Below are 55,487 nucleotides of genomic sequence, written 5' to 3' on the forward strand. Positions count from 1 at the left end.
CCCAGAGCCTGGCACGCTGGAAAGTCGAAGCGGAACGCGGTGATCCGTTGCTCGTGGAGGATCCCGCCAAGACCATCGCGCGTTTCCTGTTGCGCAGGGAACTGCGCACCGCCGATCTCTTCAAGCTCAATGCGCGGCTGCAGGTGCCGGGCATGAACCGGGTCAAATTGCCCGCATGTGAGCGCGCCGCAAGGGCCGCCGCCATCGAGCTACTGGCAAAGGACGATCTTGATGCATGCGAAGTTCCCGTTGAAATCGCCATATCAGAATTCCAACGCGCCATGCGCGAGTATGCCGACAGCGACGCCATTGGAGAGCTCGTGCATGCCGGTTGATCTGGCGGGGTTGACCAAGGCGATCGGCGCCGGGTCCGCCGAATGCGACGCGCAAGGCAGCTTTCCAGACGCTGCGTTCGAAGCGTTGAGAGAGGCCGGTCTCATCGCGCAGCCACCGGTGGATTCAGAGGCGACGCCCGAACTGCTGAAACTTCTGGCCGCAGTCGGTCGCGGCGATTTGAGCACGGGCCGGCTGTACGAGGGGCATGTCAACGCGGTGATCCTTGCGCGCCAGTTTGCCCGGGGCGCTGCACTGAACAGGGCCGATCGGCTGCTTTCGGCGGGTGGCATGTTCGGTGTGTGGAACACCGATGCGCCGCAGGACCCGTTGATGATCGAGCACGGCATTTTGTCCGGCAAGAAGAACTTCGCCTCCGGTGTCGAGCGATTGAGCCATGCGATCGTCACCACCGGCAGCATGGCCGAACGCATGATGTGGCTCGTCCCGATCGAGGATTTGCCGGTCGACCGTTCGTGGTGGAAGCCCATGGGGATGCGATCGTCCGGCAGCCACGTGGTTGATTTCACCGGCTTGCGTGTTCAGGACGACTGGGCGATCGGCTCGCCGGGCGACTATACGCGCGAACCCTGGATATCGGCCGGAGCGATCCGCTTCGTCGCCGTCCAGGTGGGCGGCATGCACGCTGTTCTGGATGTGACGATCGACCACCTTCGGCGCTCGTCCAGATCCGAAGACCGCCTCCAGCAACAGCGGCTGGCGATGATGGCGACCGCTGTCGAGACCGGGTATCTGTGGCTCGATCGGGTAGGGCGAGAGTGGGGGCAGACAGGCTTTGCGGACGCGGTGATCCCATCCACGGCGGCGGCGCGCGGTGCGGTCGAAAGCGCAGCCGTGCTCGTGCTCGATCTCGCTGAAAAGTCCGTCGGCGCCGCGGGCATGATCGCGCCTCACCCGCTGGAGCGGCTGGTGCGCGACCTGCGCACCTATCTGAGGCAGCCGAACCCCGACGGGGCGGCGGACATTCTCGGGAAGTCGGTCGCCGACCTGAACTGGGCTCCAGGCCGCGGAAGTGGCGAGCCATGAGCAATTTTGTCGTGACCGATCTCGACGGGCCGATCCTCGTCGTGGCGCCTCATCCCGATGATGAGACGCTTGGATGCGGCGGGCTGATCGCGCTGGCAACCGAGGCCGGCATCGAAATCCACACGCTGTTCGTCACCGATGGAAGCGCCTCGCATCCTGCTTCGCAGAACTATCCGCCGGATGTGATGGCCGACATCCGCGCGGCGGAAGCCGAGCAGGCGCTTCAGCGGCTCGGCGCGGAGAACCAGCCGCGCTCTTTCCTCAAGCTGCGCGATGGGCGGATGCCCTTTCCGGGCAAGGACGGATATCGCCATGCGGTGGATGTCGTCGCCGAACTCGTCTCCGCGTCCAGGTTCAAGACAGTCGTGGTGCCATGGCGGCGCGACCCGCACACGGACCATCGTATCAGCTGGCGCATCGCGACCGATGCGGTGCGGCGAAACGAGATGCAGGTGACGCTGCTGGAATACCAGATCTGGCTCGAGGAAAACGGACAGGCAGACGATTGGCCGGGCGAGGGAGAGGTCGACGACGCATCACTCGATATCTCCGAGGTGGTCGATCGGAAGCACCATGCGCTTGAAGCGCATCGCTCCCAGCTGGGCCTGGTGGTCGATGACGACCCGAGCGGGTTTTCCCTGTCATCACAAACGATTGCGCGGCTGGTCGGCCAGACCGAAAGCTATTGGGTCACCCGATGGCCCGCCCAATAGACATCCATGGCTTCGAAGACCTGTTCCAAAGCGATCCGGACCCGTGGGACTATGAATCGTCGCCCTTCGAGGCGCATAAGCGATCGTTGCTGCTGAAACATGTCGGCCTCGGCCCGCGCGGCCGCGTTCTGGAACTTGCCTGCGCAAACGGTGTCACCACCCGGGCTTTGATGAAAGTTGCCTTGCGCACGACCGCGTTGGATGGGTCGTCGACGGCGATCGCTCAGGCGCAAGCCCGATTGGGGAATGTCGGCCGTCTGCGGCTGCTGCATGCGAATTTGCCCGATGGCATGCCGCGAGAGCGCTTCGATCTGATCGTTGTTTCAGAGATCGTCTATTATCTCGGCAGCACCGCCGCGCGGCGCTTGGCGGAGGGAGTGGCGGATCGCATCGCGCCCGGCGGGCGGGTGGTCGTGCTCCACCATCACCTCAATTTTCCCGACGCGTCGGTTCACCCGGAGCACGCGCATCTGGAATTCGTGAGGCTGCTGCGAAAGTGGATGACGCTCGTCCGGTCGAAGCGCACCGGGCGCTTCTGCGTCGCGGCACTGGTGGCCGGACATCGGCACTGAGCTGTGGTGGCTAGGCGGAAAAAAAGGGCGGCATTTCTGCCGCCCTTTTTGGGATTACGATTTGGACCAATGGTCTCGCTTCAGGTCGAAGCGATCGGCATTCATGACCTTCGTCCAGGCGTTCACGAAGTCACGCACGAACTGGTCCTGCGTGTCGTCCTGGGCATAGTGCTCGGCAAGCGCGCGCAGCTGCGAGTTCGAGCCGAAGACGAGATCGACGCGGGTGCCGGTCCATTTGACTTCGCCGGACTTGCGGTCGCGTGCCTCGAAAACATCCTGCGCTTCTGAAACCGACTTCCAGGCCGTGTTCATGTCGAGCAGGTTGACGAAGAAGTCGTTCGACAGCGTGCCAACCCGATCCGTGAAGACGCCGTGCTTGGAGTTGCCGTGGTTGGCACCGAGAACACGCAGGCCACCGACGAGCACCGTCAGTTCCGGAGCGGTCAGCGTCAGAAGCTGCGCCCGGTCGATCAGGAGTTCCTCGGTCGGGATGGAGAAGTCCACCTCGAGATAGTTGCGGAAGCCATCGGCTTTCGGTTCCATCGGCTCGAAGGACTCCGCATCCGTCTGTTCCTGCGTCGCATCCATGCGGCCCGGCGTGAACGGTACGTCGACATCGTGGCCGCCGTCGCGGGCGGCCTTCTCGACCGCCGCGACACCTGCAAGCACGATGACGTCGGCCATCGAGACCTTCTTGCCGCCCGTCTGCGAGGCGTTGAACGACGACTGGATGTTCTCCAGCGCGCTCAGCACCTTGGCAAGCTGTTCCGGATCGTTGACTTCCCAGTCCTTCTGCGGCGCCAGGCGAACGCGAGCGCCATTGGCACCGCCGCGCTTGTCCGAGCCACGGAAGGTCGAGGCCGATGCCCATGCGGTCGAGACCAGTTCGGAAACCGAAAGGCCCGAAGCAAGAATCTTCGACTTCAGATCGGCGATGTCAGCCGCATCGATGAGCGGGTGATCGACGGCCGGGACGGGATCCTGCCAGATCAGCACTTCCTGCGGCACTTCCTCGCCGAGATAACGCACGCGCGGACCCATGTCGCGGTGGGTCAGCTTGAACCAGGCACGAGCGAATGCATCGGCGAACTGATCCGGGTTCTCGTGGAAGCGGCGGGAGATCGGGCCGTAAATCGGGTCCATCTTCATGGCCATATCGGCGGTCGACATCACGAGCTTGACGCGGTTGCCGGAACCATCGACCTGCGGAGCATGATCCTGCTCGGCGAGATCGCGGGCATGCCACTGCCAGGCACCGGCCGGGCTCTTGCTCAGTTCCCAGTCATAGCCGAACAGAACGTCGAAATAGCCGTTGTCCCACTGGATCGGGTTTGCCGTCCACGGGCCTTCGAGACCGCTGGTGATGGTGTGAACGCCGCGGCCGCTCTCGTAGGTGCTCGTCCAGCCCAGCCCCTGATCTGCAATGTCGGAGCCTTCCGGATCCTTGCCGACCAGCGACGCATCGCCGGCACCGTGCATCTTGCCGAAGGTGTGGCCACCGGCAACCAGGGCAACGGTTTCTTCGTCGTTCATGGCCATGCGGCCGAAGGTTTCGCGGATGTCCTTGGCCGAGGCGAGAGGGTCGGGACGACCGTCCGGGCCTTCCGGATTGACATAGATGAGGCCCATCTGAACGGCGGCCAGCGGGTTCGCCAGCTCGCGCTCACCGGAATAACGGCTCTTGGCAGCATCCGAAGGTGCGAGCCACTCTTCTTCCGTGCCCCAGTAGATGTCCTGCTCGGGCTCGAAGATGTCTTCGCGGCCACCTGCGAAACCAAACGTCTTGAAGCCCATCGATTCCAGAGCGACGTTGCCGGTCAGAATGAAGAGGTCGGCCCAGGAGATCTTGTTGCCGTATTTCTGCTTGATCGGCCAGAGCAGGCGTCGTGCCTTGTCCAGGTTGGCGTTGTCCGGCCAGCTGTTCAGCGGCGCGAAACGCTGCGTGCCGGAGGACGAGCCGCCACGGCCGTCGCCCGTGCGGTACGTGCCGGCGCTGTGCCATGCCATGCGGATGAAGAACGGGCCGTAATGGCCGTAATCGGCCGGCCACCATTCCTGCGAATCCGTCATCAGCGCGGTCAGGTCCTGCTTCAGGGCCTTGTAGTCGAGCTTCTGGAATTTCTCCGCGTAGTCGAACTTCTCGCCCATCGGATTTCCGAGCGGGGAGTTCTGGTGAAGGATGCTGAGATTGAGCTGGTTCGGCCACCAATCCCGAAGCGTCTTGGCCTGCGAGAGCGAGTGGATGACCGGGCATTTGCCCGCTTTATCAACTTTGGCGTCCATGTTTGCGTCCTTCCCTAGATGGTTTGACCGTGACGTCTGACGCGACACCGCGTGTGTGCGTCGGCGAAAACGGCGTTTGGGCACGTGCCCTCAATGACGTGAAGGGGGCACATCGCACGACGGACTGAGCCGAGGCGAAAGGCACCGTTCTGCGACTGATCGCAGCGTGGTACCAGAGAAGCTCCATCAAATAAATTTGGAATTTCTGATTGTTGCGATAGGCTGAAGTTATGAAGAACTTGACGCTCAAGCAACTGCGCTATTTCGAAGCGCTCGCACGGCACGGGCATTTCGGCCGCGCGGCCGATGCCTGTTCGATCTCCCAGCCGGCGCTCTCGGTCCAGATCAAGGAGCTGGAAGAGGGGGTCGGCGCAGAGCTCTTCGATCGCAGCGCGCGGCAGGTTCGGCTGTCGCATGTCGGCAAGGCCTTCGCGCTGCGCGTGCGCGACATTCTCCGGTCGGTAGACGAGCTCGGCGACCTGGCGCGTGCCTCCCAAGCCCAACTGGTCGGACAATTGCGCATGGGGATCATCCCGACGGTGGCACCTTACCTGCTGCCGTCGGTCATGGAGCGCCTGTCGCGGCTCCACGAAGGGCTCGACATCCATGTGCGGGAAACGCTGACAACGACGCTGGTGGAGGATCTGGAAAACGGCAGCCTCGACACTGCGATCGTCGCGCTGCCCGTCTCCGAGCCGTCGCTGACGGAGGTTGCGCTATTTTCCGAAAACTTCGTCCTGGTGCGTCCGCGGGCCGATGCGGACAAACCGGTCCCCGATCGCGACGCTCTGAAGGAAATGCGGCTTCTTCTCCTGGAGGAAGGTCATTGCTTCAGGGACCAGGCGCTCTCCTTCTGCAATCTGCACGCTGCGCCGCCGCGGGAACTGCTCGAAGTCGGGTCACTCTCGACCCTGGTGCAGATGGTGAGCGCCGGCATCGGTGTGACGCTGATCCCTGAAATGGCGGTTTCCGTCGAAACGCGCTCGGCCGATGTCGCGATCAACCGTTTCGAAGGCCCGCAGCCCTCGCGAACGATCGGCATGGTCTGGCGAAAGACGAGCCCGCTCGGCCTGCAACTGCAGAAAATCGCGGATATCGTGCGGCTGGCCGGGCGCGACATGCAGGCCAAGGCCGAACCAGGAATTGACGAGCCAGCAGTTCGACCGAAACGTTGGCCGGCCTAAATGTCGTTGAGGTCGGCGAGGCGGTGTCGAACGGGTTCCAGAAGCAGTCTCATCTCCGCGGCATGAGCGGCAAAGCCCGCGAACGCAGCGGTGGGCACGGCGCCCGGATCTTCCTGATGATCGGCCGGAGGATAAGGCTCATCCATATCCCTGAGCAGTTTTTCGAGTGTTGCGCGTTCGAACTCGAAATTCGCGAAGAGCCACAGCAGGAGCCGCCGCTGTGCCTCGATCCGACCCATTAAAGCGTCATGCGGTTCGCTCATCGCCATCGCCTCATTGTCGTAATGCTCGGAAAACCGCGTCCGCTCGCGACGGTTCCACGAAGCCCGCCTATGAAAAATCCACCCAACCAGTCGGCCGGGTGGATTTTGATCGTTTGAATGGATCGGGCCGTTGATCGGCCTCGATCCAAAACCCCCTATCAGCTTCCCGGGAACGTGCGGGGCGCCGTCGGGGCCGGCGGCGTTGACGACGTCGTGGATGTCACCTTCGGGCCGGAGGTGTCGGCGGACGACGTAGACGATGCAGAAGTGGCGGATTTATCGCCGCCCTTGTCATCGACCTGCGTCTTCACCTCGGCCTTCGCGGCAGAATAGGCATCGTCGGCAACGTGCTTTGCCTTCTCATAGCCTTCGCTCAGCACATCCTTGGCGCGATCCTGTGCTTTCTGGCTCGCATCGCCCAAGTAACGTTCTTCGGTCCGGGTCGTCGGCAGCATGGCAGCGATCGCCGCACCGACGGCAAGGCCGATCGCGCCAAGCACGAGCGGCTCGCGATCCAGAACGTCGACGACGTTGCGACGCACGCGCATGCCAGCTTCGCCGACACGGTCGGCGGCGTGCGACAGACCTTCGCTCGCATCCGAGAGCCCATGGCTCGCCGTGTCGCGAACCGAACCCCAGGCAGCGGCTGCGCTGTCGGCAGCGTCATGGGCGGTGCGCGTTACCGCATCAGCCGAGGCGCCGAGCGCGCCCGATGCCTTGTCCAAGGCGCTGGTGGACGAATGCGTCCCTGTCGAGGTTCGGCTCGAGGCGGAACCGCTGAGCGTGCTCGCCGAGGACGTATCGTAATCCGAAGAGGCAAAATCGGTCGAGGTGGGCCGGCCGGTGCCGCGATAGCCCGTGCTCGAGGGTCGCGACAGAGAGGGCGTGCCGGAACCCATCATCAGCCAGGCCAAGCCGCCGCCGATCAAACCCAGGGCGAGGGGATTGTCGCGGACCTGCCGCTTCAGATTGCCGACGAACTGGTTCGCGTCGCCTGCTTTGAAGTAGTCGACGACCTCGTCCATCAACTGTCCGGGCGATATCTTCGCCTTCAGATGCTCAGCGGTATCGGCGATTTCGGCGCGCACGCGCTCGGCGTCGCGCTCAATGTCAGCGGGTGAATTGGTATTCATCGTGCTTGCTCCTGCGCCAAGTCGGCGTCTTTGCGCAACTGATGCGCGGTGCGATTGGGGGCGAGTTCTGACGGCGACATGTTGGTCGAACCACGCTTGACGAGCATCGCGCCGACCACGGCGACGAGCACACCGACGAGAAGAGAGGCCCAGCCGACGCCGAGGCCCAGATTGGCCAGTCCGACGATCAACGCCTGCAGGAGCACGATCAGTGCGGCGAGGAGGAGAAGGGCGCCTGCGGCGACTTCCATCGCGCCATTGCCGACCTTGTGGGCGCTTTCGTTCAATTCGCTGCGCAGAAGCCGGCCTTCGGTCTGCACAAGCGTGGAAAGCTGCTGCACGAGATCGGACACGAGCGTCGCGATCGAACGGTTGTCTCTATCGTCGATCATCGCTGATATCCCTCGCGGTTCGTTGCGGCCGGCGCGATGCCGCCGGTTTCAGATCCGTAGCCGGTCGGCTGGTAGCCAGTCCGGCCGTCGGTGTCGTTTGAACCGTCACTGGATGGAGCAGCAGTGGCGAAGCGCACAAGCGCGAAGCCTGCCAGCATGGACCCGGCGAGAAAGCCGATCGGGTTCTCACGGCCGAAGCGGCGGACGGAGTCGACCATGGCGCCGGTGGACTTGCCTTCGAGCGAACGCGACAGCTGCTCAAGGCCTGAAGCGGCATGGGAGACCATCTCGGAGGCCGGCCCGGCCTGCTTGTCCTTCAGCGTTTCGCTGGCGCTTTTCAGCGCATCTGCAAAACCGTGCATATGCGACGCGGCATCGCCCTTGACGGATTCCGCCTTGTCTTCAGCCAGCGCGCGCGCCTTGCCGCCGATGGATGTCGCTTCGTCCTTGATCGTGTCCGTGGCCGACTGCAGTGTCGACGGGGCTGCGGTCCCGTGTCGACCAGGGTTCATGGTGTTGCTGGACAGGTTTGGCCCGGCATTGCCGGAAATCTTGTCATTATCGTCCATTGTCTGCTCCTGCTGCTTGGTCGTCACGGCCGGCGGTTCCGATCGTGTGCGCCCTTTCAGTGAAGGGCGAAGCCTCGCGGGCAGCGAATGTTCCGTGTCCGGCGCCGACTTTATTTTTGCGGTCTGGCGGAACGCAATTCGATCGACAGGACGGTGCTGAGGGAGGAAAAGGGATCGTTGCGTCACATCGGGAGGGTGGAATGAGGATTTGCACGCGGGATCGAATGGTGGGCGCAGCCGCTGCTCTCGGGCTCATGCTGGCCTCGATGGCGTCCGCGAATGCCGACGGTTTCGAAAAAGATCTCGCCGCGCCCTATCCCTTCATCGGGCAGTGGGATTGCGAGGTCGCTGTCTTGAACTTTACAGAGACGACCTACAACAATGGCTCGAACGACCTCCCCATCATCGAGATCCAGGAAGGGACGGATGGCTCCTACGCCCTCTTCATCGAGGACGATTATTTCATTTCGCTGTCCGGTTTCACCGGCGACAGCATGGGCTGGCTGTCATCGGCGACCGGCGACAGTTTCAACTGCGTTCGCATCGACTGACATTCCGAGGGGGACCCGCTCAGTCCGTCCTTTGCCTTGACCCTGCCGCTCACGGGCGCGACAACGCGGGTCCAAGATTTGGACGTGACAGAAAGGACCGCAGCGGATGAATACGGACAGCCAGGAGCCGGGTGGCGCCATTTCGGAATCGGATGCCGACCGCCCGCTTTTTCGACGCGCCGATCTCGCAGTCTTCCAGCCGAAGCCGGACCGCTTCTACGATGTCGCCTATTCTCAGACCGTCCGCGCGATGGTGCAGGCCGTGCTCGAAGCGGAAGCGCCGGTGCGCGACGACGTGCTGGCTCAGCGCATTGCGCGCGCTCATGGCTGGCAGCGAACCGGTGCGGCCATCCGCAGCCATATCGAGCGACACCTAAAGACCGTGGAATCATCGACCGAAGAGGGTGGCCGCTTTTTGTGGCGTGACGGTCAGCAGAAGGAGCCGATCGCCTATCGTCACCACGCCACCGAGGACGACAGACGCTCCGTCGGCGACATCGCGCTCGTCGAACTCGCAGCTTTCGTGCGCGACAATCCCAAGCTCGTCGAAGCTGAAGATCCCGCATTGGCATTTTCTCGGATGATCGGGCTGAGCCGGCTGACCGCGCCGAGCCGCGCACGACTGGACGCCGCAATCGAACAGGCGCAAACTCGGTAAAACAAAAGGACGGATGGAAATGCGCGCAGACGAGCGCCCGATCATTGTTGACGCACTCGACATACAGGATAGGGGCGACGAAATTGTGCTGCGCTGCCGGACGGGCGAAGGCAACGACATTGTCTTTCAATTGAGCGACAAGCTTGCATCCAAGCTGGCCGCAGCCTTGAAGGCGCGCGACGAGGCGCGCTTTGCAGGCCATGAATGCCTGCATCCCGGCGAGCTCAACGCCTCGAACGACGATTGAGCGCTAAGCGCTTGGAGCGCGTCCCAGCGGCTGGATCACGGTTCGGCCGTCCACCTCGGCGATATGGGCGGTGACGCCATAAACGCTGCCGAGCGTCTCGTGGGTGAGCACCTGCGTGGGCAGCCCGTCGACCTTGATCTTTCCAGCGTCGATCAAAAGGATGCGGCTGCACCAGCGGGCGGCCAGTGCCAGATCGTGAATGCAGACGAGCACGGTCGTGCCGCCTGCTGCCAGGTCCGTCAGAACCTGCATGAGATCGATCTGATGGCCGGGATCGAGCCCTGCGGTCGGTTCGTCCACGAGGAGCAGCGGCGCTTCCTGCGCAAGCGCCCGGGCGATCAGCACGCGGGCGCGCTCGCCGCCGGAAAGCTCCGTTGCAGGCACGGCGCGCAGATGGCCCACATCCATCTGCGCCATCGCGCGATCGATCGCCTTCAGATCGGCCGTAGCCAAGGAGGCGAAAGGCTTGCGATGCGGCGTCCGGCCAAGCGCGACGAGATCGGCGACGGCGATGGGCCAGGCGATCTCACGCTCTTGGGGCAGATAGGCGATGCGCCGGGCTCGATCTCCGGCACCCATGCGACGCAGATCGTCGCCGTCGGATTCCATGTCGCCGTGGCTGGGCAGAAGGCCGACAAGGGCGCGCAGAAGCGTCGATTTCCCCGCGCCGTTGACGCCGACAAGCCCGATCAGTTCGCCCTTTTTCGCGGTAAAGGAGACGCCATCGAGCACCCCCCGCCGTCCGAGCGTCGCCGACAGGTCCTGAACGACGAGCGCGCTCATGCCGCGCTCCGGCGATGCTTGACGACAAGCCAAAGGAAGAAGGGAGCACCGATCGCAGCCGTCAGCACCCCGAGCTTCAGGTCGCGTTCCGGAGCGATCAGGCGAACGGCCACATCTGCCGCAAGCAGCAGAGATGCGCCGCCCAATGCGCTGGCCGGCAGCAAGCGCGACGGCTGCGAGCCGACCAGTGGGCGAAGGAGATGGGGAACGATGAGGCCGACGAAACCGATGGCGCCTGCGACGGCCGTTGCCGCACCGACGCAAAGGGCCGTGCCGAATGTCGCCAGCAGGCCCACCCGACGCATGCTCGTGCCCATGCTGGCCGCCGTGTCGGTGCCGAGCGTCAGCGTGTCGAGCGCCCGGCCGAGACCTGCGAGCAGCGCCCAGCCGGCGAGCATGAAGGGCGCTGCCAGATAGACGTGGACCATTGATCGATCCGCGAGCGACCCAAGCATCCAGAAGACGATTTCGAGCGCTGCGAACGGGTTGGACGAGAGATTGAGCACCAACGAGGTCATCGCTCCGGCAAGGCTCGAGAGTGCAACGCCCGCCAGGATGACCGTCAGGGCGCTGCCCATCCGGCCAGCAAGCAGATGCAGAGCGACGACGCAGGCAAGCGCACCGACAAGCGCCATCAGTGGCAGGGCAAGTGCAAAGGCCGCTGCCATGCCGCTATGGATCGCGACGACCGCGCCGAGCGAGGCCGATGCGCTGACGCCGAGCAGGCCGGGTTCGGCGAGTGGATTGCGCAGATAGCCCTGCAGCACCGCCCCGGAAAGCCCGAGCGAGGCGCCGATCATCAGGCCAAGCAGCGCCCGCGGCAGGCGGATTTCCCACATTACCAGCGCCAATGCGCTTCCGTCGGGCGAGGCAAGCACGCGAAGGCTGTCGATCGGCGAGAGATCGGCCGGCCCGGTCAGAAGCGACAGGAAGAACAGCATAAGCACGAGCACGGAGAGCCCGCCGAGCAGCGCCTTGGTGCTGGCTGCGCGTGTCATGGCCGGCCAACCGCGATGTCGGCTGCAGCATCCTGCAGGAGTTCGATCGCATCGAGGGTGAAGGGCCCGCCGCACACCCAGTGCGGGCCGGGCAAAGAAAGCGTTCGGCTCGTCGCCGCAACACGCCGGAAGGCGGGATGTGCGAAGTTTTCCTCGGCACGCACGCGCACTTCGTCGCCGTCATCGGTCGTCAGGAGAATGTCGGGCGCCTGCATGACCATGACTTCGAGCGGCACGCGCCCCATGCCCGTGACGCCGAGTGCATCGGCGACATTGGTGAGACCGGCGGCTTCAACGACCGCATGGGCAAGTGTGCCGGGACCGAGCGCATAGCTGTCGGGCTCGTAGATGGCGACGTCGATGTCCGACGGTTCGCTGGCCAGACCGGCAAGCCGCGCATCGAATGCGGCGACGAGATCTGAAGCCTGGCTTTCCCGCCCCAACAGCGTGCCCATGCGCAGAAGGTTCGATCGGATGTCTTCGAGCGAAGCTTCGGGCGCGAATTCTTCGACGCGAATGCCGAGCCGGCGAAGCATCGCGACCGTGCTGCGTGTTGTGAACGTGCCGGCCAGCACAAGATCCGGCTGCAGTTGATGGATTTCCTCGGCGCGCCCGTAATTGATCGGATAGGCCAAAGCAGCCTCGGCCAGCATCGAATAATCTGCGTCGCGGGCGAGGCTGGATATTGAGATCAACTGGCCGGAGGGGGCAAGCAGCATGGCCAATTGATCGGTGCAGACATTCATCGACACCACGCGCTGCGGCACGGTTTCGGCACTGGCTGCCGGCGCGGTGGCAATCGCCACCACGCCGGCAAGGCTCAGCATAAAGATGCGCACAGCACGCGTCAGAACGCTCCCCTCAGTCCAACGAAGGCCGTCCGGCCTTGCGCGTTGTAGCCGAAGATCTCCTGGTAATCCTCGTCGAACAGGTTCTCCACCCGGCCATAGGTCTCGAACGTCTCGTTGAACCGGTAGCTGCCGCCGACATTCACCGTCTGATAGGCGTCGAGCGTCACGCGGCTGGGCAGCGTCGGAACGAAAGCGACATCCTCCATCTCGCCGTTGAAGATCACTTCGCCGAAAAGCGACGCGCGCTTTTCCATGAAGCGATAGGTGAGGCCGAGCGATCCCGAGTGGCGGGGTCTGCGCACTTCGGCAAGGCGCGGTCCGCCGCTCTGGCTCTGCTCGCTGGCGTCGAGGTAGGTGTAGCTGCCCTGTGCGGAAAGCCCGGATCCGAGGTCGAGAGTCGCGGCGATTTCGATCCCCTGGCGGCGGCTTTCCCCGAGCAGGTTGATCGGCGTGGATGCGTAGGTCGGTGCCGGCCCGAAGACCGTTGCGATCTCGTTGGTGAGGTCCTGATTGAAATAGGTGAGATCGACGATGAGCGCTCCACCGAGGAAGCCTTGCTCGATGCCGATATCGAACCCGATGCTTTCTTCCGGAACGAGATCGGGGTTTCCGACGAAGCTTTCCGGATCATAGCCGAATTGCTCGATGAAGGTGGGATTGGTGACGCCCGTCCCGATCGAGGAGTGCAGACGCGTGAGCGTGCCCGGAACGGCCCAGGCACCGCTGAGGCTGAACGTCGTGGAATCGGCGAAGCGGTCGTTCAGATCGTGACGGATCGCGCCATTCAGAAAGAACTGCCCGAGATACTCGCCGCGATATTCGGCAACGAACGAGTTCCCATCGCGGCTCTGGCGTTCGGTCAGGTGAGACGGCAGGTAGGTTTCCCGCTCGAACTCGTACCCGCCTGTGATCTTGTGCGTGGCGTCGAGCAGGTTCGGCGTGTCGAACGCATAGGTCGCCTGATAGGAAACGGTGACGCGGTTGCCGTCGCTGGATGTTGCAAGCGCTCCATCGGTGAAGTTTTCACGGAACGTGTCGTTGCCGGAGATTCGCAGATTTTGCGTCCAGGCGCCATCGGCAGATTCATGCGTAAGCCCGAGCGAACCAACAAGCTCTTCTGTAGCCGTTTCCTCGTCGCCATCGACGACCAGGCCGACGAACGGGCCCGGCAGGAAGTCCGGCGGTCCGAGCGTCTCGAAATTCTGCGGATCGAGTTCGCTGCGGCGATTGACGTAGCGAAGCGTGCCGTCGAGCGTCAGCCCCGGCATCAGGTCATAGGCGAACCGGCCGTTGAGCGTGGCATTGCGGTCGCCGTCCTTCTCCGAGCCGAACGGCGAGACATTGTAGCCGTCGCTGCGTCGGAACGTGGCGCCGAGCGACAGATCGAAATCGTCGCGCCCGCCACTCAGCGTGACGCCGCCGAGCACGGTGCCGTCGGTTCCGGTCTCGCTCCGTACGTTCGTCCTGAAGCCGCCACGCTCGCCGCGCTTGGTGATGACGTTGATGACGCCCGAGAGCGCGTTGGACCCATAAAACGCGCTTTGCGGCCCACGCAGGACCTCGATACGTTCGATGTCGGACGTCATGAGGCTGCCGAAATCAAACTCGCCGGCCGCCGTGTCGCTGACGTCCACGCCGTCGATCATGACGATGACGTGGTTGGCTTCCGCGCCGCGTACGCGCACCTGCGTCTGCGCCCCGATCGATCCCATGCGGGAGACGGACAGTCCGGGAACCGTGCGCAGGATATCGGCAACCGACGTGACCTGGCTTCGCTCGATATCCTCGGCAGTGATCACGGTGAAGGCGCGGCCGGATTTTTCCTGGGCCACGGGTGTCAGCCCGTCGGTGACCAGCAGACGGTCGAGAACGGTAGTGGTCTCGGCATCCTGAGCGTTGGCAACGCCGACAGCTGCCAGCAGGATCGCGCCTGCTGGAATGAATATTCTAAGCAATGTGTCTGCCCCTTCGGGTCATGGAACGGCACGGAGGCACGCTCCCGGTTTCATCAGAAACCGCAGACGGACGGACGGCAGAGGCGATATGCACAAAGGCTCACCAAAGGTCGCACCCGGCGTGCGGCAACACTCTTTCAAATGTCACCGCCACGGACGACCGCGCATGGACCACACCCCGTGTCCACGCATGGGTGACTGGAACAGGCAGGTCTCCTGACTTCCGCGTCAACGCTCCATCTTCCGCCTTCCCGAATGTGCGAACACACCCAGTGGCATCGTGGAAGGAAGCTCGGCGGCTACAGTTGCGGGGGCAGTTGCGGGATTGGCCAGATGGCCGAACCGCATTCCCTTTTCATCCACCCGAAGGTGAAACCCGTTCCGAGCACACGTTTAGGGGTGGGCGTTCCTTGGGTCAATCCGCCGGCTCGCCCATGCTGGGAAATCTTCGCTCCAAGAGATTCTTTAGAGCGTCTCGATCGTTTTCAGAGCGCCATCCAGGGCCTTGCCTTCCTCGTCGAGAAGGGCGGCTTCGCGCAGACGCCGCAGCCAGTCGGCCGCATCCTCCCGGTGGCGGATCATCGGCAGACCGTCCATGACGCGTCGGTACTTCGACAGGCCGCGCTCGTGCGTGTCGGAATATCCCTTGATCAGGCGCCGGCATTTCAGCACCTCGACGGCCAGATCGTAATTGATGTCGCGGACCGACAGCGCCGTTTCCAGCCATTGCGTCATGTGCTTCATCTCCACCTCGTGGCGGAGCAGGCGTCGTCGCGCGGGCTTCAAGGTCGCAATCCCGTAGAGCATGCCGAAGCCGACGATGCCGTCGGTGCGGATGCGGCGGCCGCGGTTGAACACCTTGTCGAGGGCGCCGAACACCCTTGGGCTGTTCTCGATCCAGCGTCCGAGCCGGACAGGCAACGTGCCGCAGATTTCCTGCATGCGCGGATGAAAATACTCCGTCACATGGGCGATGGCGTCGCCGCCGATCCCCTGTTCGCGCCGCAGCCGCGCTTCGCGGCTCGCACGGGTCTTGAGGTCGGCCACGCGAATGATGTCGTCATAGACCATCGCGTTGGCGATGTATTTGGCGGCCTCGATCGACAGCCGCCATTCATGCGCAGCATCGTCGGTAGCGATGACCTTCTTGAGATGGTCGAGATAGTCTCGGCCGTAGGCGAGATCCTGGTAGTCCACGACCTTGCGTAGACCACGACCGGCCATGTCCTGCACGGGAGCAGGGAGGTCGCCGATCATGTTGCGCAGCGTGCGCCATTCGGAAACCAGCGCTTCGGGACCTTCCGGATCGCGCGCTTCGGCTTTCACCGCTTCGGGAACGGCGACCGACGGTGTCTTTCCGCCTGCAAGCGCAAGGTCGCACGCGGCATTGAACGCCCGCAGGCTCGCCTCGACGCCGCGGCCGGAACGCCGGATGGTCGCCTCGTAGGCGTCGCGCTCGAAGGGCAGGGCGCCGCTGCCGGCAAGGGCTCCGAACAGGCTGGACGAAATCACGCTGCCAGCATCGACCGCGACCTGCTCCATGTCGAAGCAGACGAGGCGATGTGCGGCGGCGGCAACGGCTTCCGTCACGCCAGGTGAGTCCGCGCGGCCATCGCCTGGCACGATCTTCTCGGAAACTGCGAGGACCCGGTGGGCCGAGGCGATCAGCGTCGTGCGATCCGGCGTCACGAAGCCGCGCATGACGGCGCGCCCGGCTTCCATGAGTTCCGCGGCGATGAGGATATCGACGTCGCCGGGAGCAGGGCTCAGCGAGAAGATCGGGTCACGTCCGGTGTCGGGCGCCATTTCGACGTAATAGATCGTCGCCCCGGTGCGCTGGGCGACGCCTGCGACCGATGTCGACTGCGCGCGATAGCCGGCACTTTCGGCCAGATCGATCACCCAATCGGTGAGCACGCCGCCGCCCTGGCCGCCGACGGCCAAGATTGCGATCTTGATGATCGATGTCGTGGCGTCCACGCCATCGGTCGGGAGGTCGGGGAGGCGGTGAATGGTCATCTCAATTCTCCGCGAAGATCAGGCGGCTGCGTTCGCGGCGGTTCTTGAGCCAGCCGATCACCCGGCGTCGCAGCCGGTCGGCGAACCGGTCGACACTTGTCGGGTTTTGGATGAGGTCGGCGCGGTAGAAGGACGGGCAGAGCACGGCGGCATCGGCCACCTCGCCGCAATTGCCGCAACCGACGCAGCTCTGGTCGATGCTGGCAACCGGATCGTCGCGCAGCGGATCGTCGAGTTGCTTGACCGAAAGCGACGGGCAGCCCGAAAGCCGCATGCAGGCGTGGTCGCCCGTGCAGACATCCTCGTCCACGCCGAACCGCGGGCGCACCACCCGTTCGCCGGCCTTGAGCGCGGCCTGCTTGAGCGGCTTTTCGCGGCGCTGGCGGTTCAGCATGCATTCCGAAGAAGCGATGATGACCTTCGGGCCCGTTTCCGGCGTCGTCAGTGCTTCCTTGAGCGTGGCCTGCAGCTTGCCGACATCATAGGTGCGATCGATCTGGCGCACCCATTCCACGCCCATGCCCTTCACGGCCTTGGCGATCGGGTGCTTGGTCGATTTGGAGCGATTGTCGGCGCGCGACGACAGCACGTCCTGCCCGCCGGTCGCGGCGGAATAGTAATTGTCCACGATGACGATCACGCCATCGTTGCGGTTGAAGACCGCGTTGCCGATCGAGGAGGTGAGGCCATTGTGCCAGAAGCCGCCGTCGCCGACGAACGAGATCGAACGCCGTTCCGCTTGTCTGTCGTTGAAGGCGGAAGCCGAAGCCGGGCCGAGGCCGTAGCCCATCGTCGTTGCGCCGAGCTCGAAAGGCGCGTTGATCGAAAACAGATGGCAGCCGATGTCCGAGGCAATGTGGTGCTTGCCGAGTTCCTGCTCGACGAGCTTGGTGGCGGCGAAGATCGGCCGTTCCGGGCACCCGGTGCAGAAGCCCGGCGGCCGCATCGGCACCTTCGTCTGCAGTTGCTGAATGCTGTCGCTCGGCAGCGGCGTGTTCGGAGCCCGGCCCTTTGAAGGCAGGATGCCGCCGCCATGCTCGTCGAGGAACGTGCGGATGCCGTCGAGCATGACCTGGCCGGTATATTCGCCAGCCATCGGGAAGGGGCCCTTGCCGATCAGCTTCGTCGTTCCACCCGCCTTGTAGAGCATCGAACCGAAGGCCTGCTCGATATAGTCGGGCTGGCCTTCCTCGACGACGAGCACTGCGTCCTTCCCGGCGCAGAAATCGAGGAATTCGTCGTTCAGCAGCGGATAGACGCAGTTCAGAACATAAAGCGGAACCTTCGTCTCGCCGTAGATATCGGCAAGGCCGATGCGCTGCAGTGCGCGCAGGACCGCATTGTACATGCCGCCCTGCAGGACGATACCAACCTTGGCTTCGTCGGGGCCGAAGAATTCGTTGACGTTGTGTCTGCGGATGTAATCCATCGCCTGGGGCAGGCGCTTGTTGATCTTTTCCTGCTCGTGCAGGAACGAGGCCGGCGGCAGCACGATGCGGTTGGTGTCGCGGCGGGGATTCTCCAGCGCATCGCGCACACTCATGCCCGGCCGCTTGTTGTCGGACGCGGTGAAGCGGCCATGGACGTGGCAGCCGCGAATGCGAACCTGCATCATGACCGGCGTGTTCGACGCTTCGGACAGCTCGAAGCCGTGGCGGACCGTCTCGACGATCGATGGCAGGTTAGGACGCGGGTCGAGCAGCCAGATCTGGCTCTTCATCGCAAAGGCGTGGCTGCGCTCCTGCATGATGGAGGAGCCTTCGCCGTAATCCTCGCCGACGATGACGAGCGCGCCGCCGGTGACGCCGCCGGATGCGAGGTTTGCCAGCGCATCCGACGCGACGTTGGTGCCAACCGTCGATTTGAAAGTGACTGCGCCGCGGATCGGGTAGTGCACCGAGGCCGCGAGCATCGCAGCTGCCGTGGCTTCGGAAGCGCTCGCTTCGTAATGCACGCCGAGTTCGCCGAGAATGTCCTGCGCGTCCGCCAGCACGTCCATCAGATGGCTGATCGGCGCACCCTGGTAGCCGCCGACATAGCCGACGCCGTTTTCAAGAAGTGCCTTGGTGATGGCCAGGATGCCTTCGCCATGGAACGTCTCGCCCGCACCCATGCGCAGCTTCTGCACTTCCTTGGCAAATGAACGTTCGGCCATTGAGGGTCAGTCCTTTCAGCATGGAAAGCTGGAACAATAAAATATGCAAATGCATATTCATGCCCGCAGCCGATGCAGTCAAGGGCAGCCTCCGCTCAAAAGTCGTGGCGGCGAATGTTCCTCAGGATTTTGTGCAGCGTGGCGATGAACGCTTCGCGCTCCGCCGGATCGATGCCGACGAACATCGCTTCATAGGCAGACAGCATTGTCGGCCACGCGCCGGAGAAGCGCTGGCGCCCCTCTTCGGTGATGAAGATGTTGCGCACGCGATTGTCGTCCGCCGCGGCTTCCCGGCGGATGAGCCCCTCGGATTCCATCTGGTCGAGCGCACGGCTGAGCGTCGATTGCTCCACCACCGCGTAGACCGCAAGTTCGTTGATGCGCAGGCCGTCATTGATCGAGAGAACGGCGAGCGCCCGCATCTTCGGCGTGGTGATGTTCGCCGCCGTCAGATCTTCCCGGAGCGCCTGGTTGTAGCGCCCCATGATGCGGTTCATCAGATAGGGCGCGAACCGCTGCAGGCCGATTTCGCCGAGCGTCCTGCCGGAGTCCATGTGTTCGACGGCATCATCGCGATCTTCCGCACGCTCAGGTGCTTCCGTCTGCTGCATGGCGCTTCCCGACCCTTGGCGACGCCGTCCATAGGGCCGGCGCATCGTTTTCGTTGCCGGGGCTTTCTAGTCAAGTTTCGGGCGGCCCGCTACTGCGACCATAGTTCTCGCTCATGCATCCGGATCGAGGACGGCCTTCAGGAACTCGCGCGTGCGTTCGCGCTTGGGGTTGGTGAAGAGCTCTTCCGGCGGTCCCTGCTCCTCGATCCGCCCCTTGTCGAAGAAGCAGACCCGGTCGGACACCTGCCGGGCAAACTGCATTTCGTGCGTCACGAGCAGCATCGTCAGCTCGTGCTCGTTGGCCAGTTGCCGGATGACCTTGAGCACCTCGCCGACGAGCTCAGGATCGAGCGCGGATGTCGGCTCGTCGAACAGCATGATCTTTGGCCGCATCGCGAGCGCCCGTGCGATGCCGACGCGCTGCTGCTGACCGCCCGACAATTGATGTGGATATTTCGTCGCCTGATCGGTCAGGCCCACCATCTCGAGCAGTTCCTCGGCGCGGTCCTTCGCCTCCTTCTTGGAGAGCCCAAGGACCTGTGTCGGGGCTTCCGTCAGGTTGCGCAGCACCGTCATGTGCGGGAAGAGATTGAACTGCTGGAACACCATTCCGAGCTTCTCGCGCATCTTGCGCAGATGCCTTTCCGAAGCGGCGACCAGCTTGCCATCCTTCTGCTCGTGCCACAGCGGCTCGCCCTCCACGGTGACGACGCCGTCCTGGATCTGCTCCAGCGTCATCAGGATGCGCAGCACGGTGGACTTTCCCGATCCGGACGGTCCGATGATCGTGACCAACTCGCCCGGATTGACTTCGAAATCGAGATGATCGAGCACGGTGTGAGAACCGAACCGTTTGACGACCTTGTCGAATTTGATGATCGGTTCGGTCATTTGAGCGCGATCCCTTTCTTGGGCAGGGTTTTATCGAGATAGCGAACGCCGCCTGAAGCGATCAGCGTCATGATCAGGTAGATCAGGCCGACGAGCGACAGGGGCACGATGTAGTTGAAGGTGCGGTCGCCGATGATCTTGGCGACGTTCAGAAGTTCCATCACGGTGACGACCGACAGGATCGGCACATCCTTCATGATCGAAACGAGATAGTTTCCGAGTGCCGGGATGACCCGTGGGATCGCCTGCGGAAGAACGACATGGGTGAAGGTGCGCGTGGAGGAAAGATTGAGCGCGCGCGCCGCTTCCCGCTGGCCCCGCGCCACCGCTTCGATGCCGCCGCGATAGACCTCCGCCATATAAGCCGAGTACTGGATGCCGAGCGCCAGAGCGCCCGTCATGAATGCGGGCAGGAGCAGGCCGTATTCTGGCAACACGTAATAGAGGAAGAAGAGCTGGATCAGCAGCGGCGTGTCGCGCACGAATTCCGCCACCGCATGGGCCGGCCATGAAATCAGCCGCGAGGGCGCGGCCTTCAGCACGGCAAGCACGAGACCCAGCACCAGCGCGATGCCGAAGCCGAGCACGGCGGCCTGGATCGTGACGAGAACGCCGGTCAGCAGGATCGGCAGGATCGACCAGGCGAAGACCAACGGACCAGCGCTCGTATCCCATTCATATCCGAACAGCATCGCTCACACCCTCGCTGTCTTCCAGCGCCCGACAGAGCGCTCGAGGAGTTTCATGATGGCGGTCAGAACCAGCGCCATGCCGAAATACATGAACAGCACGATGGTGAAGATCGTCGTGCTGTCCTGGGTGAAATTGCGCAGCTGCTCGGCCCGGAAGGCGAGATCCTGCAGGGTGATCAGCGAAACGAGAGCCGTGTCCTTGAGGTTCTGGACAGCGAGATTGCCGAATGTCGGCATCATCTCGGGAATGGCCTGAGGCAGTGCCACACGCCAGAGCGCCTGCCGCGGCGTGAAGTTCAACGCCTTGGCCGCCTCATACTGGTCATGCGCGACGGATTGGATCGCACCGCGCACGACTTCCGCGCCATAGGCGCCGATATTGAGCGACAGTGCCAGAACGCCGGCGACCACGGGCGACATGCGCAGATCGACGCCGATTGCCTGTCCAGCGACCGGCAGCGCGAAAAACAGCCAGAAAAGCTGGACGAGGAGCGAGGTGCCTCGGAAGATTTCGATGTAGACGACGGAAATCCAGCGGGCAAAGCTATTGGTTGAGGCTTTGCCGATGCCGGCGGCGAAAGACAGGATCGCGCCGAAAATCGTTGACCAGACGGTGAGCTGGATCGTGACCCAGGCGCCGCGCATCAAGGGCGCGAAATATTCAGTCCATTCCATACCTGTCCTTTCGGTTGCCCGTCGAGAAGTGTGGTGCGGATAGCGGTTGCCCCGCCCGGTGCATCACCGGACGGGGCATGACATTGGTTCAGATAGGATTATTCAGCGGCGCAGAGTTCTTCGGTCGTCGCATTGAAGGAACCCTCGATATCGGCTTCGGTGAAGCCGTAGCCCGAAAGGATTGCGCGCCACTCGTCAGTTTCCTTGAACGTCAGCAGCGCTTCGTTCCAGGCATCGCGCAGGCCTTCGTTGTTCGACGCGAAAGTGAAGCCACCCCACGAGCGGACTTCCTCGCCATCCACGACAGGATCGACGAATTCTGCCGCTGCTTCGACATCGTCGCTCTGATTGTCCAGTTCGCCGACGGTCAGGCCGGTTGCGGCATAGGCATCGGCACGTCCGGTCGAAACGGTCGAGATCGCGTCGGAGTTCGACTGGATGGTGACCATGCGGTCTTCCGGAACGCCGAGAGCCTGCAGCATTTCAAGCTGGTCTGCACCGGCCATGATGGCGACGGTGATGTCCTCACGCTCGGCAAAGTCAGAGAACGAATGCACATCCGACGGATTGCCGGAAGCCACGAGCAGGCCTTCGCCATAGGACGTGCTCGGCTCGGAATAGACCACCTGCTGGCAACGATCGGGCAAGATCGCCATTTCGGCGGCAACGACGTCGAACTGGTCGGCCTGGAGGCCAGGGATCAGGGAGGAGAACTGCGTTGTTACCCACTCGATATTCTCGATGCCGAGCTCTTCGGCGATCTGCTTGGCAACGTCCGGGCCTGCGCCCATCGCTTCACCATTCGGGTCAACATAGCCGTAGGGGATTTCGTTCGCCACTGCGATGCGGATCGTCCCACTTTCCTGGATTTCTTCGAGCGATGCTGCCTGTGCCGCACTGGCTATTCCGAAAAAGGCGACGCCTGTGGCGAGCGTGGTGGCAAAAGCTTTGGAAAATGTCGACATGGATGTTGTCTCCCAACATGGTGGTTTGTGTGACTTGTCCGAAAACCGGACGTGGAGTGTGCTCCTGTCTGCGAAGCTGTGAAAATGAAGCGGCTGTCCTGCGACTAAAATGGCAAGAATATCGGCCCCTTAATGCCTAACCTAACGCCCATCGCTCTGCCGGATCAATAGATGCGGCCAAATTTTGGCAAAGGATTGCGCCCGGCTCCGTAGCGAGTGCGCTGGGCAATCGCATCAATTTGCGCGTAATTTGCCCATCCAGTGATCGATGAACCGCATCTTCTCCGCTACGCTTTGGTTGACGAGAAATGGATAGTAATCCTGGTGGCCTAGACTTCGGTTCATCGCATTCATCAGAAGGGCGGTGGACATCCAGCGCTGCAGCGTCAACGCGAACACATCCTGGCCATAAGGGTCGAATGCTTCGACCGATTGGTCCACGCGATAGGCTTCCGCCGTCTCAACGCCATCGACGATATGGAGGTAATGCGCGAAGGTTTCGGCCCAATCCTCCCATGGATGCGCGGTGGAGTAAGCCGAGATATGCCGCGTCTGCCAGTCGGCAGGTGCGCCCTCGCTGTAATAGCGCTTCAGAGCTTCGCCGTAGTCTTCCCGCTCATCACCGAACAGAGCGCGAAACTCTGTGTCGAAGCCTTCGATCAAGAGCAACCGTTCCCAGAAGTAGTGGCCCGATTCATGGCGCATGTGTCCGATCAGAGTGCGGTAGCGCTCGTCGAGCCTGGCGCGTCTGAACTCGCGCAGATGCGCATCGGCCTCCGTTGCATCGATGGTGATCACGCCGTTCTGGTGTCCCATCGTCACGTCGCCGGCGCCACCGTGTTCTGCGTTGACGAGAATGCGGAACGAAAGGCCGGTCGGGTCCTGTCGCTTCGGATAGATCGGAATGTCCATGCGAAGCACGCTGTAAAGGAAGCGGCGCTTTGCGACCTCGACCTCCGTCCAGCGCCGGCGTTGTTCCGGATCGTCGACTGGTGGGATCATCTCGTTGAGATCGCAGGAAAGGCAGTAGCGGCCTTCCTGCTGAACCGTCCAGTTGCATCCGGAATGAATGTGATTTGTGCAGAAGAACCGCGGCTCATGGTCGCTGTCGACGCAGACGAAACGATTTTCCTCCGCCGCATAACCGATCGTGGACCCGCAGGCCGTGCAGAGCGTATTTTCGAAGAAGACCTGGGTTTGGCAGGTCGGGCAGGGAAAGGGGCGCATGGGATACTTCACGTGAGGCGATGGGGCCGCAATGGTCGGATCGGCACCGGCAGTCGCGGAAAACTGGAGATACGGGGCATCGTTGCCCGCACGGTCCCTAATGCACGGCACCGCGTTTGGTTGCGCCGTTGGCGCATTTGCGGGGGTGACCCGGTGAATTTGCGCAGCGCAGCATGCTTTTTGATTTACGTACATCAGAATTTTCGCTAGGCGGGTTTCGGGAGGAATTCGAATGCGGCCGACGGTCCACGACATCGCTGAAAAGGCGGGCGTCAGCCTTGCCACGGTCGACCGTGTGTTGAACCGGCGCAAGGGTGTGCGGGCTGAAACCGTCATGCGGGTCGAGCAGGTGATCGCATCGCTTGGCTACCAGCGCGATCTCGCCGCTGCCAACCTCGCCAAATCCCGTGTCTATCCGCTCGTCTTCGTTGTGCCGGAAGGCGAAAACAGCTTCATGCGCGGCCTCGAAATGGCGGTGCACGAAGCCAGACGGCGCTCGTCGGTCGAGCGAACCGACATCCGGCTTCTGACGGTGCCACCTTTCGACGAATCGGCGCTGGCGCGCGCACTCGACGGTCTGGAAATCGGCGGCCTTGCCGGCGTCGCGCTCGTGGCGACGGAGTCGCCCGCGGTGCGTCGTTCCGTGGCGCGGCTTGCCGATGCAGGCGTGCCGGTCGTCACACTCGTTTCGGACCTCCCGAGCGCGCGCCGGCGCCATTATGTGGGTGTGGACAATGTTGCGGCCGGCCGAACGGCGGCAAGCCTTCTAGGGCGGTTTCTCTCGCATCGGCAAGGCAAGGTCGCGGTTTTGGCCGGTTCGATGCTTGTCCGCGACCATGTGGAGCGTCGCCTCGGCTTCGATCAGGTGATGCGCGCGGAATTCGCCGAACTCGAAATTTTGCCGGTCATCGAGGGCCGGGACGAGGCCGAAACGGCAGAGCGGCTGGTCGGCGAAATGCTCGATCGCGAACGGGACGTCGTCGGCATCTACAGCCTCGGCGCCGGCAATCGCGGACTGATTTCAGCGCTGAAGGCGCGGGGGCTCAATGGCAAGATCGAGGTGGTCGCACACGAGTTGACCGACCACGCACGCCAGGCGCTGGCAGACGGCGTATTCGCCGCCGTCATCAACCAGGATGCGGGCCACGAAGTGCGCAGCGCGATCCGCGTGATGAAGGCCTTGGCCGATGGCGTCGACCTTGTCGACGGGCAGGAGCGCATCCGCATCGACATATTCCTGAGGGACAATCTGCCGTGACCGACAGGCCCGATTCTTCGACAGTCGATTTCATTTTTGAGGTACGTAACGCATGTTTTTAGGGCTTGACCTCGGCACTTCGGGTGTAAAGGCGCTGCTGATCGACGGCGATCAGCGGGTCGTGGCGTCTGCCAACGCTTCGATCGAGGTGTCGCGGCCCCATCCAGGTTGGTCCGAGCAGGATCCTGCCGACTGGGTCGAGGCGACCCGGGTGGCGCTTCTGAGCCTGCGTGACAGCCATCCGGCGGAAATCGGTGCGGTACGCGGTATCGGCCTGTCCGGCCAGATGCACGGCGCGACGCTCATCGACGCGGCCGGCAATGTGCTGCGCCCGGCGATCCTCTGGAACGACACGCGCAGCCATCGCGAAGCCGCCTTGCTCGATGCCGATCCGCAGTTCCGGCATTTGACCGGCAACATCGTCTTCCCCGGTTTCACCGCGCCGAAGCTGTTGTGGGTCCGCGACAATGAGGCGGGCGTGTTCGCGGCCACCGCAAAGATCCTCCTGCCGAAGGACTATCTGCGCTTCTGGCTGACCGGCGAGTTCATCTCCGAAATGTCGGATGCGGCCGGCACCGCATGGCTCGACGTCGCGCGCCGCGACTGGTCCGATACGCTTCTGGCAACGTGCGGGCTCGACCGATCCCACATGCCGGCTCTCGTCGGAGGTACCGCACCGGCCGGGCGGCTGCGCAGCGATCTTGCGGCTGAGCTTGGTCTGCCCGCCGGCATCATCGTGGCCGGTGGGGCAGGCGACAACGCCGCGTCCGCCTGCGGCATGGGCACGGTCGCCTCAGGCTCCGCCTTTCTGTCGCTCGGCACCTCCGGCGTTCTCTTCGCAGCCACTGACAGCTACCGGCCGAATGCGGAAAGCGCGGTTCACACCTTCTGCCACGCGCTGCCCAACACCTGGCATCAGATGGGCGTCATCCTCTCCGCCACCGACGCGATGAACTGGCTTTCGTCGGTCGTCGGCGTCAAGCCTGCAGAACTGACGGGCGCGGTCGGCGGTGAACTTCAGCCGCCATCGTCGCTGCTCTTCCTGCCTTACCTCTCCGGCGAGCGCACGCCGCACAACGACGCTGCGATCCGCGGCGCGTTCCTCGGGCTTGGCCACGAAAGCGACCGCGGCGCCATGACGCGCGCCGTCATGGAGGGCGTTGCCTATGCCTTCCGAGACAGCCGCGATGCGCTCGAAGCCGCCGGCACGAAGCTCGATCGGGTCACCGCGATCGGCGGTGGGTCACGCTCTGACTACTGGCTCACGGTGATCGCGACGGTGCTCGGCATCCCGGTCGATCTGCCGGCAGACGGCGATTTCGGCGCGGCCTTCGGTGCCGCCCGCCTTGGCCTCATCGCAGCCGAGGGGGCCGATCCCGTATCCATCTGCCTGGCCCCGGCGATCGCAAGGACGATCGAACCCGTCGCCGGGCTCCAATCCGCATTCGAAAAGGGCTTCGCGCGCTACCGCAAGGCCTATCCCGCCATCAAAGGAGTGTTTCAGTGAGTACAGGTTTCTTCGGCGAGATTGGCAAGATCCCCTTCGAGGGCAAGGACAGCACCAATCCCCTTGCGTTCCGCTTCTATGATCCGAACGAGATGGTTCTCGGCAAGCGCATGGAAGACCATCTGCGCTTTGCGGTCTGCTACTGGCATTCCTTCGTCTGGCCGGGCTCCGATCCGTTCGGCGGCCAGACCTTCGATCGCCCGTGGTTCCCGGCCGACACCATGGACCTGGCGCGCAAGCGCGCCGATGTCGGCTTCGAAATGTTCGAGGCGCTGGGTGTTCCCTATTTCACCTTCCACGACGCCGATGTGCGCCCGGAAGCGGAAACCTTCACCGAGAGCCGCGACCGGCTGAACGCGATTGCCGACTACTTCGAGGAAAAGATGGATGCCTCGGGCATCAAGTTGCTCTGGGGAACGGCCAATCTCTTCTCGCACCGCCGCTACATGGCAGGCGCCGCCACAAACCCCGACCCGGACGTCTTCGCCTATGCGGCAGCGACCGTGAAGAGCTGCATGGACGTGACCATGCGCCTCGGCGGCGAGAACTACGTGCTCTGGGGCGGGCGCGAAGGCTACGAGACGCTGCTCAACACCGACATGGGCCGCGAACTCGACCAGATGGGCCGCTTCCTCTCCATGGTGGTCGAATACAAGCACCGCATCGGCTTCAAGGGCACCATCCTGATCGAGCCTAAGCCGCAGGAGCCGACCAAGCATCAATACGACTACGATGTCGGCACGATCTACGGCTTCCTCAAGCGCTACGGCCTCGAAAACGAGGTGAAGACCAATATCGAGCAGGGCCACGCAATCCTCGCCGGCCATTCCTTTGAGCACGAGCTTTCGCTCGCGACAGCTCTTGGCATTTTCGGCTCGATCGACATGAACCGGAACGACTACCAGTCGGGCTGGGACACGGACCAGTTCCCCAACAACGTGCCGGAAATGGCGCTCGCCTATCTCGAAGTGCTGAAGGCCGGCGGTTTCACGACCGGCGGCACCAATTTTGACGCGAAGCTGCGCCGCCAGTCGCTCGATCCGGAAGACCTGCTGATCGCCCATATCGGCGGCATGGATTGCTGTGCCCGCGGTCTCAAGGCCGCCGCCCGGATGGTCGAGGACAAGGCGCTCTCCGGCCCGCTCGCCGAGCGCTACGCCGGCTGGGACAAGCCGCAAGCGAAATCGATGCTCGATGGGTCGATGACCCTCGAAGCAATCGAGAAGCGCGTGATCGACGATCAGGTCGATCCGCAGCCTCGTTCAGGTCGCCAGGAGTATCTGGAGAACATGGTGAACCGCTATGTCTGAGCGCGCGCTGCGCCCGACGGTTGAAAACCCATCAGCGAATGGGAGGTGCGCCCGTGCTGTCGCGGCGCACCAGGGCGACCGTCAGGCGCACGCTGTCGACATCGTCGCTGTTCCCGGAAAGCCGGGCAAGCAGCATGCGCGCCGCGGCCTCGCCGATCGCGGTGCGCGGCTGGTGGATCGTCGTGAGCTTCGGAATGAAATGCTGCGCGATTTCGATGTCGTCGAAGCCGACCACGGACACATCTTCGGGAACGCGGACGCCGTGACTGTGCAGTTCAGCCATGAAGCCGCAGGCCATGGCATCGGAAGAACAGAAGACGCCGGTCGGGCGGTCGGAGGTGGCGAGCCAGGCACGCGCTGCAACGACGCCGGACGCCAGAGAGAAATCGCCTTCGAAAAACCAGTCGGGCTCGACCGGAAGCCCGGCGGCCTCCAGCGCCGCGATCGTGCCTTCACGGCGCTTGATGGTCAGCACGTTGTCGAGCGGGCCGAGCACGTGGCCGATCTTGCGGTGTCCAAGTTCGATCAGATGGTTGACGGCGAGCACCGCGCCTTCGGCATTGTCGATCGTGACGGACGGTTCGCCGAACCCTTCCACCCATTCGCAGGCGAAGACGACCGGCGGACGGGAGCGGGTGCGACGGTAATCGGCAAACAGGCTTTCGGGGATCGCGCCATCGAGCACGATCAGCCCGTCGGCGCGGTTGTTGTGGAGATATTGCGCGATCTGAAGGTCGGCACCCTTCGGCTGCTGCGTGTCGGCGACGAGCACGTTGAAACCCGCCTCGGACATCACGGCGGCGACACCCGACAGGATCTGCGAGAAGAACGGATTGGAGAGGTTCGGAACGAGAACGACGATACCGCCGGTCTGCTGCCGGCGCAGGTTCCTGGCCGCATGATTGACGATGTAGCCGGTCTCCGCGATCGCGGCCATGACCGCGGCGCGCGTCGCTTCGGTGACCATCGCCGGGTTGGTGATGGCGCGGCTGACCGTCGCGGTCGAGACGCCTGCCGCACGGGCCACATCGATGATCTTGGGGCTGAAATTGGGGTCGTGGCGGTTCATGGATCTGTCGCGATTCCTGTCGTCCGTTCTCTGCGCGAATTTCTATCGAAGAGCAAACTTGACTCACGTCGAGAGATCGGTGATCGTGCCTGTAATCGATTACATACGCGTTTGGACGCAATTGCAATCGATTACATGCGCAAGGAGCGGCATTCGCCAAAGGCGGGGTCGGCGCAGAGGAAATGGGGAGCTCCGGCTCCGGGAGGATCAGTCGCATGAAGACCATCAAGGGCCCCGCGCTCTTTCTTGCCCAGTTCGCCGGTGACGAAGCACCGTTCGATTCATGGGATTCCATCACCAAATGGGCCGCCGATTGTGGCTATAAGGGCGTTCAGGTTCCGAGCTGGGACGGCCGCCTCATCGACCTCGAGAAGGCTGCATCCTCCAAGGATTACTGCGACGAGTTCCAGGGCAAGGCGCGTGAAAACGGCGTCGAGGTCACTGAGCTCTCCACCCATCTTCAGGGCCAGCTCGTCGCTGTTCACCCGGCTTTCGACGAGGGCTTCGATGGATTCACGATCCCCGAGAAGCGCGGGAACCCCAAGGCGCGCCAGGAATGGGCCGTCGACCAGGTCAAGAAGGCGCTGACGGCTTCGCACAACATGGGCCTGACGGCCATGGCATCGTTCTCCGGCGCACTCGCCTGGCCCTACATCTATCCGTGGCCGCAGCGTCCGGCTGGACTGGTCGAAACGGCGTTCGACGAACTCGCCAGGCGCTGGAAGCCGATCCTCGACCATGCCGAGGAATGCGGCGTCGACGTCTGCTACGAGATCCATCCGGGCGAAGACTTGCATGACGGGATCACCTACGAAATGTTTCTCGAGCGCGTCGGCAACCATGCGCGCGCCAACATGCTCTACGATCCGTCGCACTACGTGCTGCAGTGCCTCGATTACCTCGACAATATCGACATCTATGCCGACCGGATCCGCATGTTCCACGTCAAGGACGCGGAGTTCAATCCGACCGGCCGGCAGGGCGTCTATGGTGGTTACCAGAGCTGGGTGAACCGCGCCGGTCGCTTCCGTTCGCTCGGCGATGGCCAGGTCGATTTCGGCGCCGTCTTTTCCAAGCTCACCGCGAACGATTTCGATGGCTGGGCCGTCGTCGAATGGGAATGCGCCTTGAAGCATCCTGAGGACGGGGCCCGCGAAGGTGCGGAATTCGTCAAGCATCACATCATCCGCGTCACCGAAAAGGCCTTCGACGACTTCGCCGATGGCGGCACCGACGAGGCGGCGAACCGCCGCATGCTCGGGCTGGATTGAGTCGCGAAGGCGAGGAGGGACGACAATGGTTTCGGGACGCAACGAAAAGATCGCCGGCAAGCTCAGGCTCGGCATGGTGGGCGGCGGCAAGGATGCCTTCATCGGCGGTGTCCACCGCATCGCTGCCCGCATCGACGGCGAATTCGAGCTCGTCGCCGGCGCGCTGTCGTCGACGCCGGAGCGCGCGCTGGAATCCGGCCGGGCGCTCGGCCTTGACGAGAAGCGCATCTACGGCTCGTTCCAGGAAATGGCATCCCGCGAAGCGCGCCGGAAGGACGGCATCGATGCTGTCGCGATCGTCACGCCGAACCACATGCACTACCCGGCAGCGCGCGAGTTCCTGAAGCGCGGCATCCATGTGATCTGCGACAAGCCGCTGACGTCGACCATGGCGGATGCGAAGAAGCTGCAGAAGCTTGCCAATGACTCGGATGCGCTCTTCATCCTGACCCACAACTACACCGGCTATCCGATGATCCGGCAGGCGCGCGAGATGATCGCGCGCGGCGATCTCGGCACGATCCGCGTGATCCAGGCCGAATATGCACAGGATTGGCTGACCGAGGCGGTCGAAGAGACGGGATCCAAGCAGGCATCCTGGCGCACGGACCCGGCCCAATCGGGCGCGGGCGGTGCGCTTGGCGACATCGGCACGCACGCCTACAATCTCCTAAGCTTCGTCACCGGTCTCGAATTGTCCGAGCTGTCGGCCGATCTGCAAAGCTTCGTGAAGGGGCGCCGCCTCGACGACAATGCCCATGTGATGATGCGCTTTTCCAGCGGGGCCCGCGGCATGCTCTGGGCCAGCCAGGTGTCGCCCGGCAACGAGAACGGCCTCAGGCTGCGCATCTACGGAGACAAGGGCGGCCTCGAATGGGGCCAGGAAGATCCGAATTATCTGTGGTTTACCCCCTTTGGCGAGCCCAAGCGCCTGATCACCCGCAACGGGGCGGGGGCCGGGGCCGCGGCGGGACGCGTCAGTCGCGTTCCGCCCGGCCACCCGGAAGGTTATCTGGAAGGCTTTGCGACGATTTATGCCGAAGCGGCCCGCGCGATCCGCGCCAAGCACGACAAGACGTCCGTCGACAAGGACGTGATCTTCCCGACCGTCGACGACGGCGTCGCCGGCATCGCCTTTGTCGAGGCGTGCGTGAAGTCCGCCAAGAAAAACGGTGCCTGGGTAAAACCATGAGCCAAGCTGCGCGCCGCATCGAGGAAACCGTAACCGTGCCGAAAGGCCAGACCGTGCTCGCCGCGCGCGCCGCGTCGCGGTCCTTCGGGCCGGTCCAGGTTCTCTTCGATGTGGATTTCGAGCTGAAGGCCGGCGAAGTTCATGCGCTGATCGGCGAGAACGGCGCCGGCAAGTCGACCCTGATGAAAATCCTGTCGGGGTACCTGTCGCCGACAGGCGGTCATATCGAACTGGACGGCAAACGCGTCGATTTCGCCTCCAGCGACGAGGCAGAGCATTCCGGCGTCATCCTGATCCACCAGGAATTCAATCTCGCCGAACAATTGAGCGTCGAGCAAAATGTCTTTTTGGGCCGCGAACTCCGCAAGGGTTTCTTCCTCGACCACAAGGCGATGCGCGCCGAAGCGCAGCGTCTCCTGAACGAACTGGAAACCAAGGTCTCGCCGGCGGCGAAGATTTCCGAAATCTCCGTTTCCGACAAGCAGATGGTGGAGATCGCCAAGGCGCTCTCGCGCAACGCCCGCGTGCTGATCATGGACGAGCCGACGGCGGTTCTGACCAACCGCGAGGCACAGATTCTCTTCCGCCAGATCGAGCGCCTGAAGGCGAACGGCACGGCGATCCTCTACACCTCGCACAAGCTCGACGAGATCGCCCGCCTTGCCGACCACATCACGGTCCTGCGCGATGGTCACCGCGTCGCCAATGTCGAGGCCGGCACCATGAGCGAGGATCAGATGGCGCAGGCCATGGTCGGCCGCGAACTGTCGAACATTTTCCCGGCAAAGCATGAGGTCGGTGCAGCAGAAACCGTGCTGTCGGTGCGCAACCTCACCGTCGGCTCGATCGTTCACGACGCCTCCTTCGAATTGAAGCGCGGCGAAGTTCTGGGCTTCGCCGGCCTCGTCGGCTCCGGCCGGACGGAACTGATGGAAGGCCTGATCGGCGTGCGCGACGCGCAGGGCACGGTCGAGATCGGTGGCAAGCCGTTCCGTGTCGGTTCGGTCAAGGATGCGCGCCGCGCCGGCATCGTCTATCTGACCGAGGACCGCAAGGGCCGCGGCCTGATCCTGACGCAGGGCATGCGCCCGAACCTGACGCTTCTGGCACTCGATCGCTTCGGCAAGACGATGATCGACGGCAAGGCGGAAGAGGCGGCCCTCGACAAGGCCATCAAGGAATTCGACGTGCGCGCACCGACGCGCGCCGTCCTCGTCGGCAATCTGTCGGGCGGCAATCAGCAGAAGCTGCTGCTCGCCAAGACGATGCTGGCCGAGCCGGACATCGTCATCATCGACGAGCCGACACGCGGCATCGATATCGGCACCAAACAGCAGATCTATCAATTCATCCACGCGCTCGCCGGGCAGGGCAAGAGCGTCATCGTCATCTCGTCGGAAATGGCCGAGATCATCGGCCTGGCCAACCGCGTCTATGTCATGCGCTCTGGCCGCATCACCGGCGAAGTCTCGGGCTCGGACGTGAACGAGGACGTGATCGTCCGCTACGCGATGGGCCTGGAAGGCAGAAAGTTCGACAGTCATGAGTGATCACGCCACCCCCCCCGCAAAGACGAAGTCGTCTTCCGGCTTCAAGATCGACTTCCACATCTGGGGTCCGGTCATCGCGCTCGTCGTGCTGGTGGTCGCCGGCGCGATGATGAACCCGAATTTTCTGAGCTACGGCAACGTGACGAACGTGCTGGCGCGCTCCGCCTTCATCGGCATCATCGCGGTCGGCATGACCTTCGTCATCACGTCCGGCGGTCTCGATCTGTCGGTGGGCTCCATGGCTGCCTTCATCGCGGGCGTGATGATCCTCATCATGAATGCGTTGGTGCCCTCGATGGGCGTGGGCATCGGCGTGGTCCTCGTCGGCATCGCGAGCGCGCTCGTCGTCGGGCTGGCAGCGGGTCTCGTCAACGGGCTTCTGATCACGCAGGCGCGCATCGAAGCCTTCATCGTGACGCTCGGAACGATGGGCATCTTCCGATCGCTGATCACGTGGCTTGCCGATGGCGGGACGCTTTCGCTCGATTACCAGGTTCGCGAGATCTATCGCCCCGTCTATTACTCGGGCTTCCTGGGCGTCGCCTGGCCGATCATCGTTTTCGCGATCATCGCGATCATCGGCGAGATCGTCATGCGCCACACGGCATTCGGCCGCCATTGCGCTGCCATCGGCTCCAACGAACAGGTATCGCGCTATTCGGCCGTCCACGTCGACCGCGTCCGCTTGATGACCTACGTGCTGCTCGGCATTCTCGTCGGCATCGCGACCATCATGTACGTGCCGCGTCTCGGCTCCGCCTCCAGCGCCACGGGCGTGCTCTGGGAACTGGAAGCGATCGCAGCGGTCATCATCGGTGGCACTGTGCTGAAGGGCGGCTTCGGCCGCGTATGGGGCACGGTCGTCGGCGTGCTGATCCTCAGCCTCATCGACAATCTTTTGAACCTCACGGATCTTGTGAGCCCGTATCTGAACGGTGCGATCCAAGGCGTGATCATCATTCTGGCCGTCGTGTTGCAGCGACAGAAAAAGGCTCAACGCTGACGGCCAGTCACCGCTCTTTGAATGAGAGCTCAACACGGGAGAGAGACCATGAACTTGAAGCATTTCGCAGGAGCGCTCGCGCTCGGCACCATGATGGTGATGCCGCTTGCGGCAAGCGCACAGGACGCGGAAACGGCCGTGATCGGCGTTTCCATTCCTGCCGCAACCCACGGCTGGGCCGGCGGCATGAACTTCCATGCCCAGGCAACGATCGACGCGCTGGAAGAGCGTTACGAGAACCTCGACTTCGTTCTCTCGACGGCATCCGATCCGGGCCAGCAGGTCTCCGACATCGAAGACATGATGGCGACCCGCAATATCGACGCCCTCGTCGTCCTGCCTTTCGAATCCGAGCCGCTGACGGGCCCGGTTGCCCGCGTCAAGGAAGAGGGCAAGTGGGTCACGGTCGTCGACCGCGGTCTCGCCCAGGAGAACATCGAAGACCTCTACGTCGCCGGTGACAATCCGGGCTTCGGCCGCGTGGCCGGCGAGTTCTTCGTCGAGCGCATGCCGGAAGGCGGCAACATCGTCGTCCTGCGCGGAATTCCGACCACCATCGACAATGAACGCGTCGAAGCATTCGAAGCGGCCATCGAGGGCTCGGGCATCGAAGTCCTCGGCATGGAACACGGCAACTGGAACCGCGACGACTCCTTCGAAGTCATGCAGGACTTCCTGTCGCGCTATCCGGAAATCGATGCCGTCTGGGCTTCCGACGACGACATGGCCGTTGGCGCACTCGAAGCCATCGCCCAGTCCGGTCGCGAAGCCGACATGTGGGTGCTTGGCGGCGCCGGCATGAAGGAAATGATCCAGCGCGTGATGGATGGCGACGAGCAGGTGCCGGCAAACGTCACCTATCCGCCTGCCATGATCGGCACCGCGATCGAGCTGACGGCGCTTAACTTTGTCGGCAACGCACCGGTTTCGGGCGATTTCATCATCGGTTCGGTGCTGATCACGCCTGAGAATGCCGAGCAGTACTACTACCCGGACAGCCCGTTCTGATCTGACGCAGCGGCGGACCTGAACAGCGCAGCGGCCCCGGAGACGGGGCCGCTTTGCGTTGAGTAGCGCATCACCCAATGGTAGTTTCGCTCATCGAGGCCCGATGCCAAATCGCGCGATGTGGACGTTCGAACTTCCAGAAAGCCCTTATGACACCGACAAAAACTCTCGCCGCCCGGATCCCTTCCGATTTCCTCTTCGGTGTTGCGACCGCCGCGTTCCAGATCGAAGGGGCAGCGAAGACGGATGGACGGGGGCCGTCCATCTGGGATGCGTTTTCGAAGATGCCGGGTCGCACCTTTGGCCGGCATGACGGCGATGTTGCCTGCGACCATTACAACCGCCTGGACGCCGATCTCGATCTCATCCGCGATCTCGGGGTCGACGCCTACCGCTTCTCCATCGCCTGGCCCCGGATCTTTCCTAGCGGGCGCGGCGATGTGAACGAGAAGGGCCTCGAATTCTATGAACGTCTCGTCGATGGCCTGAAATCACGGGGCATCAAGGCCTTCGCGACCCTCTACCATTGGGACCTGCCATTGGCGTTGATGGGCGATGGTGGCTGGACGACCCGGGACACCGCATACGCCTTTGCCGATTACGCCGACATCGTCGCGCGCCGTCTTGGCGACCGGCTGGACAGCGTCGCCACCTTCAACGAACCCTGGTGCTCCGTGTGGCTGAGCCACCTTTACGGTATCCATGCGCCGGGTGAGCGATCGATGGATGCGGCGCTCCACGCGCTGCACATGACCAACCTCGCGCACGGCTTCGGTGTCGCTGCCCTGCGCTCGGCAAGGCCTGAACTGCCCGTCGGCATCGTGATCAACGCGCATGCGACCCTGGCGCTGACCGACAGCGAAGTGGACCAGGAGGCGGCCGAGCGCGCCTTTTCGTTCCACAACGGCGTGTTCTTCGGCCCGCTTTTCAACGGCGCCTATCCGGATGATTTCATGGCGGCGCTCGGCGAGAGGATGCCGACGATCGAGCCGGGCGACATGGACGCCATCTCCGTGCCGCTCGATTTCTGGGGCCTGAACTACTACACGCCGATGCGCGTAAAGCACGATGCATCGAAGGGCGCGGAGTTCCCGGCCGCCCTGCCGGTCGTGCCGGAGAATTGCGTGAAGACCGATATCGGCTGGGAGGTCGAGCCGTCTGCGCTCGCCTACATCATCCGCGAGCTCAACCAGCGTTACGACCTCCCCGATCTCTACATCACCGAGAACGGTGCCTGCTATAACATGGGTGTGGAGAACGGCACCGTCGATGATCAGCCGCGCCTCGACTACATCGAGCGCCATCTGTCCGTTCTCGCCGATCTCATCGACGAAGGTTTTTCAATCAGAGGCTATTTCGCCTGGAGCCTGATGGACAATTTCGAGTGGGCGGAAGGCTACCGCATGCGCTTCGGCATCGTTCACGTGGACTACGAGACGCAGGTGCGCACCGTGAAGTCATCGGGCCGCTGGTATGCCGAACTCGCCACAGCCCATAGCGGGCGCAACTGAGCAAGCGCTAGCCGCCTAGCTCACTCTCCGAGATGCCGCTCGCCGCGCTTCTTGGCGAGTGCGATCTGGCGTTCCCGTTCGCGAAACCGCGCGCGGTCTTCCTCGCTACGCACATCGAAGCATTGCGGGCAGGAAACGCCGGCTTCATAGGTCGGCGCTGCCAGATCTTCCGGCGAGAGCGGATGCCGGCAGGCGCGGCAGAGCTGCAGGTCGCCCTCGTCGAGCCCATGGCCAACTGAAACGCGTTCGTCGAACACGAAGCACTGGCCTTCCCAATGGCTTTCCGTTTCCGGCACGTCCTCGAGATATTTCAAGATGCCGCCCTTGAGATGGTAGACCTCGTCGAAGCCTTCCTTCTTCATGAAGGCCGAGGCCTTTTCGCAGCGGATGCCGCCGGTGCAGAACATGGCGATCTTGGTCTTGTCCTTCAGTTCCGGATGGGCGCGCACCCATTCCGGAAACTCGCGAAATGACTTGGTCTTCGGGTCGATCGCTTCCCGGAACGTACCGATGGCGACCTCGTAATCGTTGCGCGTGTCGATCACGATCGTATCGGGATCCGAGATGAGAGCGTTCCAAGCGGCCGGATCGACATAGGTCCCGGCATCGCGCTGCGGATCGATGTCCGTCACTCCCATGGTGACGATCTCTTTCTTGAGCCGTACCTTGAGCCGCAGAAAGGGCTGGGCGCTCGCCCGGCTTTCCTTGTGAATCAGGCCGGAAAACTCGGACTGCGCTCTGAGATGGGCAAGCACCGCGCCGATCCCGGCATCACTGCCGGCAATCGTGCCGTTGATGCCCTCATGCGCCAAAAGCAGCGTCCCGCGAATACCGTTTTCGCGGCAGATAGCTTCCAGCGGCTCGCGAAAGCTTTCGAAGCGGGGAAAATTTGCGAAGTGATAGAGCGCTGCGACGAGAAAGGGCTTTGCGGCTTCCTCGGCAGAAGCGGTCGGATTTTCAGGGCGTTTGGTGCTCATGGCGGCCAGATAGCGCTTCACTCGCAGTTTCGCAATTCTTCCTGCGCTGTCGGAAGTCTTGCGCTCCATGCTCGCCACGGAGAAAGGCCGCACCATTGTCGGTTCGCTCAACGGCAATGGAGGAATGGCATGCTCGAACGGACCGAACTGGATGCGGTGGCGCGCGAGGCGGCCCGGTTGCGCGTGGAGACGGCAGCGCTGATGGCGGTCATCGAGGTCGAAAGCGGCGGCAGGGCCCATGCGATCGTCGCCGGCCGCGCCGAACCGCTCATCCGGTTCGAAGGCCATTATTTCGATCGGCTCGTGAGCCCCGACCAGCGGGCAGAGGCGAGGGCGCAGGGGCTTGCATCGCCACGTGCCGGCGCGATCGCGAACCCATCGTCACAGGCCGCCCGGTGGGCGCTGCTGAACCGTGCCGCGCAGATCGATCGGGATGCCGCCTATGCCTCCACATCCTGGGGTCTCGGGCAGGTGATGGGCGAGCACTGGCGCTGGCTCGGCTATGAAAGCGTCGAGGCGCTCGTCGCGGAAGCACGCGTGGGTTTTGCCGGGCAACTGCGGCTGATGATCCTCTTTATTGAGAAAGCCGGACTGGTGGACGCCGTGCGGCGGCGCGACTGGACCGCGTTTGCGCGCGGCTATAATGGCCCGGCCTATGCGCGTCACGGCTATCACACCCGGCTGGCAGCAGCGTACCGCCGCCATGCCGCAAGCGAAGAGCCAGGTGACGTCCCTCGTCTGCTGAAGATTGGCATGTCGGGACCGGACGTCGTCGCGCTTCAGGGGCGCCTGCGGGCTTTCGCAACTGCAGGCAATGGTGCGGTGATATCGGTCGATGGCCTATTCGGCCCGCAGACGCTGGCGGCCCTGAAGCACTATCAGCACAATGCCGGGCTCGTGCCCGACGGCATCGCCGGGCCGCGGACGATGGCAGCACTGGAAGCAGAACCGGATGGCGACGCAGGCGCCGGGCGTCTCGCGTCCGCCGGACTGATCACTGCCGTGATTTCGCAGCTGAAGACGATACTCAATCGATTGAACCTGCTCCATTGAGGCGATCAATGGACATCCGCGCATGAAGTCGGTAAGCCCAAGGGCATCCCATGCTGCTCAAGGAAAGCGTTGACGCGATGAACGACAAGACCTCCCGTCTTCTGGCAACATTGAAGTTGCAGACCGTCGTACCGGTGCTTGTCATCGATGATGCCCGAACAGCTGTGCCCTTGGCGCGCGCGCTCGTCGCGGGTGGCCTTAAGGCCATCGAGATCACGTTGCGCACGCCGGCCGCGCTCGAGGCGATCCGTCTCGTCGCTCAGGAGGTCGAGGGCGCTGTTGCCGGTGCCGGCACCATCCTCAACGCTCGCAACTACGACGAAGCCGTCGAAGCGGGCTCCCAGTTCATTGTTTCTCCCGGCACGACGCAGGAACTGCTCGATGCCGCGCGCAAATCGTCCGTGCCGCTTTTGCCGGGCGCTGCCACGTCCAGCGAAGTGATGGCGCTGCGCGAAGAGGGCTATGATGTGCTCAAATTCTTCCCGGCCGAACAGGCCGGCGGGGCCGCCTATCTCAAGTCATTGTCCTCGCCGCTGGCGGGAACGTTGTTCTGTCCGACCGGGGGCATTTCGCCGGAAAACGCGCGCACCTATCTCTCGCTGCCGAACGTCGTTTGCGTCGGCGGCTCCTGGGTCGCTCCGAAAGCCATGGTGGAAGCCGGTGATTGGGACGGAATCACCCGTTTGGCGTCCGAAGCGATGCTGCTGGCTCAATAGACGTTTGAATTCGAGCGCCGCGGTTCTTATCTGCCGAGCAACGCATATGCTCCGCAAAAGGTAGACGCCATGCTTGATCCCAAGAAGCTCCTCGAACAGTTCCTCGGTTCGTCCCGTGGGGGCTCGTCCTCCGGGTCCGATATCCTCGGCAAGCTCGGTGGGCTCACAGGTCAGGGTGGCGCTCTTGGCAAGCTTGGCGGTTTGGCAGGTCAGGGAGGCGGCGGTCTTTCGGGCAGGGCGGGTCAGGTGGCCGACATGGCCCGCAACAATCCCATGGCCGCAAGCGCCGTCATGGCGGCGCTGCTCGGCACCAAGACCGGACGTCAGCTTGGCGGCTCGGCCTTGAAGGTGGGCGGCATGGCTGCCATCGCCGGCCTCGGCTATCTCGCCTACCGCAACTATCAGTCTGGCAAGGCGCCCACCACCGTCGCCGGCCAGCCGCAGCAGGAAGTGTTGCCGCCGCCGGCCGGCAGCGGTTTCGACATGGATCCTCAGCAGACCAGCGATGATTTCGCCCTTGCCATGGTGCGGGCGATGATCGCCGCGGCCAAGGCCGATGGCCATATCGATGCCACCGAACGCGCCGCGATCGTCGGAAAGTTGTCCGAAGACGGACTCGACGCTGAGGAACTTGCTTTCCTGCAGAAGGAACTGGACGGCCCCGTCGATGTCGATGCGATTGTCGCGGCAGCAAAGACCGAAGAGCAGAAGGTGGAAATCTACACCGCCTCGCGCCTCGCCATCGATCCGGATACGCGCGCCGAGCGCGGCTATCTCGACCTGCTGGCCGGCCGACTTGCGCTGCCCGACGCTCTGGTCGATCACATCGAAGCGACGGTCTCGGGCGTCAAGACAGCCTAAGGCACTTCACGTCGTCCGCGTTGCGCCTGGTTCAGGCATGACGCGGGCGATGATGCTTTCCAGCGCCGCGTGGCGTTCGGTTTCCGATAGCCCGTCGAGCATGATCCGGCCGGAGATCATCAGATCCGACAGCCCGTGGACCATCGCCCAGGCGGCGATCACGTCCACGTCGTTGGGCTGCGGCGGTGTATTCTCATCGCCGCGCACCGCAGCCACGTCGTCCGCAAGCTGCATGTAGGCCGCCTGCGCGCGCTGGGCGAGATGCACATTGGCGTCGTCACGCCGCTCGGATGAGAACATCAGCCGAAAGAGTGCCTGGTTTTCCCAGGCAAATGTCAGATAGCCGATCCCGGCGGCCAGCAAATTGGCACGCGCGTCGACTGGCCGCGCCGCTGTCTTCACCCGCGTCTGCGTCTCGATGAACCGCTCGAAGCCCTGTGCTGCGAGTGCCGTCAGCAATCCGGCCGCATCGCCGAAATGGTGAGCCGGTGCCGCATGGGAAACGCCTGCGCGCTTGGCGCAGCCCCGCAACGTGAAACCTTCGATGCCCTTTTCGGCAAGCTCGAGCTCTGCAGCCTCCAGCAGCGCCGCGCGCAGATCGCCGTGGTGATAGGGTTTGGCTGGCGTGGTTTTCTCGGAAACGACAATTCTCCTCACTTTCCGCAAAGACTTCCCATCTTTACGGCGTCAAAATAAACTTGACAACAGAAAGATGCGTGCCATTCTTCAATCCTGACGCTGTCTAGATCGAAGGAGAGGGACGATGGTCGAGAGTGCGTTTTCTGCTGCAAGCACACTGGCAATGACAGGCTGGATGGCGCTCGCCGCATCCCATTTCGGCCGGCTGCGCTCGATCCGGCCTTATCCCGAAATCATCGTTCCGCTGCTTCTTTCTGCCGCCTATGCGGCGTTGATCCTTACCTTCTGGGCAGGGGCCGATGGTGGGTTCTCCACCCTCGCCGACGTCACGTTGCTGTTCCAGACGCCGAAGATCCTGCTCGCCGGCTGGCTGCATTATCTCGCCTTCGACCTTCTGATCGGCGCCTGGATCGTGCGTGCCAATGAAGTTGAAGGGCTGCCCTTCGCACTGCTGTTGCCGATCCTCGCCCTGACCTTCCTGTTCGGGCCGGTCGGTTATCTCGTCTTCCAGATGCTGCGCCTGGCGCGGTCGCACAAACTCGGTCCTGCTTGAGGAGCGTCAGATGAATTCTACCGTTCTCGATCCGCGTCTGACGCGAACCCAAGGGCAGAGCGTCGGGCTGTTGGCGCGATTGCGCAACGATGAACCGCTGTTTACCGCGGCCGGCCTGTTCCTGCTCGTTTTGATGCTGCCGACATTCGCCGCATCGGTGATCGATCCGCGCGACTGGGCCGGCGTCGCGGGCTGGAGCAAGCCGCTCAAGTTCCAGTTCGCGCTCGGTGTCTACCTTCTGTCGCTTGCCTTCTTTGCCCGCTACCTGCCGGCGGAGCTCAGCGCGCGCCGCAGCTATCGCCTTTATGCCGGGAGCGTCGTCGCGGCGATCATGGCGGAGACGCTTTGGGTCGGCGGCGCGGTGATGCTCGGGACCAGCTCTCACTTCAACATGGGCCCGATCGCGGGTCCGATCTATGGACTGATGGGCCTTCTCGCCCTGTGGCTGACGGGTGCTTCCGCCTACTATGCTTGGCAGATCGCGCGCGGGCCGGCGCTGGCCGACAACCGCGTCGTCAAGGAAGCAATCGTGTTCGGCCTCGCGATGGTGTTGCCGATGACGGCTGTCACCGCCGGTTACATGAGCGGATCGAGTAGCCATTTTGTCGGGTCGTCCGGCGGTCATGCAACGCTTGCTCTGCTCGGCTGGGCGCGCGATGGCGGCGATCTTCGTGTGTCCCATTTCTTCGCGACACACGCTCTCCATTTCGTCCCGCTGGCCGGCCTCCTGCTCGCCGCGTGGCTCGGGACGAGAGCCATCTGGGCGATCCGCTCCTTTGCGCTTGCCTACACCGCATTCGTTGTATTCGTCTTCCTGCAAGCGTTGGCAGGACAACCTTTTTTGCCCTTCCTCGGATAGGCGCCTATCCCTTCGAGATGCTATTGCGGCAAACGGTCGGCGCTGCGGAACTGAATCGCGCGCTTCTCCGTTTGCCGGCGTTGCTGAGGGGACTCCATGACTGCGTTCATCGTCGACTACCAGGCCTATATCGCATTGGGCCTGCTTGCCTTGATGTTTGTCGGCTTCTTTACCGAACGCTATCCACCGGACGTGATCGCTGCGGCAGGTGCCGTCGTCTTCGTCATCATCGGCTTCGTCTCGGCAGACGAACTGCTGGCCGTATTTTCCAATCCGGCGCCGCTGACGATCGCCGCCATGTTCATTTTGTCGGGCGCGCTCGTTCGTACCGGTGTTCTGGAGATGATTTCCAACAAGGTCATCGCCCTGTCGGGCAAACGGCCGGTTCTGGCGCTGCTGGCGCTGCTCGGCATAGTCTCCATCTCATCGGCCTTCGTGAACAACACCCCTGTCGTGCTCGTCACCATTCCCATCATCATCAAGCTCGCCTCGTCGATGAAGATCGCATCGACCCGGCTCCTCATCCCGCTGTCCTACGCGGCGATCTTCGGCGGCACGGTCACCTTGATCGGCACCTCGACGAACCTTCTCGTCGACGGCGTTGCGCGTGAAAATGGTTTGGCCGCTTTCTCGATCTTCGAGATCACGCCCGTCGGCATCGTCGTCGTGTTGGCCGGCTGGGCATCGCTCGCCATTCTCGGCCCCTTGCTTCTCCCCCACCGGGAGGGCGGCGGTGCCGAATCCGTCGAGTCCGAAGACCCGGTCTATCTGAGCGAAGTCATGATCACGGCCGCCGCCAAGATCGAGAACAAGCCGCTCAAGGAAATCGCAGCATTGAACCGCGAGTCGATCCGCATCGTGTCGGTGATGCGCGGTGGTCAAAAATTGAAGGACCTGGACGACCTGCTTCTGACGACGGGCGACCGCCTCGTCATTCAGGCGCCCGCATCCGAAATTCTGACGCTGAACGAAGAGGATGGATACCGGGTCGGGCCTCGCCGAGGCATTCGAAAGCTGGAAGACGGTATCATTGTCGAAGCCTTCGTCGCGCCGCGTCGTCACAGCGTCGGCCGCACCCTGGCGGAAATGGGACTTGGCAGTCACTTCGGTGCGCGCGTCCTCGGCATCCACCGTCCGAACCACAATGCCGGCGCAGATATGGCGAGCGTCCGCTTGCGCCCCGCAGACCGACTGCTGATCGAAGGTCAGGAAGAGGGCATCTCGCGTCTCGCCGAGGAGGCGAACCTCGTTTCCATTACCGCATCCGAAGAGCGCTCGTTCCGCCGCAGCAAGGCCCCTATCGCCATCGCAGCGCTCATGGCAGTCGTCGGCCTCGCGGCGTTCAACGTCATGCCCATCGAGGCCCTGGCCTTCATCGCCGTTGTCGCGATCCTGCTTCTGCGCTGCATTGACTCCGACGAAGCCTGGAGCGCCGTCGATGGATCGATCCTGATCCTCATCTTCGCCATGTTGGCGATCGGTACGGGCCTGCAGAACACAGGCGCCATCGAACTGGTGGTCTCGTTCATCTCGCCATGGATATCGCAGATGTCGCCCATCGTCGCGCTCGTGGCAGTCTATGCGTTGACGTCTTTCCTAACCGAGGTGGCGAGCAACAATGCCGTCGCCGTCATCATAACGCCGCTGGCAATAGGGCTGGCCGAAAGCCTAGGCATCGACCCCAGAGCCTTCGTGGTCGCCGTCATGTTCGCCGCAAGCGCAAGCTTCGCAACGCCGATCGGGTACCAGACCAACACGCTGGTCTACGGCGCCGGCAATTATACCTTCGCGGACTTTCTGAAGATCGGCGTGCCGATGAACATCATCATCGGCGTCGCGACCTGTGCGGCGATCGTCTTCTTCTTCGGCCTCTGATCAACGGCTCAGGAAATCGCGCATGCGCTCCAGCGCACGCTCGATGTTCTCAGCCGAATTCGCATAGGAAAGGCGGATATAGCCTTCGCCGAGAATACCGAAATCCGGCCCGCCGATGAGCGCGACGCCGGCTTCGTCCAGAAGCGCCGCCGCCAGTTTCTTGGCGGGCCAGCCCGTCTCCTTGACGTTGGGGAACGCATAGAACGCTCCCTTCGGCGTGGCGCAATCGACGCCCGGCAGCGCCCGCAGGCCATCGACCACGAGTTTGCGGCGCTGGTCGAAGGCGGTCATCATCCGATCCACGTCGTCCTGGGGCCCGTCGATCGCGGCGATGCCGGCGAATTGGCTCGGAGCGTTGACGCAGGACCAGCAATTGACGGCCAGCTTGCGCACCTTGTCGTAGAGCCCGTTCGGCCAGATCGACCAGCCCATGCGCCAGCCGGTCATCGCCCACGTCTTGGACCAGCCGTTGAGCACGATCAGCCGATCGCGGATTTCGGGAAATTCGAGCAGCGAGGTATGCGTTTCGCCATCATAGGTCATCACGTCGTAGATCTCGTCGGAAATGATCGCCACATGCGGATGGTCGGCGAGACCTTTGACCAGCTTCTCGATCTCCGCGCGCGGCGTGATCCCGCCCGTCGGGTTTGCCGGTGAATTGAGGATCAGCAGGCGCGTCTTCGGTGTGATCAACGAAAGCGTTTCTTCCGCCGAAAATGCAAAGCCAGTTTCCTCGCGGATCGGCACCGGGACGGGCGTTGCTCCCGTGAACTCGATCATCGAACGATAGATCGGGAAACCGGGGTCCGGATAAAGGATTTCGCTGCCCGGCTCGCCGAACATGACGATCGCCGCATACATGGTCGGCTTGCCGCCAGGCATGATCATCACGTTTTCGGGCGACACTTCGATGCCCGTCGTCGTCAGCGTGCGGCGTGCAACCGCCTCGCGGGTCGCGAGCAGCCCGGTTGCCGGCGTATAGCCGTGGTGACCGTCCTTCAGCGCCTTGATCGCAGCTTCGACGATGTGCTCCGGTGTCTTGAAGTCCGGCTGGCCGATCCCGAGATTGATGATGTCGCGCCCCTGATTGGCGAGTGCCGTTGCCCGTGCGAGCACGGCAAAGGCATTTTCCTCGCCCATGCGGTCGAATGCGGCCACCGTTGCGATCATCTTAATCTCTCTCCCTGTCGGCGATCGTGTCGCGTTGTCTTTTGGCAGACGTTGATGTCTTATCCGGCCGCGAAGATCAATGAAGCGAAATCTCATGCGCGATTTGGAAAATTGGACGAGCCGCGAGGCGCCGCGCGATGTGCGGCTCGAAGGGCGGTTTCTGGAGCTCCAGCCTTTCGTCGCGGCCAAACATGCGGAAGCTTTGTGGCAGGCGCTCGGCGGTGCGGCTGGCATCAACGAGCGCCTGCGATACTTCCCGTGCCCGGTGTTCCAGTCGGTGTCCGACTTTACGCAATGGCTGGAGAGCAACCAGGGGAGTTGGGTGACGCTGGTCGCTTCGAATCGTACGACCGGGGAGATCGTCGGCATGGCGAGCTACATGCGGATCGACACTGCAAACGGGGTGATCGAAGTCGGCTCGGTCGCCCATGGCGCATCGGTGGCGCGAAAGCCCGCTGCCACCGAACTGCATTATCTGATGGCGCGGCATGTCTTCGAGGACCTCGGTTATCGGCGCTATGAATGGAAATGCCATGATGACAATCGGCCGTCCAAGCGCGCGGCCGGACGTCTCGGCTTCACCTTCGAGGGTGTGTTTCGTCAGCACATGATCTCGAAAGGCGCGAACCGCGATACCGCATGGTATGCCATGATCGACGAGGATTGGCCGGTGATCGGTCAGGCTCTGAAAAACTGGCTGAGCCGGGACAATTTCGATCCCGCCGGAAACCAGCGGCAGACGCTGGAAGAGATACGCGCCGCTTTCATCGCGGGCGAAAGGACAGACAGTTGAACAAGTCGGACCGCAACTCGGCACTCGCCGCTGCCGTCATCATGGCGTTCGTGGGCCTGGGCTTCTTCGTGATGCCGCCCCTGATGATGCAACTGTCGGAAGTCTCGCCATGGCTCGCCTATGCCGTCGCCATCGTCTTCGTTCTCGCGTTCTTCGCGATTTTCTGGCTGCGCGCCCGCCAGCAGCGCCGCAACGAACGTTCCGGCTCGGGCCGCTAAGACTGAAGCTCAGGCCGAAAGCGCTGCCGTAAGCAGCAATGCGCCGATCACGAACACGCAGAGCGCGCCGAAAATCTCTATTCCGTTCGTGACGCGCACGGCGCTACCGTTGCCCGAATAGCGGATTGCCACGTCCTTCGCGCCGACGGCGAGGCAGGCGAGCGCCGAAACGGTGATGGCCGTTCCGATCGACATGGCGAAGACCGAGAGGATGCCGCCGAGATAGAGGCCGTTCAACAGCGCGAAGGTCAAAACGATCAGAGCGCCGGAGCAGGGCCGAAGGCCAACGGCGAGCACGGCAGACCAGGCTTCGCGCGTCGATAGACGCTCTTTTGCAAGCAGCGTAGGATCCGGCGCGTGGGAGTGGCCACAGACCGAGCAGGCATCGTCGCCATGGGAATGCGCATGCCCGTGATGGTGGCCATCATGCGACCCATGATCGTGATGGTGGTGACCATGCTGGTGATGGTCATGGTGATTGTGGCCATGGTGGGCATGAGCGGGCGAGACCGCTGCGGCCGAAAGCGTCGCCGGACGCCGGCGAGCAGGGGCAAGCTTGCGGTAAAGCAGCCACGCGCCGAATGACGTGATGACGGCGAAGCTTGCGATTTCGAGACTGCGCGTCGCATCGGTCATGGAAATCGCCGTGCCGCGCAGGACGAGATAGGTCAATCCGACGACCAGCACCGCCATCGCTCCCTGCAGCAGGGCCGAAGCAAACGACAGGAAGATACCGCGGCGCAGCGCCACTTCGTTGGCGACCATATAGGCCGAGATCACGGCCTTGCCGTGCCCAGGTCCCGCGGCATGAAAGACGCCATAGGCGAAGGACAGCCCGATCAGGCCGGAAAGCTTCCAGGGATCCTCGCGCATGGCGCGCAGCGCGTCGGTGAGCGAGCGATAGAAATCCTGCTGCAGCGCGTTGATCCAGCCGAAGAAGCCGCTCAGAAAACCGCCCGTGTTGATCGACGGTTCGGCCGTGCCGATGCCGAGCGGCGATTGCGCGAGCGCCGGCATGGCCACCAGCGCGGCCCCTACGCAGGCGAGGCAAAGCGGCAAGACAATCCTGCTCCACACCTTCAGCATGTAACCTCCAGCCGTGTCGCGAAGAGCTGCGAGACGTCGTAGCCCTCGGGATCGTTGAAGAAGGCATCCGTCAGGCTGCCCTGCATCTCGGCGAGCACCTGGTCTGGATCGGGCCGGATCACCGCGCTTTCACAATCGCCGGCATCGCCCATGACGACGAGGTCGGTGTCGTTCACGAAATCGATGGCGGCATACATGGTGGGATCGTAGACCCCGAAGGCGAGCTTGCCATCGAGCGGTGCGGCCGCCTTGGGCTTGACGGAGAAGAACATCAGAAGCTGCCCGTCTTCGAAATTCGCGAAGATGCGTTCGGGAGCCACGACACCGAGTTCGACCCCGTCCTTTTGGATTGACGTGTAATAATCGAAGTCAGCGAGGGACTGGCGAACCGTTTCGCCGATCGCTTCCAGCTCTTCCGGCTCGAGCTCGAGATTGGTGTTCGCGTCGAATTCGAGCATCACGGTTGAAGAGAAGAACTCATCGAAGCGCCACACATGGCGGAGCTCTTCGACCTGGTCGTCTTCTCCGAGCATCACCTCCAGCCGTGCTTCGGCAAAGATGTGCGGATGGGCGCCCGCATTCGTCGGCAACGCCGTCAGGCAGATACCGGCAAACGCCAGTCGCGCCAATCCGTTTTTGCGCGTCGTTTTCATGGATGCCCCTGACACTGTGCCGAATCCCGATAGCCATCGATTGCCCCAAAAAGGGGGCTGAAATTCGACCATGACAACGGGGACTTGAGCAAAGCTGGCTTATCAGCCCTGATGCAGCTTCCTGAACCAGCCCGTCTGATGATCCACGAAGGCGCGCACCTTTGCCGGCAGATAGCGGCGATGCGGATAGATCGCATAGATCCCGCGATCGTCGATGCCGTTTTCCTCGAAGAGCGAGATCAGCGCACCGCTGTCGAGCGCGGATTTTGCTACGAAATCGGGCAGCATCGTCACGCCGAGGCCGCCGATCGCGGCGCGCATGGCCATCATCGGGCTGTTCACCTCCATGCGGACATTCACATTGACGCTGAAGAGGCTGCCATCGGCACGCTGAAACCGCCAATTGCTCAGCGAGCGGCCATTGGTGTCGAGAATGCAGGGCAAGCGCGCGAGGTCCGATGGATCGGTCAGCGGCCCGTGTTGCTCGATGAAGGCGGGGGAAGCGCAGACGAGAATGCGGAAAGGTCCGAGCTTGCGGGCGATGAGCCCGGAATCCTCAAGCCGCGTGATGCGGATGGCGATGTCGAAGCCTTCCTCCACCAGATCGACGAACCGGTCGTCGGCGACGACATCGAGCGTCAGATCGGGATGATCCACCGCGAAATCGACCAGCGATGCCCCGATATCGGCATCGGCGAAGGTGCGCGGAGCGGAGATCCGAAGGCGACCCTTGAGATCGCTGTTGTTCTCGCGCACCAGGTCCGCAAGGCTGTCTATTTCCTTCAAGATTTCCGACGCGCTTTTGTAATAGGTGTGACCCGCTTCGGTGAGCGAGAATTGCCGCGTCGTGCGGTTCAAGAGAAGTGCGCCGAGTTCGTCTTCAAGTTCCCGGACATATTTGGAAAGCAGCGCCTTGGACCGGCCGATCTTGCGCGATGCTGCGGAAAAGCCCTCTGCCTCGACCACGTCGATGAAGGCTCGAATGCGCGTCAATGTATCCAACGTAAGGATGTCCTTGCTTTAGTTCAGCCGCATATGTTGTCAAATGACACGATCGCAAGAGGGAAGGCGGCATTCTGTCGACCGAATGACGCTTACGTGTTCGACAGAACACGGTGCAAAAACCGCTTGATTGTGACGGCGCGACTCACTATCTCCGGTGCTGCCCAAAGTCGCACGTGCCTGTGGGTGTCCGCCGAACCCTCGAATGGTGAGGAAATTCGGTAAGGTACCTGGAACTAACCCCTCCAGTCGCTTCTCCGGCCAACCGGAAAGAGCGAGGACATCTTGAAGCAACGACGGTGCGGGCCTTTCTGGTGTCTGCCGGCTGTCCAAATGCCGGGGTTACTGAAGAGGCACACCCTCATTGCCGAAAGTGCGGTTGGGATACCCCCATCCAATCCAAGGCAGACAAAGTCCGAATCATCGCCCGGGCGGGCGCTGGTTCAGCCATTGCGTCGCAAGTCTTGCGGAACCGCGGTCCTCCAACGGCCGTTGTCCTTCGGGCTGGCGTCGTCCTTTGTCATCCGGTTTTTAGGCCGGGCATGGAAATGGGAGCGACCCCGATGACCACTGACCGTATCCGCGATTTCCTCGCAACTCGACGTCCCGAAGGCCCTTGCCTCGTCGTCGATCTCGATATCGTGCGCGACAATTACCGCGCCTTCGAGAAGGCTTTGCCAGACAGCTCCATCTATTACGCCGTCAAGGCCAATCCTGCGCCTGAGATCCTGAAGCTCTTGGCGAACATGGGCTCCAATTTCGATTGCGCCTCCGTGGCCGAGATCGAGATGGCTCTGGACGCAGGTGCAACCGCGCGCCGCATCTCCTTCGGCAACACGATTAAGAAGGAACGCGACGTTGCGCGCGCCCACGGGCTCGGAGTCGATCTCTTTGCCGTCGACAGCCACGAGGAAGTCGAGAAGATCGCCCGTGCCGCCCCCGGCGCACGCGTGTTCTGCCGCGTCCTGACGGATGGCGAAGGCGCCGAGTGGCCGCTGTCGCGCAAGTTCGGCTGCGTGCCGCAGATGGCCGTAGACGTGCTCGTCTATGCCCACCAGCTCGGCCTCGTTTCCTATGGCGTCTCGTTCCATGTCGGTTCGCAGATGACCAAGCTCGACGCATGGGATGCAGCATTGTCCGACGCGCGCCGTGTCTTCGAAAAGCTCGCCCAGCAGGGTATCGAGCTCAAGATGGTCAATATGGGCGGTGGTTTCCCGACGAAGTACCTGAAGGACGTTCCGACGGCCGAAGCTTACGGCCAGGCGATCTTCGGTGCGTTACGCAAGCACTTCGGCAACAACCTGCCGGAAACGATCATCGAACCAGGCCGCGGCATGGTCGGCAATGCCGGCGTGATCAAGGCTGAAGTCGTGCTCGTCTCCAAGAAGGCTGATACGGATCAGCTTCGCTGGGTCTTCCTCGACATCGGCAAATTCGGCGGTCTCGCCGAGACGATGGACGAGGCGATCCGCTACCCGATCCGCACGGCCCGCGACGCGGACGTCATGGAAAACTGCGTGATCGCCGGCCCGACCTGCGATAGCGCCGACGTGCTTTACGAAAAGGCACCTTATCCGCTGCCCGTCTCCCTGACGATCGGCGACGAGGTCCTGATCGAGGGCACCGGGGCCTACACGACGACCTATGCGTCCGTGGCCTTCAACGGCTTCGAACCGCTCCGATCCTACGTCATCTGACCGCCGGGGGCTGGGTCCAGCCCTCGACAGGTCTGCCACTGGCTGCGGCGTTCACCCGAGGTGGACGCGCGGCTGCGTGCTCTTCATTCGTTTGAAAGTCATGCCGATGACCACGCTTTTCCACCGGATTGACACTGCAAAGGCCGGCCTTGGCGCCGAGGACCTGATCACCATTCGCGCCGAAGCCGCCTATGAAATCGACGAGCGCAACGCGTTGCTTGCCCGCGCCATGGCGCCGGACTGGCGCACGAAGACTTCGGAGAAGCTACGCCACGGTCGGTTGCCCGCCGCTGGACTCGCCTTCGTCGCGAAGAACCGTGCCGGCCATGTTCTTGGCACCGTGCGGCTTTGGGATATCGATGCCGGCATCGACCGTGAAGGACGTGCCGTGCCCGCGCTTTTGCTCGGCCCGCTTGCCGTCGATCCGGCCGCGAAGGCGGCGGGCATCGGCACCGGACTGATGCTGCGCGCAATCGAAAAGGCACGTCGCTATGGCCACGGGGCAGTCCTGCTCGTTGGCGACGCGCCCTATTACGAGCGCTTCGGCTTCACGAGCGAAAAGACGGCGACGCTGATGCTGCCTGGCCCGTTCGAGCGCCAGCGGTTTCTCGCGCTGGAACTGAAGCCCGGTCATTTGGACGGCGCCGCTGGCTTCGTCAGCGCTTCGGGCCGCAAGGCCTGACGACTTCTTAGAAGCTGGTGATGAGAGAAGGGCCGTATCCTTCCAGAGCGTTTCGAGGTGAAGTGGATACCGGTTCACCGTTCGGAAACGGGACAGGTTAGGGTGCGGCCCTTTCGTTTTGGCGCCTCAGGCCGCGTTCATCAGGTCCCGCACGGCGGCAAGATCCTCTGCGAACAGGCGACGCTCACGGGCTGCGGTTTCCTTGTCCGGGATGCGCAGCAGGAACGACGGGTGCACCGTGACGAACACGCGCAAACCGCTCTCGGTCGTCACGATCTGCCGCCGGTTCTTCGTCACCGGCATCGTCTTGCCTGACAGAGCGGTCAGTGCCGTTGCGCCGAGCGCCACGGTGAGCTTCGGCTGGATCAGCGTCAGTTCCTGGTCGAGCCACCAGCGGCAGGCCTGCACTTCGCCTGCATTGGGCTTGGAATGGATGCGCCGCTTGCCGCGCGGCTCGAACTTGAAGTGCTTCACCGCGTTGGTGACGTAGACGCGCTGGCGATCTATGCCGACCTCTTCCAGCGTCGCATTGAACATCTGCCCGGCCGGCCCGACGAAGGGTTTCCCAGCCAGATCCTCCTGGTCGCCCGGCTGTTCGCCGACAAAGACGACATCCGCATCGCGCGGACCTTCGCCAAACACGGTCTGCGTCGCTTCCTTGTAGAGCGGGCAGCGCCTGCAGCCCTCGGCCTGTTTCTCCAGCGCATCGAGCGTTTCGGCAATCTCTTCGTCGGCCATGCCGATCACCTTCTTCGGCTCCCAGTACTGTTCCTGGATGCGGGCGTGGTGGGGCGCGGAAAGGGAGGGCGCGCGCGCGATCATCTCTTCCGCTGCCTTGCCGGCGCCGGCGATCATGCCGGGAATGAGCGGCGCCTCGGGCAGGTTCCGCCAGTATTTCTTCGGCATCTCGGCCTGCATGGCCTTCACCTTCAACCGGGCGGGATTGAAGATCGACGTGAAATAGGTGCGCCAGAGATCCTCGGCCGCATCGTCCGCCGGTGCATCCTCCTTGCTGGCGCCGGGCATCACCGTGATGTCCGTGCCGTCCCAGGAGATCGAGCGCCAAGGCGTCAGGATCGTCCATTTCATGCCGGTGAACCGCGCGCGAAAGAAGCCCGCTTCACGCTCAGTGATATAATGCTCGGGTTCGAACCAGGCCACGAACCATTCCTCGCCGGCCACATCGATCTTCCGGAAGCGCACGAAGGCATGCATCTTGTGGGCATCGCGCCGGATCGATTTCTCCATCCGTTCAAGCCGCTGGATATCGGGATCGGACGCGATGCGGAGCAGGTTTTTCTCCTGCGAGACCCTCAGGAGAAGCCGGTACATGAAGGAAAATCGATCCGGATCGCGGTGATGGATCACCTGTTCCAGACGCTTGACCACCTCGCGTGGCACGGTGAATTCCGCACCGGTCGGCGGCTCCGGCAGAAGCGGCGAGGCATCTTCGAAAAGGTCTTCCGTCGTCTGGCCGACCACGCTGAACCGGATGTCGCCAGGCTCGACGCCGGCCAGCGCCAGTTGCCGCGCCGCGTGGCGCCACCCATCGAAATCCGTCTGATCGGCGAGCGTGACGGCAAACATCGCTAGAACAACGACAGCTGCGCCGGTTGCGGCGTCATTCGGGCCTTGAGCGAGGGACTATCCGTCAGCCCGCCCGGTTGCCAATCGAGGGCGGTGATGAACGGCCGTACCTTGTTCATCGATTGGCAGAGCCGGCCGACGTCCTCCAGCCGCAATGTTCGATAGCGTCGCACCTGCAGGATCTTTGCCACCGCCTTTGTACCGAGGCCCGGAACGCGCAGAAGCGATTCCCGATCGCCCCGGTTAACGTCGACCGGAAACCGCTGGCGATTGGAAAGCGCCCAGGCGAGCTTGGGGTCGACCGCGAGATCGAGCATCCCGTCGCTCTGGCCCGCCAGAATCTCGTTTTGCTCGAAGCCATAGAAGCGCATCAGCCAGTCGGCCTGGTAGAGCCGATGTTCGCGCATCAGCGGCGGCTGGATGAGCGGCAGCGAGGATTTGGAATCCGGTATCGGGCTGAAGGCGGAGTAGTAGACGCGCTTCAGATGATAGCTGGAATAGAGCCGGGCGCTCGTCTTGAGAATCGTGTCGTCATTGGCGGGGTCGGCGCCAATGATCATCTGCGTCGACTGCCCACCCGGCGCGAAACGCTCCTTCTTCTTGGTGCGCAGCGTCGGCTCGGACTTCTCCTCGATCTTCATCCGCAGATTGCCCATTGCCTTGCGGATTTCAGCCGGACGCTTCTCCGGCGCAAGGCGCGAGACGCCGTCATCGGTCGGCAATTCGACATTGATCGAGAGCCGGTCGGCAAAGCGGCCCGCTTCCTCGAGCAGCAGCGGGTCGCAATCAGGAATGGTCTTCAAATGAATGTAGCCGGCAAAGCGGTGTGTCACCCGAAGCTGCCGTGCCACTTCGACCAATTGCATCATCGTTTCGTCCGGCGAGCGGATGATCCCGGAGGAGAGAAACAGCCCCTCGATGTAATTCCGCTTATAGAAATCGAGCGTCAGGTCGACGACTTCCTGCACCGTGAAGCGGGCGCGCCGCACATTCGATGACGACCGGTTGATGCAATAGGCGCAATCATAGACGCAGAAATTCGTCAGCAGGATTTTCAGAAGTGAGATGCATCTCCCATCCGGCGCATAGGAGTGGCAGATGCCGGACCCTGTGGTCGACCCTATGCCGCCCGAAGTGAGCGAGTTGCGCTTGGTCGAACCGGAAGAGGCGCAAGAAGCGTCGTATTTTGCGGCATCCGAAAGGATCGCCAGTTTTTCCATCGTCGAAAGCTGAGCCATGCGTTCATGCTATGTTCGCAAGCACGCCGCGTCTATGTCTTTTATTGTACAGATGGAGGGGCATTTGGGAGTGATGCCGATCACCCCTCGGCCTGAGGCTATCGAAAGACGAGGGCGTGGCACAATCTTGGAAACCTCGTCCTTCGACAGGCTCAGGATGAGGCAGAGTTGGCGCTGTATGCGAAAGGAATGTCGAACTTGGTGTCGCGGTTAGGCGGAAATATCCACGACACCGCAATCGCCCGCCTCGGAACCGAAGAGGAGCTGGTGGCCGTCGCGGCTCCAGTCGAGCGTGGAGAGAGCGCCCTTGCCGGGGCGGCGAAGAAGCACTTCCTTGCCGTCTTCCATGCGCGCGGCGAGAATCATGCCGTCATTGAAGCCGATTGCGACGATGTCCTGGCTCGGATGGCAGGCGACGACCGTAACGAGCGCATCGCCCCGCGTGCCGAGTTCCAGCGGCGGCTTGCCCATCGGGCCGTCCTTGCCGACGAAGGGCCAGACGATCGCCGCCGGCGCACCGGATGAAGCGAGCCATTTTCCCTTGGCGCTCCACGACAGAGACTTCACCTTGGCCGGATAGCCGGACATCCGCATGTCGTGCAGGTCGGACATGCGCCACCCATGCAGCGCCTGTTCCTGCATCGTCGTGACGAGGTACTTGCCGTCGGGTGAGTAGGTGATGCCCGTATGGCTGCCCTTCCACTCGAGTTCGGCAGGCTTCGAATCCATGCCGGCCCAGATGAGCGTGACGCCGTTGTAGCGCGCCAGCGCCACTCGCAGTCCCTTGGGCGCAAAGGCAATGCCTTCGACGGTCCGCTCGCAGGCGATCTCCTTGAGCGTGCCGTCGGCCAGCCGGACATAGGCGGTGCGTCCGGACGAAAAGCCGACGACGCCCTGCGGACCGGGCGCGATCTGCCCGATCCATTTGCGGCCGATCTCGGCAAGCGTCTCGACGTCGCCCGAGGCGGAGATGCGCTGCACCTTCCCGTCTTCACCCCCCGTCAGAAGCGACTTGCCGTCGCCGGACAGGGTGGCCACCAGAAGCCCGTCATGGGCTTCCACCGACTTGTGGCCATGATCGAGCCGATGGACGGTGCCGTCCGCCATGGCGAAGACAGGAATTCCGGCGACGAAGCGCGCGGCGACGCAATACCCGTCGAGGTCGAGAGGAGCGACTGTCGGCATGCGATCAGGCAGCCTGGCAGGCGAGGAACGTGCGTTCCAGCTTTTCACGGTCCAGTTCGCGACCGATGAAGACGAGGCGGCTTTCCCGCTTTTCGCCCTCTTTCCAGGCCCGCTGGTGATCGCCTTCGATCAGCATGTGGATGCCCTGGATGACATAGCGGTCCTCGTCGCCCTCGAAGGCGATGATGCCCTTGAGG

At 62.9% G+C, this 55,487-nt stretch carries 55 protein-coding genes and 1 riboswitch (2 of these 56 cut by a window edge); of the genes, 27 read left to right on the top strand and 28 right to left on the bottom strand.

The features are described from left to right. The 4 genes in view from GC125_RS04805 to GC125_RS04820 are tightly spaced (each overlapping or abutting the next) and all read left to right on the top strand, a layout consistent with a single transcriptional unit that may run on beyond the window. Positions 1–335: the final stretch of a glycosyltransferase family 2 protein gene (locus GC125_RS04805; protein ID WP_151984276.1), read on the top strand. Its footprint begins 772 nt before the window's first position; the window shows 335 of its 1,107 coding nt (coding positions 773–1,107); its start codon lies beyond the left edge, outside the window; it ends in the stop codon at positions 333–335. Continuing rightward, positions 325–1,380, top strand: a complete 1,056-nt coding sequence (locus GC125_RS04810; RefSeq protein WP_199864449.1) for an acyl-CoA dehydrogenase family protein — start codon at positions 325–327, stop codon at positions 1,378–1,380. Before GC125_RS04805 ends, GC125_RS04810 begins: the two co-directional genes overlap by 11 nt. Further along, the gene (locus GC125_RS04815; protein ID WP_151984278.1) at positions 1,377–2,093 is read left to right on the top strand and encodes a PIG-L deacetylase family protein; all 717 of its coding nucleotides are present in this window, start codon (positions 1,377–1,379) and stop codon (positions 2,091–2,093) included. The genes GC125_RS04810 and GC125_RS04815 overlap by 4 nt, the downstream gene beginning before the upstream one ends. Then, positions 2,078–2,665, top strand: coding sequence for a class I SAM-dependent DNA methyltransferase (locus GC125_RS04820; protein WP_151984279.1), 588 nt, complete (start codon positions 2,078–2,080; stop codon positions 2,663–2,665). The genes GC125_RS04815 and GC125_RS04820 overlap by 16 nt, the downstream gene beginning before the upstream one ends. Positions 2,666–2,719: 54 nt before the next feature. Here the strand turns inward: GC125_RS04820 and katG are convergent, their stop codons facing one another. Beyond that, entirely contained in the window at positions 2,720–4,948 is a 2,229-nt protein-coding gene (katG, locus tag GC125_RS04825) for a catalase/peroxidase HPI (RefSeq protein WP_151984280.1), read from the bottom strand. Between the two features lie 230 nt (positions 4,949–5,178). On the opposite strand from katG, the gene GC125_RS04830 reads away from it, so the two are divergent. Continuing rightward, positions 5,179–6,132 carry a hydrogen peroxide-inducible genes activator gene (locus GC125_RS04830; RefSeq protein WP_151984281.1) on the top strand — a complete coding sequence of 318 codons (954 nt, stop codon included), beginning with the start codon at positions 5,179–5,181 and terminating at the stop codon, positions 6,130–6,132. On the opposite strand, the gene GC125_RS04835 is transcribed toward GC125_RS04830, so the two are convergent. From GC125_RS04835 to GC125_RS04850, 4 genes are all read right to left on the bottom strand, one after another. Next, entirely contained in the window at positions 6,129–6,395 is a 267-nt protein-coding gene (locus GC125_RS04835; RefSeq protein WP_151984282.1) for a hypothetical protein, read from the bottom strand. The two genes, GC125_RS04830 and GC125_RS04835, sit on opposite strands and share 4 nt — an antisense overlap. 158 nt (positions 6,396–6,553) lie before the next feature. Beyond that, on the bottom strand, positions 6,554–7,528 hold the full coding sequence (locus tag GC125_RS04840) for a DUF3618 domain-containing protein (protein ID WP_151984283.1): 975 nt from the start codon (positions 7,526–7,528) through the stop codon (positions 6,554–6,556). Further along, on the bottom strand, positions 7,525–7,920 hold the full coding sequence (locus GC125_RS04845; protein ID WP_151984284.1) for a phage holin family protein: 396 nt from the start codon (positions 7,918–7,920) through the stop codon (positions 7,525–7,527). The genes GC125_RS04840 and GC125_RS04845 overlap by 4 nt, the downstream gene beginning before the upstream one ends. Further along, on the bottom strand, positions 7,917–8,489 hold the full coding sequence (locus tag GC125_RS04850) for a hypothetical protein (RefSeq protein WP_151984285.1): 573 nt from the start codon (positions 8,487–8,489) through the stop codon (positions 7,917–7,919). Before GC125_RS04850 ends, GC125_RS04845 begins: the two co-directional genes overlap by 4 nt. Before the next feature lie 200 nt (positions 8,490–8,689). Here GC125_RS04850 and GC125_RS04855 point away from each other — a divergent pair, with 200 nt between their 5' ends. From GC125_RS04855 to GC125_RS04865, 3 genes are all read left to right on the top strand, one after another. Then, positions 8,690–9,040, top strand: coding sequence for a hypothetical protein (locus GC125_RS04855; RefSeq protein WP_151984286.1), 351 nt, complete (start codon positions 8,690–8,692; stop codon positions 9,038–9,040). A 106-nt stretch (positions 9,041–9,146) separates the two neighbouring features. After that, entirely contained in the window at positions 9,147–9,698 is a 552-nt protein-coding gene (locus GC125_RS04860; RefSeq protein WP_151984287.1) for a DUF3320 domain-containing protein, read from the top strand. 19 nt (positions 9,699–9,717) lie between these two features. Further along, a complete protein-coding gene (locus GC125_RS04865) occupies positions 9,718–9,945 on the top strand; it encodes a hypothetical protein (protein ID WP_151984288.1) in 228 nt (75 codons plus the stop codon). Positions 9,946–9,948: 3 nt separating this feature from the next. Here the strand turns inward: GC125_RS04865 and GC125_RS04870 are convergent, their stop codons facing one another. The 12 genes from GC125_RS04870 to GC125_RS04925 all read right to left on the bottom strand — a co-directional run bounded on the left by GC125_RS04870 (position 9,949) and on the right by GC125_RS04925 (position 23,767). After that, positions 9,949–10,728 (bottom strand): ABC transporter ATP-binding protein, encoded by a 780-nt coding sequence (locus GC125_RS04870; protein ID WP_151984289.1) that lies wholly within the window; start codon positions 10,726–10,728, stop codon positions 9,949–9,951. Further along, positions 10,725–11,726, bottom strand: coding sequence for a FecCD family ABC transporter permease (locus GC125_RS04875; protein ID WP_151984290.1), 1,002 nt, complete (start codon positions 11,724–11,726; stop codon positions 10,725–10,727). The genes GC125_RS04870 and GC125_RS04875 overlap by 4 nt, the downstream gene beginning before the upstream one ends. After that, on the bottom strand, positions 11,723–12,565 hold the full coding sequence (locus GC125_RS04880; protein WP_151984291.1) for an ABC transporter substrate-binding protein: 843 nt from the start codon (positions 12,563–12,565) through the stop codon (positions 11,723–11,725). The genes GC125_RS04875 and GC125_RS04880 overlap by 4 nt, the downstream gene beginning before the upstream one ends. 8 nt (positions 12,566–12,573) lie before the next feature. Next, positions 12,574–14,532: a TonB-dependent receptor plug domain-containing protein gene (locus tag GC125_RS04885; protein ID WP_151984292.1), complete on the bottom strand. Its 1,959-nt coding sequence runs from the start codon at positions 14,530–14,532 to the stop codon at positions 12,574–12,576. 189 nt (positions 14,533–14,721) lie between these two features. After that, positions 14,722–14,927: riboswitch (cobalamin riboswitch) on the bottom strand. A 70-nt stretch (positions 14,928–14,997) separates the two neighbouring features. After that, on the bottom strand, positions 14,998–16,551 hold the full coding sequence (locus GC125_RS04890; protein WP_151984293.1) for an indolepyruvate oxidoreductase subunit beta family protein: 1,554 nt from the start codon (positions 16,549–16,551) through the stop codon (positions 14,998–15,000). Position 16,552: 1 nt separating this feature from the next. After that, the gene (locus GC125_RS04895; RefSeq protein ID WP_151984294.1) at positions 16,553–18,706 is read right to left on the bottom strand and encodes a thiamine pyrophosphate-dependent enzyme; all 2,154 of its coding nucleotides are present in this window, start codon (positions 18,704–18,706) and stop codon (positions 16,553–16,555) included. 95 nt (positions 18,707–18,801) lie between these two features. Then, on the bottom strand, positions 18,802–19,260 hold the full coding sequence (locus GC125_RS04900) for a MarR family winged helix-turn-helix transcriptional regulator (protein WP_151987572.1): 459 nt from the start codon (positions 19,258–19,260) through the stop codon (positions 18,802–18,804). A gap of 168 nt (positions 19,261–19,428) precedes the next feature. After that, positions 19,429–20,208, bottom strand: coding sequence for an ectoine/hydroxyectoine ABC transporter ATP-binding protein EhuA (gene ehuA, locus GC125_RS04905; RefSeq protein ID WP_151984295.1), 780 nt, complete (start codon positions 20,206–20,208; stop codon positions 19,429–19,431). Then, positions 20,205–20,900 (bottom strand): ectoine/hydroxyectoine ABC transporter permease subunit EhuD, encoded by a 696-nt coding sequence (gene ehuD, locus GC125_RS04910; protein WP_151984296.1) that lies wholly within the window; start codon positions 20,898–20,900, stop codon positions 20,205–20,207. The genes ehuA and ehuD overlap by 4 nt, the downstream gene beginning before the upstream one ends. A gap of 3 nt (positions 20,901–20,903) precedes the next feature. Continuing rightward, positions 20,904–21,575: an ectoine/hydroxyectoine ABC transporter permease subunit EhuC gene (ehuC, locus tag GC125_RS04915; RefSeq protein ID WP_151984297.1), complete on the bottom strand. Its 672-nt coding sequence runs from the start codon at positions 21,573–21,575 to the stop codon at positions 20,904–20,906. 98 nt (positions 21,576–21,673) lie between these two features. Continuing rightward, entirely contained in the window at positions 21,674–22,540 is an 867-nt protein-coding gene (gene ehuB, locus GC125_RS04920; protein WP_151984298.1) for an ectoine/hydroxyectoine ABC transporter substrate-binding protein EhuB, read from the bottom strand. A gap of 234 nt (positions 22,541–22,774) precedes the next feature. Beyond that, positions 22,775–23,767, bottom strand: a complete 993-nt coding sequence (locus GC125_RS04925; protein WP_199864450.1) for a zinc-binding metallopeptidase family protein — start codon at positions 23,765–23,767, stop codon at positions 22,775–22,777. 232 nt (positions 23,768–23,999) lie between these two features. Here GC125_RS04925 and GC125_RS04930 point away from each other — a divergent pair, with 232 nt between their 5' ends. The 3 genes from GC125_RS04930 to xylA are packed head-to-tail and all read left to right on the top strand — an operon-like array spanning position 24,000 to position 27,842. Further along, positions 24,000–25,025, top strand: coding sequence for a LacI family DNA-binding transcriptional regulator (locus GC125_RS04930; RefSeq protein ID WP_151984300.1), 1,026 nt, complete (start codon positions 24,000–24,002; stop codon positions 25,023–25,025). 52 nt (positions 25,026–25,077) lie between these two features. Further along, positions 25,078–26,532: a xylulokinase gene (gene xylB, locus GC125_RS04935; protein ID WP_151984301.1), complete on the top strand. Its 1,455-nt coding sequence runs from the start codon at positions 25,078–25,080 to the stop codon at positions 26,530–26,532. Beyond that, positions 26,529–27,842, top strand: a complete 1,314-nt coding sequence (gene xylA / locus GC125_RS04940) for a xylose isomerase (protein ID WP_151984302.1) — start codon at positions 26,529–26,531, stop codon at positions 27,840–27,842. The genes xylB and xylA overlap by 4 nt, the downstream gene beginning before the upstream one ends. 31 nt (positions 27,843–27,873) lie before the next feature. On the opposite strand, the gene GC125_RS04945 is transcribed toward xylA, so the two are convergent. Beyond that, a complete protein-coding gene (locus GC125_RS04945) occupies positions 27,874–28,911 on the bottom strand; it encodes a LacI family DNA-binding transcriptional regulator (protein WP_151984303.1) in 1,038 nt (345 codons plus the stop codon). Positions 28,912–29,126: 215 nt separating this feature from the next. Here GC125_RS04945 and GC125_RS04950 point away from each other — a divergent pair, with 215 nt between their 5' ends. The 6 genes from GC125_RS04950 (at position 29,127) to GC125_RS04975 (ending at position 36,446) form a co-directional block, all read left to right on the top strand. Then, complete coding sequence (locus GC125_RS04950) at positions 29,127–30,182, top strand: sugar phosphate isomerase/epimerase family protein (protein WP_151984304.1); 1,056 nt, start codon at positions 29,127–29,129, stop codon at positions 30,180–30,182. A gap of 25 nt (positions 30,183–30,207) precedes the next feature. Next, positions 30,208–31,374: a Gfo/Idh/MocA family protein gene (locus tag GC125_RS04955; RefSeq protein WP_151984305.1), complete on the top strand. Its 1,167-nt coding sequence runs from the start codon at positions 30,208–30,210 to the stop codon at positions 31,372–31,374. Then, positions 31,371–32,924: a sugar ABC transporter ATP-binding protein gene (locus tag GC125_RS04960; protein WP_151984306.1), complete on the top strand. Its 1,554-nt coding sequence runs from the start codon at positions 31,371–31,373 to the stop codon at positions 32,922–32,924. Before GC125_RS04955 ends, GC125_RS04960 begins: the two co-directional genes overlap by 4 nt. Continuing rightward, positions 32,917–33,927: an ABC transporter permease gene (locus GC125_RS04965; RefSeq protein ID WP_151984307.1), complete on the top strand. Its 1,011-nt coding sequence runs from the start codon at positions 32,917–32,919 to the stop codon at positions 33,925–33,927. Before GC125_RS04960 ends, GC125_RS04965 begins: the two co-directional genes overlap by 8 nt. Before the next feature lie 48 nt (positions 33,928–33,975). Further along, positions 33,976–34,935 (top strand): ABC transporter substrate-binding protein, encoded by a 960-nt coding sequence (locus GC125_RS04970; protein WP_151984308.1) that lies wholly within the window; start codon positions 33,976–33,978, stop codon positions 34,933–34,935. A gap of 149 nt (positions 34,936–35,084) precedes the next feature. Continuing rightward, on the top strand, positions 35,085–36,446 hold the full coding sequence (locus GC125_RS04975; protein WP_151984309.1) for a GH1 family beta-glucosidase: 1,362 nt from the start codon (positions 35,085–35,087) through the stop codon (positions 36,444–36,446). 20 nt (positions 36,447–36,466) lie between these two features. Here GC125_RS04975 and trhO read toward each other — a convergent pair whose 3' ends face one another. Further along, the gene (gene trhO / locus GC125_RS04980; RefSeq protein WP_151987574.1) at positions 36,467–37,423 is read right to left on the bottom strand and encodes an oxygen-dependent tRNA uridine(34) hydroxylase TrhO; all 957 of its coding nucleotides are present in this window, start codon (positions 37,421–37,423) and stop codon (positions 36,467–36,469) included. Positions 37,424–37,552: 129 nt separating this feature from the next. Here trhO and GC125_RS20210 point away from each other — a divergent pair, with 129 nt between their 5' ends. The 3 genes from GC125_RS20210 (at position 37,553) to GC125_RS04995 (ending at position 40,053) form a co-directional block, all read left to right on the top strand. Further along, on the top strand, positions 37,553–38,476 hold the full coding sequence (locus tag GC125_RS20210) for an N-acetylmuramidase domain-containing protein (protein WP_151984310.1): 924 nt from the start codon (positions 37,553–37,555) through the stop codon (positions 38,474–38,476). Positions 38,477–38,553: 77 nt separating this feature from the next. Next, positions 38,554–39,192 carry a 2-dehydro-3-deoxy-phosphogluconate aldolase gene (locus GC125_RS04990; protein ID WP_151984311.1) on the top strand — a complete coding sequence of 213 codons (639 nt, stop codon included), beginning with the start codon at positions 38,554–38,556 and terminating at the stop codon, positions 39,190–39,192. 69 nt (positions 39,193–39,261) lie between these two features. After that, positions 39,262–40,053, top strand: a complete 792-nt coding sequence (locus GC125_RS04995; protein ID WP_151984312.1) for a tellurite resistance TerB family protein — start codon at positions 39,262–39,264, stop codon at positions 40,051–40,053. A 6-nt stretch (positions 40,054–40,059) separates the two neighbouring features. Here GC125_RS04995 and GC125_RS05000 read toward each other — a convergent pair whose 3' ends face one another. Then, the gene (locus GC125_RS05000) at positions 40,060–40,710 is read right to left on the bottom strand and encodes a TetR/AcrR family transcriptional regulator (RefSeq protein ID WP_199864451.1); all 651 of its coding nucleotides are present in this window, start codon (positions 40,708–40,710) and stop codon (positions 40,060–40,062) included. Positions 40,711–40,816: 106 nt separating this feature from the next. Between GC125_RS05000 and GC125_RS05005 the strand changes: the two genes are divergently transcribed. The 3 genes from GC125_RS05005 to GC125_RS05015 all read left to right on the top strand — a co-directional run bounded on the left by GC125_RS05005 (position 40,817) and on the right by GC125_RS05015 (position 43,979). Continuing rightward, positions 40,817–41,245: an abscisic acid-deficient protein Aba4 family protein gene (locus GC125_RS05005; protein ID WP_151984314.1), complete on the top strand. Its 429-nt coding sequence runs from the start codon at positions 40,817–40,819 to the stop codon at positions 41,243–41,245. Between the two features lie 10 nt (positions 41,246–41,255). Beyond that, positions 41,256–42,104, top strand: coding sequence for a hypothetical protein (locus GC125_RS05010; RefSeq protein WP_151984315.1), 849 nt, complete (start codon positions 41,256–41,258; stop codon positions 42,102–42,104). 96 nt (positions 42,105–42,200) lie between these two features. Then, positions 42,201–43,979 carry an SLC13 family permease gene (locus GC125_RS05015; protein WP_151984316.1) on the top strand — a complete coding sequence of 593 codons (1,779 nt, stop codon included), beginning with the start codon at positions 42,201–42,203 and terminating at the stop codon, positions 43,977–43,979. Here the strand turns inward: GC125_RS05015 and GC125_RS05020 are convergent, their stop codons facing one another. Then, positions 43,980–45,149 carry a pyridoxal phosphate-dependent aminotransferase gene (locus GC125_RS05020; RefSeq protein ID WP_151984317.1) on the bottom strand — a complete coding sequence of 390 codons (1,170 nt, stop codon included), beginning with the start codon at positions 45,147–45,149 and terminating at the stop codon, positions 43,980–43,982. Positions 45,150–45,243: 94 nt separating this feature from the next. On the opposite strand from GC125_RS05020, the gene GC125_RS05025 reads away from it, so the two are divergent. Both GC125_RS05025 and GC125_RS05030 read left to right on the top strand, forming a co-directional pair. Beyond that, a complete protein-coding gene (locus tag GC125_RS05025) occupies positions 45,244–45,942 on the top strand; it encodes a GNAT family N-acetyltransferase (protein ID WP_151984318.1) in 699 nt (232 codons plus the stop codon). Continuing rightward, positions 45,939–46,160: a hypothetical protein gene (locus tag GC125_RS05030; protein WP_151984319.1), complete on the top strand. Its 222-nt coding sequence runs from the start codon at positions 45,939–45,941 to the stop codon at positions 46,158–46,160. The genes GC125_RS05025 and GC125_RS05030 overlap by 4 nt, the downstream gene beginning before the upstream one ends. A 9-nt stretch (positions 46,161–46,169) precedes the next feature. Here GC125_RS05030 and GC125_RS05035 read toward each other — a convergent pair whose 3' ends face one another. From GC125_RS05035 to GC125_RS05045, 3 genes are all read right to left on the bottom strand, one after another. Further along, the gene (locus GC125_RS05035; RefSeq protein ID WP_151984320.1) at positions 46,170–47,246 is read right to left on the bottom strand and encodes a nickel/cobalt transporter; all 1,077 of its coding nucleotides are present in this window, start codon (positions 47,244–47,246) and stop codon (positions 46,170–46,172) included. Further along, positions 47,240–47,899 carry a DUF1007 family protein gene (locus GC125_RS05040; RefSeq protein WP_151984321.1) on the bottom strand — a complete coding sequence of 220 codons (660 nt, stop codon included), beginning with the start codon at positions 47,897–47,899 and terminating at the stop codon, positions 47,240–47,242. Before GC125_RS05040 ends, GC125_RS05035 begins: the two co-directional genes overlap by 7 nt. Positions 47,900–48,001: 102 nt before the next feature. Beyond that, a complete protein-coding gene (locus GC125_RS05045) occupies positions 48,002–48,901 on the bottom strand; it encodes a LysR family transcriptional regulator (protein ID WP_151984322.1) in 900 nt (299 codons plus the stop codon). Between the two features lie 563 nt (positions 48,902–49,464). On the opposite strand from GC125_RS05045, the gene odc2 reads away from it, so the two are divergent. Continuing rightward, positions 49,465–50,598: an ornithine/lysine decarboxylase gene (odc2, locus tag GC125_RS05050; protein ID WP_151984323.1), complete on the top strand. Its 1,134-nt coding sequence runs from the start codon at positions 49,465–49,467 to the stop codon at positions 50,596–50,598. A 106-nt stretch (positions 50,599–50,704) separates the two neighbouring features. Further along, positions 50,705–51,280 (top strand): GNAT family N-acetyltransferase, encoded by a 576-nt coding sequence (locus GC125_RS05055; protein ID WP_151984324.1) that lies wholly within the window; start codon positions 50,705–50,707, stop codon positions 51,278–51,280. A 126-nt stretch (positions 51,281–51,406) separates the two neighbouring features. Here GC125_RS05055 and GC125_RS05060 read toward each other — a convergent pair whose 3' ends face one another. From GC125_RS05060 to GC125_RS05075, 4 genes are all read right to left on the bottom strand, one after another. After that, complete coding sequence (locus GC125_RS05060; protein ID WP_151984325.1) at positions 51,407–52,867, bottom strand: UdgX family uracil-DNA binding protein; 1,461 nt, start codon at positions 52,865–52,867, stop codon at positions 51,407–51,409. A 2-nt stretch (positions 52,868–52,869) separates the two neighbouring features. Beyond that, on the bottom strand, positions 52,870–54,105 hold the full coding sequence (locus GC125_RS05065; protein WP_151984326.1) for a putative DNA modification/repair radical SAM protein: 1,236 nt from the start codon (positions 54,103–54,105) through the stop codon (positions 52,870–52,872). A 210-nt stretch (positions 54,106–54,315) separates the two neighbouring features. Continuing rightward, positions 54,316–55,290 (bottom strand): WD40 repeat domain-containing protein, encoded by a 975-nt coding sequence (locus tag GC125_RS05070; protein ID WP_151984327.1) that lies wholly within the window; start codon positions 55,288–55,290, stop codon positions 54,316–54,318. Positions 55,291–55,294: 4 nt separating this feature from the next. Then, on the bottom strand, positions 55,295–55,487 hold the 3' end of the coding sequence (locus GC125_RS05075; RefSeq protein ID WP_151984328.1) for a CobW family GTP-binding protein. 950 nt of this gene lie beyond the right edge of the window; the window shows 193 of its 1,143 coding nt (coding positions 951–1,143); its start codon lies beyond the right edge, outside the window; the stop codon is at positions 55,295–55,297.

The organism is Rhizobium sp. EC-SD404, from assembly GCF_902498825.1.
In the GTDB taxonomy this organism is placed as follows: domain Bacteria; phylum Pseudomonadota; class Alphaproteobacteria; order Rhizobiales; family Rhizobiaceae; genus Georhizobium.

What these genes read in the sequence shown, in the direction of transcription:
- GC125_RS04810 (WP_199864449.1), top strand. Translation starts at nt 325, where the DNA reads ATGCCGGTTGATCTGGCGGGGTTGACCAAGGCGATCGGCGCCGGGTCC.
- GC125_RS04815 (WP_151984278.1), top strand. Translation starts at nt 1,377, where the DNA reads ATGAGCAATTTTGTCGTGACCGATCTCGACGGGCCGATCCTCGTCGTG.
- GC125_RS04820 (WP_151984279.1), top strand. Translation starts at nt 2,078, where the DNA reads ATGGCCCGCCCAATAGACATCCATGGCTTCGAAGACCTGTTCCAAAGC.
- katG (WP_151984280.1), bottom strand. Translation starts at nt 4,948, where the DNA reads ATGGACGCCAAAGTTGATAAAGCGGGCAAATGCCCGGTCATCCACTCG.
- GC125_RS04830 (WP_151984281.1), top strand. Translation starts at nt 5,179, where the DNA reads ATGAAGAACTTGACGCTCAAGCAACTGCGCTATTTCGAAGCGCTCGCA.
- GC125_RS04835 (WP_151984282.1), bottom strand. Translation starts at nt 6,395, where the DNA reads ATGAGCGAACCGCATGACGCTTTAATGGGTCGGATCGAGGCACAGCGG.
- GC125_RS04840 (WP_151984283.1), bottom strand. Translation starts at nt 7,528, where the DNA reads ATGAATACCAATTCACCCGCTGACATTGAGCGCGACGCCGAGCGCGTG.
- GC125_RS04845 (WP_151984284.1), bottom strand. Translation starts at nt 7,920, where the DNA reads ATGATCGACGATAGAGACAACCGTTCGATCGCGACGCTCGTGTCCGAT.
- GC125_RS04850 (WP_151984285.1), bottom strand. Translation starts at nt 8,489, where the DNA reads ATGGACGATAATGACAAGATTTCCGGCAATGCCGGGCCAAACCTGTCC.
- GC125_RS04855 (WP_151984286.1), top strand. Translation starts at nt 8,690, where the DNA reads ATGAGGATTTGCACGCGGGATCGAATGGTGGGCGCAGCCGCTGCTCTC.
- GC125_RS04860 (WP_151984287.1), top strand. Translation starts at nt 9,147, where the DNA reads ATGAATACGGACAGCCAGGAGCCGGGTGGCGCCATTTCGGAATCGGAT.
- GC125_RS04865 (WP_151984288.1), top strand. Translation starts at nt 9,718, where the DNA reads ATGCGCGCAGACGAGCGCCCGATCATTGTTGACGCACTCGACATACAG.
- GC125_RS04870 (WP_151984289.1), bottom strand. Translation starts at nt 10,728, where the DNA reads ATGAGCGCGCTCGTCGTTCAGGACCTGTCGGCGACGCTCGGACGGCGG.
- GC125_RS04875 (WP_151984290.1), bottom strand. Translation starts at nt 11,726, where the DNA reads ATGACACGCGCAGCCAGCACCAAGGCGCTGCTCGGCGGGCTCTCCGTG.
- GC125_RS04890 (WP_151984293.1), bottom strand. Translation starts at nt 16,551, where the DNA reads ATGACCATTCACCGCCTCCCCGACCTCCCGACCGATGGCGTGGACGCC.
- GC125_RS04895 (WP_151984294.1), bottom strand. Translation starts at nt 18,706, where the DNA reads ATGGCCGAACGTTCATTTGCCAAGGAAGTGCAGAAGCTGCGCATGGGT.
- GC125_RS04900 (WP_151987572.1), bottom strand. Translation starts at nt 19,260, where the DNA reads ATGGACTCCGGCAGGACGCTCGGCGAAATCGGCCTGCAGCGGTTCGCG.
- ehuA (WP_151984295.1), bottom strand. Translation starts at nt 20,208, where the DNA reads ATGACCGAACCGATCATCAAATTCGACAAGGTCGTCAAACGGTTCGGT.
- ehuD (WP_151984296.1), bottom strand. Translation starts at nt 20,900, where the DNA reads ATGCTGTTCGGATATGAATGGGATACGAGCGCTGGTCCGTTGGTCTTC.
- ehuC (WP_151984297.1), bottom strand. Translation starts at nt 21,575, where the DNA reads ATGGAATGGACTGAATATTTCGCGCCCTTGATGCGCGGCGCCTGGGTC.
- ehuB (WP_151984298.1), bottom strand. Translation starts at nt 22,540, where the DNA reads ATGTCGACATTTTCCAAAGCTTTTGCCACCACGCTCGCCACAGGCGTC.
- GC125_RS04925 (WP_199864450.1), bottom strand. Translation starts at nt 23,767, where the DNA reads ATGCGCCCCTTTCCCTGCCCGACCTGCCAAACCCAGGTCTTCTTCGAA.
- GC125_RS04930 (WP_151984300.1), top strand. Translation starts at nt 24,000, where the DNA reads ATGCGGCCGACGGTCCACGACATCGCTGAAAAGGCGGGCGTCAGCCTT.
- xylB (WP_151984301.1), top strand. Translation starts at nt 25,078, where the DNA reads ATGTTTTTAGGGCTTGACCTCGGCACTTCGGGTGTAAAGGCGCTGCTG.
- GC125_RS04945 (WP_151984303.1), bottom strand. Translation starts at nt 28,911, where the DNA reads ATGAACCGCCACGACCCCAATTTCAGCCCCAAGATCATCGATGTGGCC.
- GC125_RS04950 (WP_151984304.1), top strand. Translation starts at nt 29,127, where the DNA reads ATGAAGACCATCAAGGGCCCCGCGCTCTTTCTTGCCCAGTTCGCCGGT.
- GC125_RS04955 (WP_151984305.1), top strand. Translation starts at nt 30,208, where the DNA reads ATGGTTTCGGGACGCAACGAAAAGATCGCCGGCAAGCTCAGGCTCGGC.
- GC125_RS04960 (WP_151984306.1), top strand. Translation starts at nt 31,371, where the DNA reads ATGAGCCAAGCTGCGCGCCGCATCGAGGAAACCGTAACCGTGCCGAAA.
- GC125_RS04965 (WP_151984307.1), top strand. Translation starts at nt 32,917, where the DNA reads ATGAGTGATCACGCCACCCCCCCCGCAAAGACGAAGTCGTCTTCCGGC.
- GC125_RS04970 (WP_151984308.1), top strand. Translation starts at nt 33,976, where the DNA reads ATGAACTTGAAGCATTTCGCAGGAGCGCTCGCGCTCGGCACCATGATG.
- GC125_RS04975 (WP_151984309.1), top strand. Translation starts at nt 35,085, where the DNA reads ATGACACCGACAAAAACTCTCGCCGCCCGGATCCCTTCCGATTTCCTC.
- trhO (WP_151987574.1), bottom strand. Translation starts at nt 37,423, where the DNA reads ATGAGCACCAAACGCCCTGAAAATCCGACCGCTTCTGCCGAGGAAGCC.
- GC125_RS20210 (WP_151984310.1), top strand. Translation starts at nt 37,553, where the DNA reads ATGCTCGAACGGACCGAACTGGATGCGGTGGCGCGCGAGGCGGCCCGG.
- GC125_RS04990 (WP_151984311.1), top strand. Translation starts at nt 38,554, where the DNA reads ATGAACGACAAGACCTCCCGTCTTCTGGCAACATTGAAGTTGCAGACC.
- GC125_RS04995 (WP_151984312.1), top strand. Translation starts at nt 39,262, where the DNA reads ATGCTTGATCCCAAGAAGCTCCTCGAACAGTTCCTCGGTTCGTCCCGT.
- GC125_RS05005 (WP_151984314.1), top strand. Translation starts at nt 40,817, where the DNA reads ATGGTCGAGAGTGCGTTTTCTGCTGCAAGCACACTGGCAATGACAGGC.
- GC125_RS05010 (WP_151984315.1), top strand. Translation starts at nt 41,256, where the DNA reads ATGAATTCTACCGTTCTCGATCCGCGTCTGACGCGAACCCAAGGGCAG.
- GC125_RS05015 (WP_151984316.1), top strand. Translation starts at nt 42,201, where the DNA reads ATGACTGCGTTCATCGTCGACTACCAGGCCTATATCGCATTGGGCCTG.
- GC125_RS05020 (WP_151984317.1), bottom strand. Translation starts at nt 45,149, where the DNA reads ATGATCGCAACGGTGGCCGCATTCGACCGCATGGGCGAGGAAAATGCC.
- GC125_RS05025 (WP_151984318.1), top strand. Translation starts at nt 45,244, where the DNA reads ATGCGCGATTTGGAAAATTGGACGAGCCGCGAGGCGCCGCGCGATGTG.
- GC125_RS05035 (WP_151984320.1), bottom strand. Translation starts at nt 47,246, where the DNA reads ATGCTGAAGGTGTGGAGCAGGATTGTCTTGCCGCTTTGCCTCGCCTGC.
- GC125_RS05040 (WP_151984321.1), bottom strand. Translation starts at nt 47,899, where the DNA reads ATGAAAACGACGCGCAAAAACGGATTGGCGCGACTGGCGTTTGCCGGT.
- odc2 (WP_151984323.1), top strand. Translation starts at nt 49,465, where the DNA reads ATGACCACTGACCGTATCCGCGATTTCCTCGCAACTCGACGTCCCGAA.
- GC125_RS05055 (WP_151984324.1), top strand. Translation starts at nt 50,705, where the DNA reads ATGACCACGCTTTTCCACCGGATTGACACTGCAAAGGCCGGCCTTGGC.
- GC125_RS05060 (WP_151984325.1), bottom strand. Translation starts at nt 52,867, where the DNA reads ATGTTTGCCGTCACGCTCGCCGATCAGACGGATTTCGATGGGTGGCGC.
- GC125_RS05065 (WP_151984326.1), bottom strand. Translation starts at nt 54,105, where the DNA reads ATGGCTCAGCTTTCGACGATGGAAAAACTGGCGATCCTTTCGGATGCC.
- GC125_RS05070 (WP_151984327.1), bottom strand. Translation starts at nt 55,290, where the DNA reads ATGCCGACAGTCGCTCCTCTCGACCTCGACGGGTATTGCGTCGCCGCG.